Origin of the sequence: Limnohabitans sp., from assembly GCF_046052825.1 — a bacterium.
GTDB lineage: Bacteria > Pseudomonadota > Gammaproteobacteria > Burkholderiales > Burkholderiaceae_C > Limnohabitans.
Genome location: NZ_JAVLFP010000073.1, coordinates 1 through 44,411 on the forward strand (window position 1 = coordinate 1; position 44,411 = coordinate 44,411).

At 59.0% G+C, this 44,411-nt stretch carries 43 protein-coding genes and 2 pseudogenes; 26 read left to right on the forward strand and 19 right to left on the reverse strand.

The genetic code is table 11. The annotated features are described in order from the left end of the window. Both ACKWJN_RS12500 and garD read right to left on the reverse strand, forming a co-directional pair. A pseudogene (locus ACKWJN_RS12500) lies at positions 1 to 198 on the reverse strand (hypothetical protein); the annotation flags it as partial. Positions 199 to 311: 113 nt separating this feature from the next. After that, entirely contained in the window at positions 312 to 1,856 is a 1,545-nt protein-coding gene (garD, locus tag ACKWJN_RS12505) for a galactarate dehydratase (protein ID WP_408597384.1), read from the reverse strand. An 84-nt stretch (positions 1,857 to 1,940) separates the two neighbouring features. On the opposite strand from garD, the gene ACKWJN_RS12510 reads away from it, so the two are divergent. The 10 genes from ACKWJN_RS12510 (at position 1,941) to ACKWJN_RS12555 (ending at position 12,110) form a co-directional block, all read left to right on the forward strand. Continuing rightward, positions 1,941 to 2,969, forward strand: coding sequence for a LacI family DNA-binding transcriptional regulator (locus ACKWJN_RS12510; protein WP_408597386.1), 1,029 nt, complete (start codon positions 1,941 to 1,943; stop codon positions 2,967 to 2,969). A gap of 133 nt (positions 2,970 to 3,102) precedes the next feature. Further along, complete coding sequence (locus tag ACKWJN_RS12515) at positions 3,103 to 3,915, forward strand: NAD-dependent epimerase/dehydratase family protein (RefSeq protein ID WP_408597388.1); 813 nt, start codon at positions 3,103 to 3,105, stop codon at positions 3,913 to 3,915. 39 nt (positions 3,916 to 3,954) lie between these two features. Further along, positions 3,955 to 4,923 carry a TRAP transporter substrate-binding protein gene (locus ACKWJN_RS12520; protein WP_408597456.1) on the forward strand — a complete coding sequence of 323 codons (969 nt, stop codon included), beginning with the start codon at positions 3,955 to 3,957 and terminating at the stop codon, positions 4,921 to 4,923. Next, positions 4,924 to 5,418, forward strand: a complete 495-nt coding sequence (locus ACKWJN_RS12525; RefSeq protein ID WP_408597390.1) for a TRAP transporter small permease — start codon at positions 4,924 to 4,926, stop codon at positions 5,416 to 5,418. Beyond that, positions 5,409 to 6,692: a TRAP transporter large permease gene (locus ACKWJN_RS12530; RefSeq protein WP_408597392.1), complete on the forward strand. Its 1,284-nt coding sequence runs from the start codon at positions 5,409 to 5,411 to the stop codon at positions 6,690 to 6,692. The genes ACKWJN_RS12525 and ACKWJN_RS12530 overlap by 10 nt, the downstream gene beginning before the upstream one ends. A gap of 6 nt (positions 6,693 to 6,698) precedes the next feature. After that, a complete protein-coding gene (locus ACKWJN_RS12535) occupies positions 6,699 to 7,676 on the forward strand; it encodes an SMP-30/gluconolactonase/LRE family protein (protein ID WP_408597394.1) in 978 nt (325 codons plus the stop codon). Between the two features lie 33 nt (positions 7,677 to 7,709). Beyond that, a complete protein-coding gene (locus tag ACKWJN_RS12540; protein ID WP_408597458.1) occupies positions 7,710 to 8,663 on the forward strand; it encodes a Bug family tripartite tricarboxylate transporter substrate binding protein in 954 nt (317 codons plus the stop codon). A gap of 38 nt (positions 8,664 to 8,701) precedes the next feature. After that, complete coding sequence (gene gudD, locus ACKWJN_RS12545) at positions 8,702 to 10,033, forward strand: glucarate dehydratase (RefSeq protein WP_408597396.1); 1,332 nt, start codon at positions 8,702 to 8,704, stop codon at positions 10,031 to 10,033. Positions 10,034 to 10,072: 39 nt separating this feature from the next. After that, positions 10,073 to 10,954, forward strand: a complete 882-nt coding sequence (locus tag ACKWJN_RS12550) for a 2-hydroxy-3-oxopropionate reductase (protein WP_408597397.1) — start codon at positions 10,073 to 10,075, stop codon at positions 10,952 to 10,954. 55 nt (positions 10,955 to 11,009) lie between these two features. Continuing rightward, positions 11,010 to 12,110 (forward strand): SMP-30/gluconolactonase/LRE family protein, encoded by a 1,101-nt coding sequence (locus tag ACKWJN_RS12555; protein WP_408597399.1) that lies wholly within the window; start codon positions 11,010 to 11,012, stop codon positions 12,108 to 12,110. A gap of 91 nt (positions 12,111 to 12,201) precedes the next feature. On the opposite strand, the gene acs is transcribed toward ACKWJN_RS12555, so the two are convergent. The 9 genes from acs to ACKWJN_RS12600 form a co-directional block, all read right to left on the reverse strand. Further along, complete coding sequence (gene acs / locus ACKWJN_RS12560; RefSeq protein WP_408597401.1) at positions 12,202 to 14,166, reverse strand: acetate--CoA ligase; 1,965 nt, start codon at positions 14,164 to 14,166, stop codon at positions 12,202 to 12,204. A gap of 123 nt (positions 14,167 to 14,289) precedes the next feature. Then, positions 14,290 to 14,865: a DUF4337 domain-containing protein gene (locus ACKWJN_RS12565; protein ID WP_408597403.1), complete on the reverse strand. Its 576-nt coding sequence runs from the start codon at positions 14,863 to 14,865 to the stop codon at positions 14,290 to 14,292. Positions 14,866 to 14,889: 24 nt separating this feature from the next. Beyond that, on the reverse strand, positions 14,890 to 16,341 hold the full coding sequence (locus ACKWJN_RS12570) for an EH signature domain-containing protein (RefSeq protein WP_408597404.1): 1,452 nt from the start codon (positions 16,339 to 16,341) through the stop codon (positions 14,890 to 14,892). 4 nt (positions 16,342 to 16,345) lie between these two features. Continuing rightward, positions 16,346 to 17,095 (reverse strand): flagellar motor protein MotB, encoded by a 750-nt coding sequence (locus tag ACKWJN_RS12575; protein ID WP_408597406.1) that lies wholly within the window; start codon positions 17,093 to 17,095, stop codon positions 16,346 to 16,348. Positions 17,096 to 17,101: 6 nt separating this feature from the next. Continuing rightward, positions 17,102 to 18,640 carry a hypothetical protein gene (locus ACKWJN_RS12580; protein ID WP_408597408.1) on the reverse strand — a complete coding sequence of 513 codons (1,539 nt, stop codon included), beginning with the start codon at positions 18,638 to 18,640 and terminating at the stop codon, positions 17,102 to 17,104. A 41-nt stretch (positions 18,641 to 18,681) separates the two neighbouring features. Further along, on the reverse strand, positions 18,682 to 19,851 hold the full coding sequence (locus ACKWJN_RS12585; RefSeq protein ID WP_408597409.1) for an amidohydrolase family protein: 1,170 nt from the start codon (positions 19,849 to 19,851) through the stop codon (positions 18,682 to 18,684). A 79-nt stretch (positions 19,852 to 19,930) separates the two neighbouring features. Then, complete coding sequence (gene recD, locus ACKWJN_RS12590) at positions 19,931 to 21,811, reverse strand: exodeoxyribonuclease V subunit alpha (RefSeq protein WP_408597411.1); 1,881 nt, start codon at positions 21,809 to 21,811, stop codon at positions 19,931 to 19,933. 37 nt (positions 21,812 to 21,848) lie between these two features. Then, positions 21,849 to 23,216, reverse strand: coding sequence for a tRNA 5-hydroxyuridine modification protein YegQ (gene yegQ / locus ACKWJN_RS12595; protein WP_408597413.1), 1,368 nt, complete (start codon positions 23,214 to 23,216; stop codon positions 21,849 to 21,851). A gap of 3 nt (positions 23,217 to 23,219) precedes the next feature. Further along, positions 23,220 to 24,191 carry a Bug family tripartite tricarboxylate transporter substrate binding protein gene (locus ACKWJN_RS12600; protein WP_408597415.1) on the reverse strand — a complete coding sequence of 324 codons (972 nt, stop codon included), beginning with the start codon at positions 24,189 to 24,191 and terminating at the stop codon, positions 23,220 to 23,222. Positions 24,192 to 24,275: 84 nt separating this feature from the next. On the opposite strand from ACKWJN_RS12600, the gene ACKWJN_RS12605 reads away from it, so the two are divergent. Further along, on the forward strand, positions 24,276 to 25,490 hold the full coding sequence (locus ACKWJN_RS12605) for an FAD-dependent monooxygenase (protein ID WP_408597417.1): 1,215 nt from the start codon (positions 24,276 to 24,278) through the stop codon (positions 25,488 to 25,490). Here the strand turns inward: ACKWJN_RS12605 and ACKWJN_RS12610 are convergent. From ACKWJN_RS12610 to ACKWJN_RS12620, 3 genes are read right to left on the reverse strand one after another with little or no spacing between them, the layout of a single operon-like run. Further along, positions 25,487 to 25,798 carry a YkgJ family cysteine cluster protein gene (locus ACKWJN_RS12610; protein WP_408597419.1) on the reverse strand — a complete coding sequence of 104 codons (312 nt, stop codon included), beginning with the start codon at positions 25,796 to 25,798 and terminating at the stop codon, positions 25,487 to 25,489. The two genes, ACKWJN_RS12605 and ACKWJN_RS12610, sit on opposite strands and share 4 nt — an antisense overlap. Then, positions 25,798 to 26,742, reverse strand: a complete 945-nt coding sequence (argF, locus tag ACKWJN_RS12615) for an ornithine carbamoyltransferase (protein WP_408597421.1) — start codon at positions 26,740 to 26,742, stop codon at positions 25,798 to 25,800. The genes ACKWJN_RS12610 and argF overlap by 1 nt, the downstream gene beginning before the upstream one ends. Beyond that, positions 26,739 to 27,941, reverse strand: a complete 1,203-nt coding sequence (locus tag ACKWJN_RS12620; protein ID WP_408597423.1) for an aspartate aminotransferase family protein — start codon at positions 27,939 to 27,941, stop codon at positions 26,739 to 26,741. Before ACKWJN_RS12620 ends, argF begins: the two co-directional genes overlap by 4 nt. Before the next feature lie 224 nt (positions 27,942 to 28,165). Here ACKWJN_RS12620 and ACKWJN_RS12625 point away from each other — a divergent pair, with 224 nt between their 5' ends. Beyond that, entirely contained in the window at positions 28,166 to 28,486 is a 321-nt protein-coding gene (locus ACKWJN_RS12625; protein WP_408597425.1) for a DUF3579 domain-containing protein, read from the forward strand. A gap of 131 nt (positions 28,487 to 28,617) precedes the next feature. Here ACKWJN_RS12625 and rpsT read toward each other — a convergent pair whose 3' ends face one another. Continuing rightward, a complete protein-coding gene (gene rpsT, locus ACKWJN_RS12630; RefSeq protein WP_408597427.1) occupies positions 28,618 to 28,917 on the reverse strand; it encodes a 30S ribosomal protein S20 in 300 nt (99 codons plus the stop codon). A gap of 119 nt (positions 28,918 to 29,036) precedes the next feature. On the opposite strand from rpsT, the gene murJ reads away from it, so the two are divergent. Together murJ and ACKWJN_RS12640 are read left to right on the forward strand one after the other, a co-directional pair. Beyond that, positions 29,037 to 30,602 (forward strand): murein biosynthesis integral membrane protein MurJ, encoded by a 1,566-nt coding sequence (murJ, locus tag ACKWJN_RS12635; RefSeq protein WP_408597429.1) that lies wholly within the window; start codon positions 29,037 to 29,039, stop codon positions 30,600 to 30,602. A gap of 15 nt (positions 30,603 to 30,617) precedes the next feature. Then, a pseudogene (locus ACKWJN_RS12640) lies at positions 30,618 to 31,328 on the forward strand (SirB1 family protein); the annotation flags it as partial. Between the two features lie 22 nt (positions 31,329 to 31,350). Here the strand turns inward: ACKWJN_RS12640 and purM are convergent. Then, positions 31,351 to 32,379, reverse strand: coding sequence for a phosphoribosylformylglycinamidine cyclo-ligase (gene purM, locus ACKWJN_RS12645; RefSeq protein ID WP_408597431.1), 1,029 nt, complete (start codon positions 32,377 to 32,379; stop codon positions 31,351 to 31,353). A gap of 85 nt (positions 32,380 to 32,464) precedes the next feature. Between purM and ACKWJN_RS12650 the strand changes: the two genes are divergently transcribed. The 5 genes from ACKWJN_RS12650 to folK are packed head-to-tail and all read left to right on the forward strand — an operon-like array spanning position 32,465 to position 36,932. Beyond that, positions 32,465 to 33,538 (forward strand): AI-2E family transporter, encoded by a 1,074-nt coding sequence (locus ACKWJN_RS12650; protein WP_408597433.1) that lies wholly within the window; start codon positions 32,465 to 32,467, stop codon positions 33,536 to 33,538. Positions 33,539 to 33,543: 5 nt separating this feature from the next. Further along, entirely contained in the window at positions 33,544 to 34,230 is a 687-nt protein-coding gene (hda, locus tag ACKWJN_RS12655; RefSeq protein ID WP_408597434.1) for a DnaA regulatory inactivator Hda, read from the forward strand. Between the two features lies 1 nt (position 34,231). Continuing rightward, on the forward strand, positions 34,232 to 34,903 hold the full coding sequence (locus tag ACKWJN_RS12660) for an HAD family hydrolase (protein ID WP_408597436.1): 672 nt from the start codon (positions 34,232 to 34,234) through the stop codon (positions 34,901 to 34,903). Beyond that, the gene (gene pcnB, locus ACKWJN_RS12665) at positions 34,900 to 36,450 is read left to right on the forward strand and encodes a polynucleotide adenylyltransferase PcnB (protein ID WP_408597438.1); all 1,551 of its coding nucleotides are present in this window, start codon (positions 34,900 to 34,902) and stop codon (positions 36,448 to 36,450) included. Before ACKWJN_RS12660 ends, pcnB begins: the two co-directional genes overlap by 4 nt. Before the next feature lie 14 nt (positions 36,451 to 36,464). Then, positions 36,465 to 36,932, forward strand: coding sequence for a 2-amino-4-hydroxy-6-hydroxymethyldihydropteridine diphosphokinase (folK, locus tag ACKWJN_RS12670; protein WP_408597440.1), 468 nt, complete (start codon positions 36,465 to 36,467; stop codon positions 36,930 to 36,932). Positions 36,933 to 37,017: 85 nt separating this feature from the next. Here folK and ACKWJN_RS12675 read toward each other — a convergent pair whose 3' ends face one another. After that, complete coding sequence (locus tag ACKWJN_RS12675; protein WP_408597441.1) at positions 37,018 to 37,464, reverse strand: hypothetical protein; 447 nt, start codon at positions 37,462 to 37,464, stop codon at positions 37,018 to 37,020. A 110-nt stretch (positions 37,465 to 37,574) separates the two neighbouring features. Here ACKWJN_RS12675 and rpsP point away from each other — a divergent pair, with 110 nt between their 5' ends. From rpsP to ACKWJN_RS12705, 6 genes are all read left to right on the forward strand, one after another. Next, entirely contained in the window at positions 37,575 to 37,826 is a 252-nt protein-coding gene (gene rpsP / locus ACKWJN_RS12680; protein WP_408597443.1) for a 30S ribosomal protein S16, read from the forward strand. Between the two features lie 13 nt (positions 37,827 to 37,839). Further along, the gene (rimM, locus tag ACKWJN_RS12685; protein WP_408597445.1) at positions 37,840 to 38,409 is read left to right on the forward strand and encodes a ribosome maturation factor RimM; all 570 of its coding nucleotides are present in this window, start codon (positions 37,840 to 37,842) and stop codon (positions 38,407 to 38,409) included. Positions 38,410 to 38,430: 21 nt separating this feature from the next. Continuing rightward, on the forward strand, positions 38,431 to 39,192 hold the full coding sequence (trmD, locus tag ACKWJN_RS12690) for a tRNA (guanosine(37)-N1)-methyltransferase TrmD (RefSeq protein ID WP_408597447.1): 762 nt from the start codon (positions 38,431 to 38,433) through the stop codon (positions 39,190 to 39,192). Positions 39,193 to 39,282: 90 nt separating this feature from the next. Then, positions 39,283 to 39,678: a 50S ribosomal protein L19 gene (rplS, locus tag ACKWJN_RS12695; protein ID WP_108282983.1), complete on the forward strand. Its 396-nt coding sequence runs from the start codon at positions 39,283 to 39,285 to the stop codon at positions 39,676 to 39,678. A 72-nt stretch (positions 39,679 to 39,750) separates the two neighbouring features. Further along, positions 39,751 to 40,425 carry a CoA pyrophosphatase gene (locus tag ACKWJN_RS12700; RefSeq protein ID WP_408597449.1) on the forward strand — a complete coding sequence of 225 codons (675 nt, stop codon included), beginning with the start codon at positions 39,751 to 39,753 and terminating at the stop codon, positions 40,423 to 40,425. A 34-nt stretch (positions 40,426 to 40,459) separates the two neighbouring features. Next, positions 40,460 to 41,446, forward strand: coding sequence for a CobD/CbiB family protein (locus ACKWJN_RS12705; protein WP_408597451.1), 987 nt, complete (start codon positions 40,460 to 40,462; stop codon positions 41,444 to 41,446). Between the two features lie 13 nt (positions 41,447 to 41,459). On the opposite strand, the gene rsgA is transcribed toward ACKWJN_RS12705, so the two are convergent. After that, positions 41,460 to 42,347 (reverse strand): ribosome small subunit-dependent GTPase A, encoded by an 888-nt coding sequence (rsgA, locus tag ACKWJN_RS12710; RefSeq protein ID WP_408597453.1) that lies wholly within the window; start codon positions 42,345 to 42,347, stop codon positions 41,460 to 41,462. Further along, on the reverse strand, positions 42,344 to 43,600 hold the full coding sequence (locus tag ACKWJN_RS12715; RefSeq protein ID WP_408597460.1) for a M48 family metallopeptidase: 1,257 nt from the start codon (positions 43,598 to 43,600) through the stop codon (positions 42,344 to 42,346). Before ACKWJN_RS12715 ends, rsgA begins: the two co-directional genes overlap by 4 nt. 55 nt (positions 43,601 to 43,655) lie before the next feature. Here ACKWJN_RS12715 and orn point away from each other — a divergent pair, with 55 nt between their 5' ends. Beyond that, complete coding sequence (gene orn / locus ACKWJN_RS12720) at positions 43,656 to 44,237, forward strand: oligoribonuclease (protein WP_408597455.1); 582 nt, start codon at positions 43,656 to 43,658, stop codon at positions 44,235 to 44,237. The last annotated feature ends 174 nt before the right edge of the window (positions 44,238 to 44,411 follow it).

Here is a 44,411-nt window from a genome sequence, read left to right on the forward strand (position 1 = left end):
CTTGGGGCTGTTGTCTGACAGCAGCAAAGCCTCCACCGTGTTCTCGGTGAGCTTGACCACTTGGCGCGCCAAGCCCGACTGGATGGCCCACAACAGCAAGCCATGCAAGACCAACACCCCGACAATGCCCATCACGTGACGGCGCGGCGTGCGTTGACGAGAGGCGTAGCTGACGTTGGAAAACGAAGGGGCAGACAATGTGTGGGCGGGCTGAAAAAGTGTGGCGATTTTAGGCGCGCTCCTGTGAACAACCTGTGAAGTGTGGATGCCACTTCAAACTGGCTGTGTCTTCGTGCGACGGCTGCGTCTTCTCAGGTCACAGGCGCGGGGTTGAACAGCACCAGCGCGTTGTGCAGCTTCCAGTGCTCGGCCCAGGTTTTGTGGCGACCACTGGCCACGTCTAGCATGAGGTGGAACATCTCCCAGCCCACCTCCTCAATCGTTTTGTCGCCATCGGCAATCGTGCCCGCGTTGATGTCCATCAGGTCGTGCCAGCGGCGGGCCAAGTCGGTGCGTGTGGCCACTTTGATCACCGGCACTTCGGCCAAGCCATAGGGCGTGCCGCGTCCGGTGGTGAAGACATGCAGGTTCATGCCAGCAGCCAACTGCAGGGTGCCACAAATGAAATCGCTCGCGGGTGTGGCGGCATAAATCAAGCCCTTTTGGCGCAGCTTTTCGCCGGGCGAGAGCACACCAGAAATCGGGGCTGTGCCCGACTTGACGATGGAGCCCATGGCTTTTTCCACGATGTTGGACAGCCCGCCTTGCTTGTTGCCCGGCGTGGTGTTGGCACTGCGGTCCACCCGACCCCGCGCCAGGTAGGCGTCGTACCACGCCATTTCGCGCACCATGGCTTGGGCCACTTCAGGGCTGCTGGCGCGTGAGGTGAGTTGGTCAATGCCGTCGCGCACCTCGGTCACCTCTGAGAACATCACACTCGCGCCTGCGCGCACCAGCAAGTCGGTGCAAAAGCCCACCGCCGGATTGGCCGTGACACCCGAAAACGCATCACTGCCACCGCACTGCACGCCCACCACCAGTTCGCTGGCGGGCACGGTTTCGCGGCGACGTTGGTTGAGTCGGGTCAAGTGGCGTTGGGCCGTGGCCATGATGTGCTCGACCATCGACATGAAACCCACGTGTCCCTCGTCTTGCAAACACACCACATCCAGCGCTTCGCCGCGTTGGTCGTTGATGGGGATGGCACCGGGCGGCATCAAGCGCTCGGGCTGCAATTTTTCGCAGCCCAGGCTGACCACCATCACCTCGCCGCCAAAGTTGGGGTTGAGGCTGATGTTGCGCAGCGTGCGGATGGGGATCTCTGCCCCATCGGCGTCAATCGCCACACCGCAGCCATAGCTGTGCTCCAGGCCCACCACATCGTCCACGTTCGCAAATTGCGGCAGCAACTCCGCCTTGATGCGTTGCACGGCAAAGCTCACCACGCCCGACACGCATTGCACCGTGGTGGTGATGGCCAAGATGTTGCGCGTGCCCACCGATCCATCGGCGTTGCGATAGCCCTCAAAGGTGTAGCCCTCCAGTTCAGGCAGCGGCTCAGGCTTGACGGTGGCCATGGGCAAGTGGTCAAGCCCACGCGCCGCAGGCATGGCCAACAAGCGCTCATGCACCCAACTGCCCGCCGCAATGTCTTGCAAGGCGTAGCCGATGGGAATGCCATAGCGCAGCACGGCGCTTTGGGCAGGCAAGTCGCACAGCGCCACTTTGTGGCCTTGGGGCACGCGGTCTTTCAAGGTCAGACCGGAGTCCAACACGGTGCCGGCAGGCAAGCCCCCGTGGTTGGCCACGATGGCGACGTTGTCGCTGGCATGCATGCGGATGGTGAGCGGGCGCATCAAAGTCTCCAGTGGATGTGTGCTATCTTTGTGTCAATGATAGCGGTACCATGACCGCGCTTGCAAGAGAGATCACACCTGCCCATGTCGGAGTCAGACCACACCAAACGTTCACGCCGCAGCAGTGGCGCCATCACCTTGCGCGACGTGGCCATGCTGGCCGGTGTGGCCCCCATCACGGCCTCGCGCGCCATCAACACCCCCGCCCAGGTGTCGCCCGACGTGCTGCGCAAAGTGCAAGAAGCGGTGCAGCGCACCGGCTACGTGCCCAACCGCATGGCGGGCGGCTTGGCCTCGTCGCGCAGCCGCTTGATCGCCGCCGTGGTGCCTAGCACCGTGATGTCGGTGTTCATGCAAACCATCGAGGCCTTGAACGACACCTTGTTTGACGCGGGCTACCAGCTGATGTTGGGCCAGTCGGGCTACTCGGCGGCACGCGAAGAAACCTTGCTCGAAGCCATCATCGGGCGACGCCCAGACGGCATTTTTTTAACAGGCATCTTGCCCCCCGGCAAAGGCCGCACCCGCTTGCTGGCCTCGGGCATTCCGGTGGTCGAAACTTGGGACTTGACGCCCACGCCGATTGACATGCTGATTGGCTTTTCTCACTCGGACATTGGCCGTGCCGTGGCCCGTTTTTTGATTGGCAAAGGGCGTCGCCGCTTTGCCATCGTGCGGGCCGAAGACGAGCGTGCGGATCGCCGCACCATCGCTTTTCAAGAGGTGCTGGCCCAGCAAGGCTTGCCGCCCGCCGAGGTGGTGAACGTGGGGGCCTCGCGCTCCTTGCGCAGTGGGCGCGATGCGATGGCGCACATCTTGACGCACAGCCCCGAGGTCGATGCCATTTTTTGCAGTTCCGACTTGCTGGCTTTGGGCGTGGTGACCGAGGCGCGCGCCCAGCAGGTGTCGATCCCCGGGCGCATGGCGGTGGTCGGTTTTGGTGATGTGCCCTTTGTGGCCGACATGGAGCCCGCACTCACCACCGTGCGCATCAACGGGGGCGACATTGGGCTTCAAGCCGCCCAGTTTTTGATGGCGCGTGCCGAAGGCCGCGCAGTGGACGCGCGCATTGTGGATGTGGGGTTTTCCATCGTTGAGCGTGCCAGCACCTGACTGGCGTAAACCCTAGGCCAAACCCATTGACGCGCCAAGTTCTGTTCGCTAGCATTCTTTCACTGATTTGGTAGCGCTACCAAATCAAACTCAATGCATCCTTTCAACCCATTGTTTCAACCCCTAGCTCTGTATGACCTCCACGCCCAAGCCCTTGTACAAACGCCTGTTGCTCACCGGTGCTGCCGGTGGTTTGGGGCGGGCCTTGCGGCCACGTCTGACGGCGCGCTGTGAGGTCTTGCGCGTCAGTGACCTGGCCGAATTGGGCGCGGCCCAGCCGGGCGAAGAGGTCCATCAAGTGGCCTTGCAAGACCGGGCTGCTGTGCTGGCGCTGTTGGACGGGGTAGACGCCGTGGTTCACCTGGGCGGCATCTCGACCGAACATGCGTTTGACGACATCTTGCAAGCCAACATCGTGGGCGCTTACAACTTGTACGAGGCCGCACGCATCCACGGCACGCGGCGCATTGTGTTTGCCAGCTCCAACCATGTGACGGGCTTTTACCGGCAGGATGAAGTGGTCAGCCCCACCATGCCCGTGCGCCCCGACAGCTACTACGGCCTGAGCAAAGCCTTTGGCGAAAACCTGGCGCGTTTTTACTTTGACCGTTACGGCATTGAAACCGTGTGCTTGCGCATCGGCTCTTCGTTCCCTGAGGCCAAAGACCGCCGCATGCTGGCCACCTGGATGAGTTACGACGACTTAGAGCGCTTGGTCGTGGCCAGCTTGAGCTCGCCGGTGGTGGGCTACAGCGTGATTTACGGCATGTCGGACAACCACCACGTTTGGTGGGACAACACCTCGGCCAAGCACATCGGCTACCGCCCGCAAGACAGCTCAGAACCCTTTCGCGCTGCGGCAGAGGCCAACCAACCCACCCTCGATCTCACCGACCCCGCCGTGATTTACCAAGGCGGCGGTTTTGTCAAAGCCGGACCTTTTTGAATTCTTAAACCACTCCAGGAGACAACCATGCATGCACGTTTGAATTTGCTCAAAACCCTGATCGCCACCGCAGCGGCCTCGGTGTTCGCCCTCACAGCCCAAGCCATCGAATTTCGCTCATCAGACATCCACCCCGACGACTACCCCACGGTGCAGGCCGTGCGTCACATGGGCGAAGAGCTCAGCAAGGCCACCAATGGCAAGTTCACCATCAAGGTGTTTGCCAAATCTGCTCTGGGTCAAGAAAAAGACACCATCGAGCAAACCAAGCTCGGCGCGCTGGCCATGACCCGCGTCAACGTGGCACCCATGAACAACATCTGCGCCGCCACCATGGTGCCCACCATGCCCTTCTTGTTCCGCTCCACCGAACACATGCGCAAGGTGTTGGACGGCGCCATCGGCGAAGAAATTTTGAAAGACTGCGAGCCCCAAGGCTTTGTCGGCTTGGCGTTCTACGACTCAGGCGCTCGCTCCATCTACACCGTGAAAAAACCCATCAAAACCTTGGCCGATGCCAAGGGCTTGAAGGTGCGCGTGCAGCAAAGCGATTTGTGGGTGTCCTTGCTCGAAGCCATGGGCGCCAACGCCACACCGATGCCGTATGGCGAGGTCTACACCGCACTCAAAACCGGTTTGGTTGACGCGGCTGAAAACAACTACCCCAGCTACGAAAGCTCACGCCACTTCGAAGTGGCCAAGTACTACAACAAGACCGAGCACTCGATGGCGCCCGAAATCTTGTTGTTCTCCAAAAAAGTGTGGGACACCTTGTCGGCCGACGAGCAAAAGCAAATCCGTGCCGCCGCCAAAGAGTCGGTGGTCTACATGCGCAAGCTGTGGGACGAGCGTGAGACCAAGTCCTTGGCCATTGTCAAAGCCGGTGGCGCTGAAATTGTGGACGTGGACAAAGCCAGCTTCCAAGCTGCGATGAAGCCGGTGTACGACAAGTTCTTGAAAGATCCCAAGTTGCAAGACATGGTCAAGCGCATCAACGCCGTCAAGTAAATGTCAACCTACACCCGCTTTTGTGCTGCCTTGGCGCGGCTGTGCTTGCAGATCGGCGTCACGGGTTTGATGCTGCTGATTGCCGCCGTGCTGTACCAGGTGATTGGGCGCTATGTGTTCAACGACACGCCCACCTGGGCCGAGAGTGGCGCGGTGTTGTTGGTGCTCTACGTGACCATGCTGGGCATGGCCGTGGGGGTGCGCGACGCGGGCCACATCGGGTTGGAGTCACTCTTGGTGCTGGTGCCTGAGGGCATCCGGCTCAAGATGGAACTCATGATCCACGCCTTGGTGTTGGTGTTTGGCGTGGTCATGGCCTACAACTGCGGCTTGCTGGCGCACAGCGTGTGGGATTACAAAATCCCCACCCTGGGTTTGTCTGAGGCTTTCAAATACGCGCCACCTGCCATGGCTGGGGGCTTGATTGTGTTGTTCTCTTTGGAGCACATCATCGCGCTAGTGCGTGGTGAAGAAGTGGAGCCTTCATGGCACTGACGATTTTGTGCGTGAGCTTCACGCTGCTGCTGTTGCTCGGCGTGCCGGTGGCTTTTTCGATTGGCTTGTCCTCATTGGCCACCTTGTTGTACGAGGGCCTGCCCTTGGCGGTGGGCTTTCAGCAAATGATTTCGGGCATGAACCCGTTTTCATTCTTGGCCATTCCGTTTTTCATTTTTGCGGGCGAGATCATGATGTACGGCGGCATCGCCGACAAGATCGTGGACTTTGCCAAGTCACTCGCGGGCCATGTGCGTGGCGGCCTGGGCATGAGCAATGTGTTGGCCTGCACCTTGTTTGGCGGCGTCAGTGGTTCGCCAGTGGCCGATGTGTCTGCCATGGGCGCGGTGCTGATTCCGCAAATGAAGAAAGAGGGTTACGACGCGGACTATGCGGTCAACGTCACCACCCATGCGTCCTTGGTGGGTGCTTTGATGCCCACCAGCCACAACCTCATCATCTTCACCTTGGCTGCCAGCGGCAAGGTCAGCATTGCGGCGCTCATCTTGGCCGGCATCGTGCCCGCCATGGTGTTGACGATCTGCAACTTGGTGGCGGCTTATGCCGTGGCCGTGAAGCGTGGTTACCCCGCAGGCACCTTCCCAGGTTGGGCGGTGGTGGGGCATTCGTTCTTGCAGTCTCTGCCGGGTTTGCTGGTGGTGGTCATCATCATTGTGGGCATTTTGTCGGGCGCCTTCACCGCCACCGAGTCGGCTTCTGTCGCCGTGGTCTGGGCCTTGTTTTTGGCAGCAGTGGTCTACAAGCGACTCACGCGTGAGCAACTGCTCAAGGCCGCAGCCAAAGCCGTCAAGAGCACCGGTGCTGTGTTGCTGCTGATTGGCATCAGCTCGATGTTTGGTTACCTGATTGGCTTGTACGGCGTGGCCGAGTTGACGGGCAATATGTTGTCGGGTTTCAGCACCACACCCTGGGTGATCTTCTTGTGCGTGAACATCATCTTGTTTGTGCTGGGCACTTTCTTGGACATGGCGGCCACCATTTTGATTTGCACGCCCATCTTTTTGCCCATCTGCCAACAAATGGGCATGAGCACCGAGCAGTTTGGCATTGTCATGCTGATCAACTGCGCCTTGGGGCTCAACACCCCACCGGTGGGGACCACCCAGTTTGTGGGTTGCACCATTGGCGGCGTGTCGGTCGGCACGGTCATGAAAACCATTTGGCCGTTTTACGGCGGCCTGATTGCTGCACTGATGCTGGTCACCTATGTGCCTGCGTTCTCGATGTGGCTGCCCAACTTGATTTTGAAATAAGCCGCTATGACCACTGGCCCGCAGATTCCTTTCCACACCCAGTCGCGTTACCCCGACCCGAGCATTGAGGTGCTGGACCCCCGCTTTTTGAAGCTGCGTTTGTTCAGCAGCAGCGTCGAGCAACTCGCCAGCGGCTTGCGCTGGGCCGAGGGCCCGGTGTGGTTTGGCGACGGCCGCTATCTGCTGTTGTCGGACATTCCCAACAACCGCATCTTGCGTTGGGACGATGCGTCGGGCCATGTGAGTGAGTTTCGCGCCCCGTCCCACAATGCCAACGGTTTGGCCCGTGACCACCTGGGGCGCTTGCTCACCTGCGAGCACCAAACGCGCCGCGTCACACGCACCGAATACAACGGCCACATCACCGTGTTGGCCGATCGCTTTGAGGGCAAGCGGCTCAACTCACCCAACGACATCGTGTGCCAGCGCCATGGCGCGGTGTGGTTCACCGACCCGCCGTTTGGCATCGGCGGCGATTGGGAGGGCGATGCCGCCCCCGCAGAGCTGCCCCATGCGGTCTACCGCATCGACCCGCACAGCGGTGTCTTGCAGCAGGTGTTGACCGATCTGCAAGGCCCCAATGGTCTGGCGTTTTCGCCCGACGAGTCGGTGTTGTATGTGGTGGAGAGCCGCGCCCAACCGCACCGCAAGGTGTGGGCCTATGACGTGGCCACAGATGGCGTGTTGAGCGGCAAGCGCTTGGTGATCGACGCGCAAGGGCCGGGTGCCTTGGATGGCATTGCGGTGGATGCCACCGGCCACATTTGGTGTGGCTGGGGCAGCGATGGTTCTTTGGATGCAGATGCCGCCGCACTCGACGGTGTGCGCGTGTTCACCCCCGATGGCACAGCCATCGGCCACATCCACTTGCCCGAGCGTTGCGCCAACCTGTGTTTTGGCGGCGCCAAACACAACCGCTTGTTCATGGCCAGCAGCCATTCGCTGTATGCGCTGTACACCAACACCCGTGGTGCCACGGACTGATTCCCTTCAGGAGTTGAGATGACACACACACGCATGCTGCGTTGGCTCTTGGCCGCCGCGACTTTCAGCCTGGCTTGCACTGCCCACGCATGGCCCGACAAACCCGTGACCTTGGTGGTGCCGTTTCCGCCCGGCGGTTCCACCGATTTGATTGCCCGCACCTTGGCCCCCAAGCTGCAAGAAAAATTTGGCGGTAGCTTCATCGTCGACAACAAAGCAGGTGCGACCGGCACCATTGGCACTGGCTTTGTGGCGCGTGCGCCGGCCGATGGCCACACCTTGCTGGTGTCGTCGCTGGGGCCGTTTGTGATTGCCCCGCACTTGCTCAGCAAAGTGCCCTACGACGCCTTGAAAGACCTCGACTCCATCAGCGTCGCGGTGCAAGCGCCCAATGTCTTGGTGGTGCCCGCCAACTCGCCGCACAAAACCATGGCGCAGGTGCTGGCCTTTGCCAAAGCCAACCCCGACAAGTTGACGTTTGCGTCTTCGGGCAACGGCAGCAGCGACCACCTCACCGCCGAGTTGTTTTGGTTGCAAACCGGCACCACCGGCGTGCACGTGCCCTACAAAGGTGGTGGGCCCGTGATGACCGATTTGCTGGGCGGGCAAGTGGACGCCTCGTTCATGAACCTCAACACCGCCATGCCGCAAATCGTGGCGGGCAAACTGCGTGCGCTGTCCATCACCAGTGCCAAGCGCTCGCCGCTCTTGCCAGCGGTGCCCACGCTGGAAGAGCTGGGCATCAAAGAAGCCAATGTGTATTCGTGGCAAGCCATTGCGGGCCCGCGTGGCTTGCCCGCAGACCTCAAGGCCAAGCTGCATGCGGCCATCTTGGCGGCCTTGAACGACCCGCAGGTCAAACCCAAATTGCTGGAGCTTGGCTTTGAAATTGTGGCCACCACGCCCGAGCAATTCAGCGCTTACCAGGCCGCTGAATTTGCCCGTTGGAAAAAACTCATCGAATCGCGCAACATCAAAGCGGATTGAATCGAAGCAGATTCAATCGGCGCCACTTTCTCCTACCCATGACCCACACCACGCCCACCATCACCCAATTGCGCGTCATCCCCGTGGCCGGGCATGACAGCATGCTGCTCAATCTGTCGGGCGCGCACGGTGCGTTCTTCACCCGCAACTTGCTCATCCTCACCGACAACGCAGGCCGCACCGGCATTGGCGAAGTGCCCGGTGGCGAAAAAATTCGCGCCACCTTAGAAGACGCTGCCGAGCTGGTGGTGGGCCAAAGCCTGGGCCAGGTGCAAGCCGTGCTCAACCGCATGCACGCGCGTTTTGCCGACCGCGACTCGGGCGGGCGTGGCTTGCAGACCTTTGACCTGCGCACCACCATCCATGCCGTCACAGCGGTGGAGTCGGCCTTGCTCGATTTGCTGGGGCAGCACCTGAACGTGCCTGTGGCGGCGCTCTTGGGCGAAGGCCAGCAGCGCAGCTCGGTGGAGATGTTGGGTTATTTGTTTTTCATTGGCGACCGCACCCGCACCGACTTGCCTTACCGCAGCGAACAAGACGCAGACGATGCGTGGTTCCGCTTGCGCAACGAAGAAGCCATGACACCCGAATCGGTGGTGCGTTTGGCCGAGGCCGCACATGCCAAATACGGCTTCAACGACTTCAAGCTCAAAGGTGGTGTGCTGGCGGGTGAGGCCGAAATTGAGGCCGTGCGTGCCTTGCACGAACGCTTTCCACAGGCACGCGTCACGCTCGACCCCAACGGGGGCTGGCTGCTCAAAGATGCGGTGCGCTTGATGCGCGACCTGCACGGTGTGGTGGCCTACGCCGAAGACCCGTGCGGGGCCGAAGAGGGCTTCAGTGGCCGCGAGGTGATGGCCGAGTTCCGCCGTGCCACCGGCTTGCCCACCGCCACCAACATGGTGGCCACCGACTGGCGCCAGCTGACGCATTCGCTCTCGCTGCAAAGCGTTGACATTCCGCTGGCCGACCCGCATTTTTGGACCATGGCTGGCTCGGTGCGCGTGGCCCAAACCTGCCGCGACTGGGGCTTGACCTGGGGCTCGCATTCCAACAACCACTTCGATGTGTCCTTGGCCATGTTCACCCATGTGGCGGCTGCGGCACCGGGTAAGGTCACCGCCATCGACACCCACTGGATTTGGCAAGACGGCCAGGGCCTGACCCAAGAGCCCCTGCACATCATCGGCGGCCATGTACAAGTGCCCACCCAGCCCGGCTTGGGCGTGCAGCTCGACATGGACAAGGTCGAGGCTGCGCACCAGCTCTATTTGCAACACGGCTTGGGCGCACGCGACGACGCCACAGCCATGCAATACCTGATACCCGGTTGGAAGTTTGACCACAAGCGCCCGTGCATGGTGCGCTGATTTTTTAGAACCTCATTTTTAAAACACCAAGGACCTCTCATGAAAATTGGATTCATCGGCCTAGGCATCATGGGCACGCCCATGGCGCAACACCTGCTCAATGCCCAGCACGACCTGTATGTGCGCACCCGCAGCCAAGTGCCTGCGGTGTTGAGCGCCGCCACCGTGTGTGCCACCAATGCCGACGTGGCGCGTGCCGCCGACATCATCTTTTTGATGTTGCCCGACACGCCCGATGTGCAGCGTGTGTTGTTTGGCCCAGAGGGTGTGAGCGAAGGCTTGACGGCCGGCAAGATCGTGGTGGACATGAGCTCCATCTCGCCCATGGACACCAAGCAGTTTGCGCAACAGATCAACGCCTTGGGCTGCGAGTACTTGGACGCGCCCGTCTCCGGCGGTGAAGTAGGGGCCAAAGCCGCCAGCCTGACCATCATGGTCGGTGGCGCACAAGCCACCTTCGACACAGTCAAACCCCTGTTCGAGTTGATGGGCAAAAACATCACCCTGGTGGGCGGCAATGGCGACGGCCAAACCACCAAGGTGGCCAATCAAATCATCGTGGCTTTGAACATCGCTGCGGTGGGCGAGGCCTTGCTGTTTGCCAGCAAAGCAGGGGCCGACCCCGCCAAAGTGCGCTCGGCCTTGATGGGCGGTTTTGCGGCCAGTCGAATTTTGGAAGTGCATGGCGAACGCATGATCAAGCGCACGTTTGACCCTGGGTTTCGCATTGCCCTGCACCAGAAAGATTTGGGCCTGGCCCTCAACGGTGCCAAGACCATGGGCGTGTCTTTGCCGCAAACCGCGTCAGCCGCGCAACTCATGCAGGCCTGTGCTGCCAATGGCTGGGGGCAAATGGACCATTCGGCCTTGGTCAAGGCGCTGGAGTTGATGGCGGGGCATCAAGTCAGCGCCGCTGTTTAAAAACCGTTCGGCCGGTTGCCGCGACACAGAGAACATTCATCCTGGGAGACAACACATGCAAAACAAAACTTCAACGCCACGCCGTCAATGGCTCAAGATGGCTGCAGGTACCGGCTTGACAGCCTTAAGCGCTGCTGCGGACGCGCAGTCGTTTGGCTTTCGCCCTAACCAGCGCTACCCCGACCCGGCGGTGCAGATCTTGGACCCTAGCTTTACCAAGTACCGCATCTATAGCAGCACGGTAGAACAAGTGGCCACTGGCATGCGCTGGGCCGAAGGCCCGGCTTACCACGCCAAGGGCGGCTATTTGTTGTTCAGCGACATCCCGAATAACCGCATCATGAAGTTTGATGAAGCCACCGGCAAAACCACTGTTTACCGTGAGAAAGCCAACTACGCCAATGGCAATGTGATCGACCGCCAAGGCCGCCTCATCACTTGCGAGCACTCGGTGACACGCCGCGTCACGCGCACCGAACTCAACGGCAAGATCACCGTGTTGGCCGACAGCTTTGAAGGCAAGCGCTTGAATGCGCCCAACGACATCGTGGTCAAGTCAGACGACAGCATTTGGTTCACCGACCCCGTGTTTGGCATCAATGGCGAGTGGGAAGGTTCACGTGCCAAACCCGAGCAAGCCACCACCAATGTCTACCGTATCGGTACCGATGGCAAACTCACCGCAGTGATCACCGAGCTTGTCAATCCCAATGGTTTGGCCTTCTCGCCCGACGAGAAAAAGCTCTATGTGGTGGAGTGGAAGGGCACGCCTAACCGCAGCATTTGGAGCTTTGATGTGAATGCCGATGGCAGTGTGTCCAATAAAACCAAACTCATTGATGCAGCCGACCAAGGCGCTTTGGATGGCTTCAAGGTCGACCGTGATGGCAACCTGTGGTGCGGCTGGGGCAGCAACGGCGCACTCCAAGCTGAGCCCACTGACATGGGCTTGCGCAAAGTCTTCGGTCTCAAAGGCAAGTCCGAAGACTTGGACGGTGTGATGGTGTTCAACCCACAAGGCAAAGCCATTGGCTTTATCCAACTGCCAGAGCGTTGCGCCAACTTGGCTTTTGGCGGCCCTAAGCGCAATCGCCTCTACATGACCAGCAGCCACTCGGTCTACGCTTTGTATGTGGAGTCACACGGCGCGGCTTGATGGACCGCAGCACATCAAAAAACCCGCTGATCGCAATGACAGCGGGTTTTTTTGCGACCTCTTGTCAGAGGCTGTCAGTACCTGAAACCGATCAATGGTTGTCGGTCAACTGGTCCAAGATGGCTGGGTTTTCCAAGGTCGAGGTGTCTTGGGTGATCGCCTCGTTCTTGGCCAAGCTGCGCAGCAGTCGGCGCATGATCTTGCCGGAACGTGTCTTGGGCAGGTTGTCACCGAAGCGGATGTCTTTGGGCTTGGCGATGGGGCCAATTTCTTTGCCCACGTGGTCGCGCAAGATTTTGGCAATCGCTTTGGCTTCGTCGCCCACAGGGCGGGGGCGCTTCAACACCACAAACGCGCAGATGGCTTCACCGGTGGTGTCGTCAGGACGACCCACCACCGCGGCTTCGGCCACCAGCTCAGTGCAGCTCACCAAGGCCGATTCAATTTCCATCGTGCCCATGCGGTGGCCCGACACGTTCAACACGTCGTCTATGCGTCCGGTGATGGTGAAGTAACCGGTCTTCTCGTCGCGGATGGCACCGTCGCCCGCCAGGTAGTACTTGCCCTTGAACTCTTCAGGGTAGTAGCTCTTCACAAAGCGCTCGGGGTCGCCCCAGATGGTGCGAATCATCGACGGCCAGGGGCGCTTGACCACCAAGATGCCGCCTTGGCCGTTGGGCATGTCGTGGCCCGCTTCGTCCACCACCGCCGCTTGAATGCCAGGGAAGGGCAGGGTGCACGAGCCGGGCACCATGGGCGTCACACCGGGCAGCGGTGTGATCATGTGGCCACCGGTCTCGGTTTGCCAGAAGGTGTCCACGATCGGGCAGCGGCTGCCGCCCACGTGCTTGTAGTACCACTCCCAAGCCGCAGGGTTGATGGGCTCGCCCACCGAACCCAGCAAGCGCAGGCTCGACAAATCAAAGCTCTTGGGGTGCACGGCATCGTTGGCTTCAGCGGCCTTGATGAGCGAGCGAATGGCGGTGGGCGCGGTGTAGAAGATCGAGACCTTGTGGTCTTGGATCATCTTCCAGAAGCGCCCGGCATCGGGGTAAGTAGGCACGCCTTCAAACACGATTTCTGTGCCGCCCAAAGCCAAGGGGCCGTAGGTGATGTAGGTGTGGCCCGTGACCCAACCGATGTCGGCGGTACACCAGAACACGTCGTTGTCTTTCAAGTCGAAAGTCCACTTGGTGGTCAGTGCGGCATGCAGCAAGTACCCGCCCGTGCTGTGTTGCACGCCTTTTGGTTTGCCGGTGGAGCCCGAGGTGTAGAGCAAGAACAAGGGGTGCTCAGCACCCACCCATTCGGGTTCGCAGGTGGTGGCTTGTTTGTCGGCCAACTCGGCCAACCATTGGTCGCGGCCAGCGGTCATGGCAATGTCGCCACCGGTGCGCTTGACCACCAACACGTTCTTCACCGAGTCGCAACCGCCCAAGGCGATGGCTTCGTCGACGATGGCTTTCAAAGGCAGGTGTTTGCCGCCGCGCACTTGTTGGTCGGCGGTGATCACGGCCACGGCGCCTGTGTCTTCGATGCGGTCACGCAGCGACTGGGCCGAGAAACCGCCAAACACCACCGAGTGGGTGGCACCAATGCGGGCACAGGCTTGCATGGCGGCCACACCGTCGATGGACATCGAGATGTAGATCATCACGCGGTCGCCTTTTTTCACGCCGATGGACTTCAGGCCATTGGCGATCTGGCAGGTCTTGGTGAGCAGTTGGCTGTAGGTGATCTGGGTCACTTCACCGCCATCGGCTTCAAAAATGATGGCGGTTTTGTCGCCCAGGCCTTTGTCGACGTTGCGGTCGAGGCAGTTGTACGAGGCATTCAAGGTGCCGTCTTCAAACCACTTGAAGAAGGGGGCGTTGCTCTCGTCGAGCGTTTGGGTGAAAGGAGTTTTCCAGCTCAGCAAGTCGCGGGCCTGTTCGGCCCAAAAACCTTCGTAGTCGGTGTCTGCTTTTTTGCACAGCGCCTCGTAGGCGGGCATGCCAGAGATGGTGGCATTTTTGACAAATTCAGCGGAAGGCTGGTGGATGGTGATGTCGCTCATGGAAACGGTCTCCTCATTTTTAGACGGCACTGGCGTGGAACCCCGCAACTGTGGCGGGGGGCTCTTACAAGGGTCTGACGAGGTTGTGGCTCACACCACCACCCAGGGTTTGTTTGCGTTAGGTCAAATCCACAGCACGAAGCCGTTGATGGTGGACAAGATGCCCAATATCCCTAAGCCACACGGCACCCAAAACAAGGTCCGCACGCCCGTCAAGATGGCGACCGAGGTCAACACAATGGCGATTTGAAGCAGTGCTTCGGCGTAGTCAAACCACGGGTCTTGTTGCATGGCGTGGTCGCGCTCATGCTCGTGTTCTTTGGCTTTGGCCATCAGCTCTTTTTTGCCGTCACCGGTCTCGGGCTCTGACTCGTAGCGCGAGATATTCTTTTGGTAATCGGCCAGTTTTTTCTCTAGCAATTCTTTGGCAGCGGGGCTGACTTTGTCTTGGGCCAGTTGCACCTGGATGTCATCGGCCGCAATTTTGTAATCGGTCTGGCGGATGTTCTTGGCTTGGTAGAACGCAAAAGCATTGGCGGCCAACACGTTGTGCACCATGGTTTCTTTGGCCGCGTTGTTGCCACCCAAGCTGGCAATGGCCAACACCATGGCCAAGGTAGACACCAGCATGGCGCAGCGGGTGCGGAAGGGGTCGTTGTTGCCGTGCTCTGGCAATTCGGTTTCTGGCATTTCGCTCATATTTTTCTCCTGGAGGTTGGTGGTTTAAATGGATTCTGTTGGCATCAAATCTGGGATGGGAATTTCAAATCCCAAATGTTGCGCCATGAAGTCACGGGCGAGAGTTTGCCAGCCCGCGAGGTGGGAATGGAGGTGGCGTAAACCCGGATCGTCGGACAGGCCTTGGTTGAAGTTCAGGGGGGTAGCAAACCGCAATTCATGCAAGGCGTACTCGGCTTGGTAGAGCTTGGGTGCTTGTCGGCTGTGCACATCGATGGCGCGCAAACGGCCGTCATGGCTCCAGTCGCAAAACACCAGATGGCCCATGCGGACCATCAGCACGCATTGCTTGGGTGCGATCTTGCCCAAAATTTTGCCATGGGCCAGCTCGCCAGCAGGGTCGATGGCGCGCAAGGCCGCCGAGGCCTCTTCGCCCAAAGCCACCCACGCTTCTGAAAGATGGCCGGCATGGAAATAGGCCTCCCAGAACCGGCGGCGGTAAGGGCCAATGTCGTCGTCGGTGTGCCGCAGGATGTCAAAAAACGCGTCCAGCGTGCGCGCCGTCAGCCAGCGACTCACCGTGGCCATGGCTTGTTGGCGCACGCCCAACCAACCTGCATGGTCGTGGCGGGGGTCCCCCAAGGTGCGCAGCAAGGAAGACATCAAAAATGCTTGTACCTCGGGCGGTGGCGTGCGTTCAAACCACGGCGAGAGCAAGCTGTGGGCAAACTCGTCGCGGCAAATCGGATAGCGAAAACGCTGTTGCGGTGTGCCCGGGGCGTGCAGCGCCCATTCGCACATGCGCTCGATGTAAGCCAAGGTGCAGCGCACCTCTTCGGGGGCGTTCAGCGCCACCAGGAAGGTCTGTTGTGCAAAGGGGTTGAGCCAAAAGCCCGAGGTCAAGGCGTGTTGCGCTTGCCAGTCGGTCAAGCGGGTGTCGCGCGGCAGCGCCAGGATGTCGCTTGCCACCTGCACAGGGCCTTGTTGTGGGTCGAGCAGTTGCAGGTGTTCGATCAGGCGTTGCAGGCCAAACGCCTCGGTGCTGGCCAGCGGTTGCATGACCCGTTGATCGGCAAAAAAATGGCGCGCACTGTGGGCCAGTTGCACAAACACCGCGTCGTCGGGCGCGAAGTGCTGCAAGTAGGTGTGCAGCAAAGGGCGCGCCCATTTCAGGGGGCGACGTGTCGTCAAGGCCTGGGGCAGGGTGGTGTGCCAAAAATACTGCGTCAGCTCGGCATGCCCGTGCAGGCCCCGCTTGCCTTGGAGCCACAAGGCGTAGGGCAGGTGGCGCCAGTCCCGTGGGCGTGGCGCTTGGCGAGCATCTGCGGGGGGCAGGGGTGAAAAGGCCACGGCCTCAAACGCGCTGAAGGTGCGCTCGCCGACGTTGCGCAGGTCGGGCTCGGGGCCCAAGCCCGTGCCGCGCCGCATGCGGGCTGCATGCGCCAGTTGGTCAAAGTCAGGGGGCAGCGGCTTGAAGAAATCGGTGCTGGCGTTCATGCTCTCAGCGCACCGTTTCTTGCATGCGTTTCAAGGTGCTGCTGGGGCCTTGGGCGGCGGGGTTGTCACTGGCTTGAAAAGCCAGCACAAAGCGCAACTCGACGCGGCGGTTTTTGGCTGCGTCGTCTTTGTCGCTGGGACGCTCGTCGGCGTAGGAGCTGATGCCAAAAACGGGTTGTTCACGCTCGTTGCGAAAGTCTTGCAAGCCACCTGCGTTGAGCACTTTGTAGACCGCACGTGCGCGGTCGAGCCCCAAGTGCCAGTTGCTGTAGTCGCCGCGTTTGAGGGGGGCCGAGTCGGTGTGGCCTTCGATCAAGATGGTTTCAATCTCCACCTGTTGTGGGTTGGGCGGACAGTCGCTGGGCAGTTGGCGGCGTTGCGAATAGATGTAGCAGGGCAACACCTGTTGCAGTTGCAGGGCCGATTGGCGCAGGGTTTGCACGCCCTCCGTTTGCAAGTCAGGCTGACCCAAGGCAAACAAGGTGTCTGCGGGCAGGGTGATCACACCCGAGGCTTGGTTGATGGTGACCGGCACGCCCGCGCTTTGTAAGCGGCTGCCAATGGCTTGCACCACGGCAGCCAGCGGGTCGGGCGGCGCAGCGTTGGGCGTCTCGGGCTTGCGGGCCAGCAGCACCATGACCATCACAATGAAGATGAACAACAAGCCAATCATCAGGTCGCTGGCCGAAGCCATGTAACCCGATTCTTCGACCTGTTCGTGGGGGGCCGTGGCGCGACGGCGTGGGATCAGCATCATGACTCAGGGCTTGTGGGGCAGGTGTTCGATGAACTCGTCCAACACTTCTTCCAAGTTGGTGATGCTGCCACTGAGTTGGTTCACGGCACTGGCCAGGTGTTGGTCCATCTTGGTGTGTAGCTCGGCAATTTGACCGCTGTAGCCCGACACGCCTTGTGTGAGGGCTTCCACCGTGCCGCTCAGCGCTTGTTGTGCTTCTTGCAAATGGGTGCGCACGTGGCCAAGGGCGGTTTCAGCGGCACGGGCACTTTCTTGAAGGGTGGTCACAGTTTGCCCCAAGGCCTGGTTCATGGGCAGCAAAGTGTCTTTGAAGTCGTTGGCCGCAGCGCGTTGCAGCGTGACCGAGCTTTCGACGGCCTGCGCACTGTCTTTGAAGCTGTCTGCGGTGTTGCGTATCAAGCCCAGGGTGGTGTGCAACTCGCCGCTGGCGCCTTGCACTTGCGTCAGCGTGTGGCCAAAGCTGTCCAACAAGGCGCTGAGTTGGGCGCTGCCTTGGGTGCCGGCTGTGCTGGCGCGCGTCAGGGCCGCGTCCAGTTCGGCCACGGTGCTGCGGGTGGTGAGGATGGTTTGGCTCAAGGTGGCCACCGCGTCGTGGAAGCTGGCCAAACCGTTTTCGATGCCCTGGGACATCAAGGCACCGGCTTTGCCCAACTCGTCGGCGGCTTGACTGCCCGCATGGCCAAAGCTTTGGCTGGAGGTTTGGATGCTGTCGGCCAAGCCACTGAGCTTGTCAAACGTGGGTTGCATGTGGCGCGACATCGCCTCGCCAATGGCATTGGCAAAGTCGCCTTCGAAGCGGCGCAATTGACTGACTTGGGCGCGGTTTTGTTCCAGCATGTCTTGGAACAAGTTGAGTTGCAGACGCACGCTGGCCTCGGCCGCGTTGTCGGGCACTTGGCTGCGCAGGGCGTGGCACAAGGCGTCGATGTTGGCTTGCAGGTTCTCCAGCGCCACCTTGGCACGCCAGTTCCACAGCAGCGAGCACAGCAACCCTGCAATCGAGGTGATGAACTTGCCGCCTGCCGTGGCAATGAGCGACTGCAAGGCCTGGTCTTGTTGGCGTGCTGACACGTCCAGCGCATTCAAGGCCAAGCCCGCTTGCTGCAAGGCCACCGCCAAAAAGATGAAGGTGCACATCAGGCCAAAGCCAATCAGCAAATTGGGCATGGTCTCGAACAAAGCCAGGTTCAGCCGCGCGCCCAAGACGCTGCGCACGTCCCATGTGTCGGCGTGGCTGCGAAAGCTGTAGCTTTGCAGCGCGCCTTGCGTGTCGGGCAGGTCAATCAAGCCAGCCTCGGTTTCGCGCAACAAAAACTTCAGCTCTGGGTCACGCGTGTCGGCTTGGGCTTGTTGCAAAGCTGCCCGGCTGTTGTGGGGGTTGCGCGCCAGGCTGTGTTGGAGTTGTTGGAGGGCGACACCCACATGGCGTATGCGCCGCGCCCAGACGCCAAAGCTCACCAGCGAGAAGACAACAATGAGGGCGGCAATGGCCAGGGGAACGGCCAGCTGTTGCAGCTGGGCCAAGTAGGGGTTCAGGGACATGCGGCTATTGTCCGCAATTCCAGCCGCTGCCCCGATGCACGTCAGAAGTTGGGAATGTTCAACACCTGCGCGGCGGTGCGACCCAAGATGGCGACTTTGTCTGGGTTGGACAAGGGCGTGGCCAGCACATGCTCAACCGGCGCTTCGTTCCAGGGAATGGGTTGGTCGGTGCCAACCATCACCTGGCTTGCCCCCACTTGGGCCACCAGGTGGCGCAAGGCCTCGGGGGTGAACACCAGCGAGTCGAAGTACATCTGGTTGAGGTATTCGGTGGGCTTTTTCTTGAGCACCACCGTGGGGTCGCAGTTGCTGGGTGACACAAAGCAACCGTGGTCCATGCGCGGTGCGTACGAACCCAAGAAGCCGCCGCCATGGGCCGAGAGAATTTTGAGCTTGGGGAACTTGTCCAAGGTGCCATCAAAAATCAAATGCTGCAAGGCGATGGTGGTGTCCAGCGGGTTGCCAATGGTGTTGCCCAACCAGCCGTTGCCTTTGAAGCGCTTGGCCAATTCGGGCGTGCTTTGTGGGTGGATGAACAACACCGCGCCCAGCTCTTGGGCCTTGGCCCAGACCGGGTCGAACTTGGGGTTGGAAAACTCCAAGCCTTGCACATTGGCCTGGATGGCGGCGCCGCGAAACCCCGGGCGTTTCATGACCGCTTCCAGCTGCTGAACCGCCAACTCGGGGTGTTGCAGCGCGATCGACGCAAACGCCGAAAAGCGCGTCGGGTGGGCTGCACACAGCTTGGCCAAGTTGTCGTTGTTGATGCGACAAATCTCTTCGGCCAAGGCGGCATCTTTGCCATACCAAAACACATTGCTGGAGAGCACTTGCATGTCCACGCCCATGGCGTCCATGCTGTCGAGCCGCACTTGCACCGCCTCTTTGTCGGTCACCGGGATGTAGTGCTGCGGCCCGCCTTTGACGGCTCCGTTCACGCTCACGCCCTTGCCAGCCAAGGCCACGGCTTCGGGGAAGAAGCAATGGGCGTGGACGTCGATCACGCGCACACGCTGGCCGTCGATCACCACGGGCGCATGTTTGCTGCCCATCTTGGGGTGGCGGTAGTTCAAGGCCGGTTGGTTGCCCCAGTCGTTGTTGTCTGGACCCGTGGGTGTGCCTTGGGCGAAGGCGTTGTCGAGCAGGCTGCACGAGCAAAACGTGATGCCCGAAAAGACGGTGTTTTTAAGGAAGTTGCGACGTGTGTTCATGGCCAGGATCAGACCATGCCGCTCGCCGCCGGCTTGAGGGTATTTTCCCTAGCGCACCGCCGCACCGACACACGGGTGCTCAGTCGCCCAGGCCTCCGCTGCGCAGCACGCGGCGTGCGCAGGCTTGCCACAGCACCTGGGTGTTGGGTGCCCATACGGTCAGGCGGTGGCGCGCGCGCGTGAGGCCGGTGTACACCAACTCACGCGACAACACTGGCGCATCTTGGGCCGGCAGCACCAACAGCACATGCGCAAACTCTGAACCCTGTGATTTGTGCACGGTCATGGCCCACACGGTGTCGACTGCGTCCAGCCGTGAAGGGGCCACCCAACGCACCATGCCAGCCGCAGGGGCGTCGTTGGCCGAGCCCACAAACGCCACCCGCAACACGCCGTCTGGGTCGGGCAGGCACACACCGATGTCGCCGTTCATCAGGCCCAGGGTGTAGTCATTGCGCGTCACCATCACCGGGCGGCCGATGTACCAGGGCTGCTGCCCTTGACCCAAGCCCAGCGCGCGCTCGAGGTGGGCGTTGAGTTGTGTCACGCCCAGCGGGCCTTCTCGCACAGCGCACAGCACACAAAACCGCGTCAGGCTGTGCAAGAGGGCCAGTGCTTGTGCGTCGCTGCAAGGCTGACCGTCACGGTGCGGAGCCAGCAAGGCCAGCCATTCGCCCCAACCCTGGCGCACCACAGCGCCCAAGCGGGGGTCTGCGGCGTGGGTGAGTTGCAAGCGTGTCACATCGGGCGCGTCGCTCAAGGTGTCTGAGGCATCTGGAGCGGCCTGCCACAGGGCTTTGAGTTCGGCCGGGCTGTGTGCGTCGCCGCGGTTGACCGCCTGGGCCCATTGGCCAATGCCACTGCGGGCGTCAAAGCGGTGGCTGTGGGTCAGGGTGACGGTGCACTCGCGCAACAGCGTGCCGGTGCACAGCTGTGACATCACCGCCCCGGCCTCTACCGAGGCCAGTTGGTCTTTGTCGCCCAACAAGACCAAGCGTGCATGCACAGGCACCGCTTGGAGCAAACGGGCCATCATTTCCAAATCGACCATCGAGGCCTCGTCCACCACCACCACATCGGTGGCGAGTTGATGCGCTGCATGACGCTGCCCTGGGCTGCCGGTGAGATGCAGCAAGCGATGCAAGGTGTGTGCTTGGGGTGAGATGCGGCCACGCAGCTCTTGGGGCATGTGGTCCAAGGCTTGGGCGATCGACTCGGTCAAACGCGCGGCCGCTTTGCCGGTGGGCGCAGCCAGGTGGATGCGCAAGGGTTTTTCGACGGGCGCCGCACCGACCAAGGTGCTGAGCAAGCGCACCACGGTGGTGGTTTTGCCAGTGCCAGGCCCCCCCGTGATGAGGGTGATGCGGTGCGCCGCCGCCACCTCGCAGGCCCGGCGTTGCATGTCGGTCTGCGTGGGGTCCGCCAGCGCAGGGAACAAGGTGTCCAGCCGCTGCGACAAGTCGGCGGGCGCATCGCTGGGCAAGGCCAAGCGGGCCAGGAGTTGCTGGCGAATGGTCTGCTCTGCCGTCCACGCTCGGCGCAGATAGAGCTTGCCCTGCGGTTGCTGGGGGGTGATGTGCAGCACCAAGGGTTGGGTGCCGTTGGCCGATTCAAACAGGTCGGGTGTGTAGGCGCTGCTGTCGGGTTGCTGCACTTCGGCCCAGGGCAGTGAGGCGGCTGCAGCGCACAGGTCTTGCGGCAGCCCAGCGGCATGCTCGCCAGACCAACCCAGCAAGAGCGCTGCCTGGCTGTGCAAGGACGCCAGGTCCAAGCAGGCGTGCCCTCGGCTCCACTGATGGCTGGTGAGGGCCGCGAGCCAGAGGTGGCGTGGGTCGGGGCTGGCTTGCTGGCTGTGCAAGAAATTGGCAAACGCGGTGTCCAGCCCACTCAGGGGCGTGTGGGCTGTGCGCAGCCAGTCCCGTTGCAGCAAGTCGGACAGGACGCAGGCAGGGGGTGACATCACACGGAGGGCGACATCCAACGGTCAGACAGCAGCCTCACAGCAAGCGCGCCAGCAGCGCGCCGTTGCGGTTGGCTGGCAGGGGGATCCACACCCGCACGGGGTTGCCGACAGCCACCTGAATGGCTTCGCCGCTGGCGTTTTTCATGGCGGTGAGTTCAATCGTTTGGTTGCCACTGGGGTGGATGATTTCAAGCCGATCGCCGACAGAAAACTTGTTTTTGGTTTCCACCTCGGCCCAGCCGTCGGCGGTGGCTTTGACCTCGCCGACAAATTGGCTGCGGTGCGCCACCGAGTGACCAGTTTCGTAGTTTTGGTAGTCGTTGGCTGGGCGACGGTCCATCAGGCCTGCGGTGTAGCCACGGTTGGCCAGGCCTTCCAACTCGGTGATGAGTTCAGGGTTGAAGGGGCGTCCGGCCACCGCGTCGTCAATCGCGCGGCGATACACCTGGGCCGTGCGAGACACGTAGTAGAGCGACTTGGTGCGGCCTTCGATCTTGAGCGAGTCGACCCCGATTTGGGTCAGGCGTTCCACGTACTCCACCGCACGCAGGTCTTTGCTGTTCATGATGTAGGTGCCGTGCTCGTCTTCCATGATGGGCATCAGCTGGCCGGGCCGGCCTTTTTCTTCCAGCAAATAAATCTGGTCAGCCGCTGGGTGGCGTTGTCCATCGCCACACGATGAGAAGGTGGACTCGGCTTCTTGCTGTGCGGTGGCAAAGTCAAAGTCGGCTTCCATCGGGACGGCCATGGCTTCGCCGGTGTTGGGGTCGGTGGCACTGGTTTGTGTGCTGTAGCCCCAGCGGCAGGCATTGGTGCAGGTGCCTTGGTTGGGGTCGCGTCGGTTGAAGTAGCCCGACAGCAGGCAGCGTCCCGAGTAGGCGATGCACAGCGCGCCGTGCACAAACACCTCCAGCTCCATGTCTGGGCACTCTTGGCGAATTTTTTCAATTTCGTCGAGGCTGAGTTCGCGCGACAAGATGATGCGGGTCAGGCCGATTTTTTGCCAAAACTTCACGCTCGCCCAGTTCACGGTGTTGGCTTGTACCGACAGGTGAATCGGCATCTCGGGCCACTTTTCTCGCACCATGGTGATCAGACCCGGGTCGGCCATGATCAAACCGTCGGGCTTCATGGCAATCACAGGTTCGATGTCGCGCAGGTAGGTGCGCACCTTGTCGTTGTGCGGCAGCAGGTTGCTGGTGACAAAAAACTTTTTGCCCCGTTGGTGTGCTTCGGCAATGCCAATGCCAATTTGCTCGAGTCGGAACTCGTTGTTGCGGGCGCGCAAGCTGTAGCGGGGCTGACCTGCATACACGGCGTCAGCGCCAAAGTCGTAGGCGGCGCGCATTTTGTCGAGCGAGCCAGCGGGCAGCAGCAGTTCAGGGGCTTTGAGGGGGGTCATGACTTATTCAACTTCCATTTTGGCGTCGCGGACCACCTTGGCCCAACGGGGTGCTTCGGCCTTGATGAGGGCGGCAAATTGTTCGGGGGTGCCACCACCCAACTCATTGCCTTGGCTCAAAATTTTCTCTTTGACTTCCGCGGTTTGCAGCGCTTGGTTGCAGACGGCGTTGAGCTGTTTGACCAGATCCGCAGGCATGCCCTTCGGGCCCACCAAGCCTTGCCAGTTTTGCACCTCGATGGCGGGATAGCCCTGTTCGCCCATGGTGGGCACGTCGGGCAACAAGGGGGAGCGAACTTTGCTGGTGATGGCCAGAGCACGCATGCGCCCGCCCTTGATGGAGGGCATGGCGGCATACATTTGTTCGAACATCATGTGGACTTGGCCGCCCATCAAGTCGGTGGCGCCTGCGGAGCCACTTTTGTAGGGCGCATGGATCATGTCAATGCCCGCCACGTGCTCAAACAGCGCGCCGCTCAAGTGGTGCGAGCCACCAATGCCGCCTGAGGCGTAGCTGAGTTTGCCGGGGGCCGCTTTGGCGGCAGCCACGATGTCTTTGACGGTCTTGTAGGGCGAGTCCTGACGCACCATCAAAATGAGCGGCCCTTTTTCGATCAAGCAGATGGGCACGATGTCGTTGAGCGGATCGAAGTTGAGTTTTTTGAACAGGGTTTGGTTGACCGCCAAGGGGGCAAAGTTGCCCATGCCTAAGGTGTAGCCATCGGGTTTGCCTCGTGCAATGGCTTCGGTGCCAATGTTGCCGCCAGCGCCTGCTTTGTTGTCCACGATGATGGGCTGCCCCAGCAGCGCCCCCATCGCTTTGGCCACTTGGCGTGAACGGCTGTCGGCATTGCCCCCAGCGGCGTAGGGGCAGACCCACAGCACCGGCTTGCTGGGGTATTTGTCTTGTGCGTGGGCCAAGGCCGGCAGCAAAGCCGAGCCAGCGGTGGCTTGGAGGAGCGTTCTGCGTTGCATGGTGGGCCTTTGCGCGAGAAAGTGGAAAGGACTGATCATAAATCTCTGGCTTGGCCTAGGGGCCTGCCATGCACAATGCCAGGCATGACAGACAAGGTGTTGATCGCAGGAGGGGGCATTGGCGGGCTGGCTTGTGCCGTGAGTTTGGCGCGCGCTGGCGTGGCCGTTCACGTGTTTGAGCGCTCGCCTGAATTGACCGAAGTGGGCGCGGGTGTTCAGCTGGGGCCCAACGTCACACACATCTTGCAGGCCTGGGGGCTGATGCCTGATGTCCTTGCAGTGGCGGCACTGCCAGCGTCATTGCATGCACGCAACGCCAGCTCGGGCAAGGTGCTGGCCAGCTTGTCGCTCAACGGTAAAAGACCGCACGACACAGCGTCCTACGTCACCCTTCACCGCGCCGATTTGCACAGTCTGTTGCATCGAGCAGCCCAGGTGCAGGGCGTGTCGGTGCAGTGTCAGGCCCAGGTGCAAGCGGTTCAAGCCTTGAACGACGGGGTGCTGGCGCAAGTCAAGCTCGCGGGTGCTGTCCTCAATGAGTCGGCCGATGCCCTGGTGGTGGCCGATGGCGTTTGGAGTGCTTTGCGCCAACAGCTGTTGCAAGATGGCGGGCCGCGTGTGACCGGGCATTTGGCGTATCGCGCTTTGGTGGCGCAGTCTGACTTGCCAGCGCACCTGAGAACCCAAGACGTCACGGTCTGGATGGGCCCGCGTGTGCACGTGGTGCAGTACCCCGTTCGGGGGGGTGAATGGCTCAACGTGGTGTGCTTGACCGAAGGGCAGTTGGAGGGCGCGTCGCTGCACGACCTGCAAAGCTGGAACTTGCACCACACCGTGGCTCAAACCCGCGCCGATTTGACACAGGCCTTGCAGGGCACCTGCCCTGATTTGCATGATTTGGTGCAGGCGTGTGGCGACTGGCGGCTGTGGCCGCTGTGTGACCGCCCCCCCATGCAAGGGGCGCATGAGCATGTCGTGGGTTGCGTGGCCTTGGTGGGCGATGCCGCCCATCCGATGCGTCCTTATTTGGCGCAAGGCGCTGGCATGGCCCTGGAGGACGCGGCTGAACTTGGCCATCAATGGACGGCTCAAGCTGGCCTAGGGGTGGCCGCTCGCTTGCAGGCGTTTGCCCAAGCGCGTTGGCAACGCAATGCGCGCGTGCAAGCGCGCGCCATTCGCAATGGGGAGATTTTTCACCTGCGTGGTCCGATGCAATGGGCGCGGGACGCCAGCCTGCGCACGGTGGGCCCACGTTTGATGGACGTGCCCTGGTTGTACGACCACCGTTTGCCGGTTTAAGACGCGGTGAGTGGGGGCAGGTGGTGGCGACGGCGCGCCAGTTGGCAGGCATCGCTGCCTTCTTCAAACTCACGACAGGGTGAAGGACGCCACTCGTAAATACCGCAGGTGGCTTGTTGGCCAACTTGACCCATGAGTGCACCGCAGCGTGGCGGTGAGTGGTCGGTGCCACGCATGCGGCAGAGGGTGTCGGTCAAATCCAAAGCCAAACCAGAGGGGACTGCGCCGCCGTGGTCATCGCGTTCGAACACCGAGAAGTCAACCCGAAAGCTGGCGCAGCAAGCGCCGCACGCGGTGCATGCCGACATCACTGACGGCCCAGCAGCAGGTACTCCATCAAGGCTTTTTGGACGTGCATGCGGTTTTCTGCTTCGTCCCACACCACCGATTGGTCGCCGTCGATCACGTCGGCACTGACTTCTTCGCCCCGATGGGCCGGCAGGCAGTGCATGAACAAGGCATTGGGTTGGGCCACCGCCATCATGTCGGCATCGACACACCAGTCGGCAAAAGCGCGTTGGCGGGCTTCGTTTTCGGCTTCGTAGCCCATGCTGGTCCACACATCGGTGGTCACCAAGTCGGCGCCTTGGCAGGCTTGCATGGGGTCTGCAAATACTTTGAAGCATTCGCTGTGCGTGACCAAGCCGGCAATGGTGGGGTCCACTTCATAGCCACTGGGCGTGCTGACATGCACCGTGAAGCCCAGCAAGTCAGCAGCTTGCAGCCAGGTGTTGGCCATGTTGTTGCCGTCACCCACCCAGGCCACCACCCGGCCTTTGAGGCAGTCCAGAGGATGGGCTGCATCCCCTCGGTGTTCAATGAAGGTGAGCAGGTCGGCCATGATTTGGCAAGGATGAAACTCGTTGGTCAAACCGTTGATGACGGGCACCCGCGAGTTGGCCGCAAAGCGGTTGATCTTGTCTTGCCCGTAGGTTCGAATCATCACCAAGTCGACCATGCGGCTGATGACTTTGGCGCTGTCTTCGATCGGTTCTGCGCGGCCCAATTGGCTGTCGCCCGTGGTCAGGTGAACCACAGCGCCGCCCATTTGGTACATGCCTGCTTCAAAGCTCACGCGCGTGCGGGTGGATGCTTTTTCAAAAATCATCGCCAGCGTGCGATCCGCCAAGGAGTGGTGCTTTTCGTAGGCCTTGAACTTCCTCTTGATCAAGGCCGCGCGCGCGAACACGTAGGCGTACTCATCGGCACTGAGGTCGGTGAATTGCAGGTAATGTTTCAACGCGCGGCTCATGGGGCTTCGGCCAAAAAGGTTTTGATCAAAGGCAGCAGGATGTCCAGCACCTCGTCTGCTTCGGCGGTGGTCATGATCAAGGGGGGCAAGAGTCGCACCACCGTATCAGCCGTCACGTTGATGATGAGACCTGCGTCGGTGGCTTGCTTGAGTAAGACGCCGCAGGGACGGTCCAATTCGATGCCAATCATCAGGCCCTGGCCACGGATTTCCTTGACGCCCTTGAGTCCACCGAGTTCGGTTTGCAGCTTGTTGTGGAAGTGCTCGCCTACCTGGGCTGCGTTGTTGAGCAACCCATCTTTTTCCATGATGCGGATGGTTTCGACGCCAGCACGCATGGCCAGTGGGTTGCCACCAAAGGTGGTGCCGTGGTTGCCAGGCTGAAAGATATGGGCCGCTTTGGGCCCGGCCACCACCGCACCAATGGGGACGCCAGAGCCCAGGCCTTTGGCCAGGGGCATGACGTCAGGCACGATGCCGGCCCACTGGTGGGCAAACCATTTGCCGGTGCGACCAATGCCACATTGCACTTCGTCGATCATGAGCAGCCAATCGTGTTGGTCGCACAGGGCACGGACTTCGCGCAGGTACTCGGCGCGCATGGGGTTGATGCCGCCTTCGCCTTGGATGGTTTCAAAAAATACGGCCACCACATCGGGGTCGTTGCGCGTGGCTTGTTTCAGCGCCTCGATGTCGTTGAGTGGGACGCGGACAAAGCCCTCCAGCATGGGACCAAAGCCTTGTTGCAGCTTGACGTTGGCCGTGGCGCTGAGTGTGGCAATGCTGCGGCCGTGGAAGGCTTTTTCGTACACCACGATTTTGGGATGCGTGATGCCTTTGTCGTGTCCGAATTTGCGCGCTAGTTTGATCGCGGCTTCGTTCGCTTCCAAACCGGAATTGCAGAAAAACACATTGGTCATGTTGGACAACTCAACCAGTTTGGCGGCGAGTTTTTCTGCATCAGGAACGTGGAAATAGTTGCACGTGTGGATGATCTTGCCGATCTGATCTTGCAGCGCGGGTGCGAATTCGGGGTGGTTGTGACCAAGGGTGTTCACCGCGATGCCTGCCAGGGCATCGAGGTATGGTTTGCCATTGATGTCCCAGACTCGGCAACCTTGACCATGGCTGAGCGCAATGGGCAGTCGGCCATAGGTGTTCATGGTGTGCGGTGAGGCGGCTTCAATGAAAACGGACATGCGTGAACTCCCTGAAAATGAAAACGACCCAACGAAGGTTGAGCCGTTGAAGCATGATTTTAGAGGGTGCTGTGTGACAAGCCGTTGGCATTGGGCTTGGCCACTTCTTGGCCAACGGCCGTGACATTCGGGCGTCACAAGTCTTATATAAGATAGAATAGTTGTAACCCCGGTGACACGGGCAGATCCCCAGTCACCCAGAACCTGTTTTCAGCCTCTACCCGATGGTTTCCCACTCCGCCAAAGAAGTTTTTATCCTTGGAATTACCCAAGACGGAAAGACGTTCCGGCCCAGTGATTGGGCCGAGCGTTTGGCGGGCGTGATGAGCCAATTCAGACCGGGTGGGGCCGTGCCCGGAAGTCACTTGAGCTATTCGCCTTGGTGTGTGCCCAACACCCTCGACGGCAACAAATGCGTCATCGTGCACACCGATTTGCGCGACGAAGAAATCATGGCGTGGGACTTTGTGATGAACTTTGCCCGAGACAATGGCCTGCAAGTGGTGGAGGCGTGTTTGCTGCCCGACCACCCCCCAAAAAACTGAGCTCAACAAACGATCGCAACAGCCGAATGGCCCATAAAAAAACCGCTCCTAGGAGCGGTTTTCTCTTTGCTGCAGCGCACCCGATACAAACGGCGGTCTGATGGTTCAGACCGGGCTGTTTGCCTGAAAAATCAGGCGGCGGTTGCCAAGGCTTTGACCTTGGTGGAGAGTCGGCTCTTGTCACGAGCGGCTTTGTTTTTGTGGAAGATACCTTTGTCAGCCACGGTGTCCACCACAGCTTGCATCTTGGCAAAGAGTTCAGTGGCTTTGGTTTTGTCGCCAGCGAGAACGGCTTTTTCAACGTTCTTCACAGCGGTGCGGTATTTGGAACGCAGTGAGGTGTTCGCTGCGTTGATTTTGATGTCCTGGCGGACGCGTTTACGGCCCGACGCCAGGCGTGGGTTCTTTTTCTTGGGTTTGGCTGATGCCATGGTGAGAGTTCCTTAAGGGTTTGAGGATGATGCAGCAAAGCCCGCAAGTATATCAAAGCCTCCCCCATTCGTAGGTGACACCCCTCAAGGGCCCTTTGTCCCCTCGCTACACTGTGACGGTGTCTTTGTTCAAATCCGCCTCTATCGTCTCAGGCCTGACCCTGATTTCCCGCATCACAGGGCTGATGCGCGAATTGTTGATGGCTTCCATTTTTGGTGCCAATGCCTTGACGGACGCTTTCAATGTGGCGTTTCGTATTCCTAATTTGTTTCGCCGCCTGTTTGCCGAAGGGGCGTTCAGTCAGGCATTTGTCCCTGTCTTGGCCGCCAGTCGGCAGCAGCACGGGGATGAGGCCACCCATCTGTTGATCAACCAAGTGGCCACCTTGTTGCTCTGGATCTTGGTGTGCGTCAGTGCCTTGGGCGTGTTGACCGCTCCTGCATTGGTGTGGGTGATGGCCAGCGGTTTGCAGCAGGCGCCACAAGGTTTTGACATGGCGGTGGTGATGACGCGATGGATGTTTCCCTACATCGCTTTCATGTCGTTGGTGGCCTTGGCGGCAGGCGTGCTCAACACATGGAAGCGTTTTGCGGTTCCCGCTGCCACGCCGGTGTTGTTGAATGTGTCCATGATCATGGCGGCTTGGTGGGGTGGGCCATGGTTTGCGGTGTGGGGATGGCCGCCGATCTATGCCATGGCTGCGGGGGTGATGTTGGGCGGCGCCTTGCAACTGACGGTGCAACTGGTGGCTTTGCGGCGACTTGGTTTGCTGCCGCACATTGGGGTGGGTTGGCACGCGCTGCGCGAGGCGGGCTCTGCGCCCGGCCCGCAACGCATCTTGCGACTCATGGCACCTGCGTTGTTGGGCGTGGGTGTGGCGCAAATCTCTTTGTTGATCAACACCCAGATTGCGTCGCATCTGATGCCCGGCAGTGTCAGCTGGCTCAGTTATGCGGATCGGTTGATGGAATTTCCGACCGCTTTGCTGGGGGTGGCCTTGGGCGTGGTCTTGATGCCGCAGCTGTCTGCCGCCAAAGCCGCGAATGACACCGCCCAGTATTCAGACATGCTCGATTGGGGTTTGCGCTTGGTGCTTGTTTTGGCCCTGCCTTGTTCTGTGGCGTTGTTGGGATTTTCAAAACCCTTGGTGGCCGTGCTCTACAACTACGGGGCATTCGGAGCCCAAGATGTGCAGCAAACCACGTTGGCTTTGATGGGTTACGGGGTGGGTTTGTTGGGCTTGGTGGCGATCAAGGTGTTGGCGCCGGGGTATTACGCCAGCCAAGACATTCGCACACCGGTGCGCATTGCGGTGGTGGTGCTGGTCGTCACCCAGCTGCTGAACGTGTTGTTGGTTCCCTCTTTGGCGCACGCAGGTTTGGCTTTGTCGATTGGTTTGGGCGCTTTGCTCAACGCGGGTTGGTTGTTGTGGGGCCTGCGCAAAACAGGGACTTACCAACCCAGCCCCGGTTGGTGGCGTTTGGCTGGACAAGTCTCAGTCAGCAGTGCAGTGCTTGGAGCTTGGCTGCTGTGGGCCTGCGCGCACTGGGACTGGACGGCGATGCACGCCACACCTTGGTTGCGCGTGGCCCTGATGGCGGGCGTGTTGGTGCTCAGTGCGGTGCTGTACTTTGTCAGTTTGGTGCTGTTGGGGCTGAAACCGCGCACGTTGTGGCGTCGCTAAGGGAGAAGTGAAGAGATGGATTTCAAACTCGAAGTTCCTACGGCCTTGAGCTATTTTTCGTCGCTGGTGCAAAGCGATGCGCACTTTCCGTTGTTGGAAGCGGCCACCAGCTTGGCGCAAGACGAGTACCCCGAACTCGACATCCAGCAGGTGCTGGGTCAGGTAGACCAATTGGGCGAGCGCATCAAGCGTCGTTTGCCAACAGATGCCGGTGGTTTGCACAAACTGCGCTTGCTCAACAGCTTCTTCTTTGATGATTTGGGTTTTGCCGGCAATTTGAACAACTACTACGACCCTGACAACAGTTTTGTGCATGCGGTGTTGCACACGCGCCGTGGCATTCCCATCAGCTTGGCGGTGATTTGGTTGGAGTTGGCCACCGGTTTGGGGCTTGACGCTTCAGGTGTGAGTTTTCCGGGGCACTTTTTGCTCAAGGTCAAACTGCCGTTTCCACACGAAGGGCAGGTGGTGATGGACCCGTTCACCGGGCAGTCGTTGAGCAAAGAGGATTTGTCAGAGCGTTTGGCGCCCCTGCATGCGCAGACTGGGTTGGTGCGTGACGGTGATGTGTCAGATGCTTTGCTCAAGCACTATTTGCGACCTGCAACCCCGCGCGAGATTGTGGTGCGCATGCTTCGCAATTTGGACGAAATTTACATCACCCATGGCGATGTGGTGCGCCGAGCCTGGGTGAAAAAACGCTTGGGCGTCTTGTTGCCACAAGCCGACGAAAAGCCCTGATCGGGCTTTAAGCCACCACGACAGCCGGAGCTTCGCCGCGCTGCGCGATGACACCGATGGTGTGAACCTCTTCGCCCTGTTGCCGTAACACCTCGGCACAGGCGGATGCATGCGCTGCATCGACCACCACCACCATGCCAATGCCGTTGTTGAAGGTGCGGTTCATTTCGATGTCATCGATGCCCGCGGTGCTTTGGAGCCAGGCAAACAACTCGGTTTGTGGCCAACTGCCTTTGCGCAGGTGGGCCGCCAAGCCCTCGGGCAGCACACGGGGAATGTTTTCAAGCAATCCACCCCCTGTGATGTGCGCCAGAGCCTTGATGGGCTGAGTCGCCAGTGCGGCCAGCACGCTTTTCACATACAAGCGCGTGGGCGCCATGATGGCTTGCTTGAAGGGTTGGCCATCCAAGGTGGCGGGGGTGTTGGCGCCCGCGCGTTCGATCACTTTGCGCACCAGTGAAAAGCCGTTGGAGTGCACGCCGGCAGAGGACAGCCCCAGCACCACGTCGCCCACTTGGACGTTTTGTCCTGTCAAGATTTTTGATTTTTCAACTGCGCCCACGGCAAACCCTGCTAAGTCGTATTCGCCATCGGGGTACATGCCTGGCATTTCAGCGGTCTCGCCACCAATCAAGGCGCAGCCCGATAACTCACAGCCTTTGGCAATGCCGCCCACCACGGCAGCGGCGGTGTCGACGTCGAGTTTTCCGCAGGCAAAGTAGTCGAGGAAGAACAGGGGTTCTGCCCCCTGAACCAGCACGTCGTTGACGCTCATGGCCACCAAGTCAATGCCCACGGTGTCGTGCATTTGCCATTCAAACGCCAATCGCAGCTTGGTGCCCACCCCATCGGTGCCGCTCACCAAGACGGGTTCTTTGTAACGCTTGGGCACTTCGAACAAGGCGCCAAATCCCCCGATGCCGGCGAGCACACCTTCGCGCATGGTTTTTTTGGCCAGCGGTTTGATCCGTTCGACCAAGGCATCGCCTGCGTCAATGTCGACACCTGCGTCTTTGTAGGAAAGGGGTTTGTTCATAGTGGGTGAGGGTGCTTTGGCGCGACAGAGGATGCACGCCGATAGAATCGAGTGGCAATTTTAAAGCCCCTCACCCACCTGCTGTATGCAATTCACACCCGGACAACGACAAACCCTGACCTGGATGGTCATTGCGGTGATGGCGGCTTTGTTGCTGTGGTTGCTGGGTCCTGTGCTGATGCCCTTTGTGGTGGCTGCCGTGTTGGCCTATGCCCTGAGCCCCTTGGTGCGGGGTCTGCAACGCTTGTTTGCGGGACATCTGCCGGTGGTGGTGGCGGTGTTGGTGGTGGAAACTCTGTTCATCGTGTTGGTGATGGCGCTGATCCTTTTGCTGCTTCCCATCTTGGCCAACGAGGTGCCACGCATTCGCGATCAGCTGCCTGCTTTGATCCAAAGAGGGCAAGCTTTCTTGAATCCGTGGCTGCAGACCCTGGGTGTGTCGATCCAGCTTGATGCGGCCAGTCTTAAAAACTTTGTGCTGACCCATTTCAATACATCGCTTGACGAGTTGGTGTTGCAAGCTTTGGCCTCCTTGCGCATTGGCGGCAGCGTGGCCTTGGCCGTGGTTGGAAACTTGGTTTTGGTACCCGTTGTGTTGTTTTATTTGTTGCTGGATTGGCGGCGTTTTGTTCGACACATTGAGGCTTTGGTGCCCTTGGGCATGCGCGGCGCCTACGACAGCTTTGTGGCCGAGGCCGACTTGGTTTTGGGTCAGTATCTGCGCGGGCAGCTGTCTGTGATGTTGGCGTTGGCCTTGTATTACGGGCTGGCGCTGTGGTGGTTTGGCTTGGAGTTGGCGTGGCCTATTGGTGTGTTCACTGGACTGGCTGTCTTTGTGCCTTATGTGGGTTTTGGCTTGGGTTTGTGCTTGGCCACCTTGGCCGGTTTGTTGCAAATGGCTCCCTCAGAGGCTTTGTGGATGGTGGCTGTTGTGTATGGGGTTGGGCAGTTGATTGAGAGCTTTGTGTTGACGCCTCGCTTGGTCGGCGAGCGCATTGGGCTGCATCCCCTGCATGTGATTTTTGCCTTGATGGCTTTTGGCCAATTGCTGGGCTTTGTCGGTGTGTTGGTGGCCTTGCCCGTGAGCGCCGTGTTGCTGGTCGCCATTCGCCGAGTGCGCCACCAGTACCAAGCCAGCGCTTTGTACCGGGGTACCTAGACCGCATGAAGCAACTCGCGCTTGACATCGGCTTGGTCACTGGCCCCAGCTTGCACAATTTTTTAGCGGGCCCCAATCTGGCTGTGCTGCAACACCTGCAGTTGTGGGTAGGCAATGACAAACGCTCGCCAGTGCCCTGTTATGTCTGGGGGGAATCCGGCAGCGGAAAAACCCATTTGCTGCGCGGCGTTCAAGCGGCTTTGCGGGATCAGGGCTGCCCTGTGGGATGGATGGATGCTGCACAGTCAGACCCGATTGCGTTTGACGAAAAATGGCGCGTGGTGCTGCTCGATGATGTGCAACTGTACACAGCGGTGCAGCAACAAGCGGCCTTCAATTGGTTTGTCAATGCCACCACACCCGGTGACGGACAGCAAAGGTGGGTGTTGGCTGCGGGCTTGGTGCCTCCCCAAGATTTGAGATTGCGTGAAGATCTGCGCACCCGCTTGGGGTGGGGTCATATTTACCAATTGCATGTGCTGAGCGACGCTGAGCGCCGGGCAGTGTTGCGCCAACAGGCCGATGAGCGGGGCGTGTTTTTGAGCGACGAGGTGATGGACTTCATGCTCCATCGTTTCAGCCGAGACCTGGGAAGCTTGATCCAACTGCTGGACCAACTCGATGGGTATGCCTTGCAAACTCAACGCGCCATCACCATCCCTTTGCTGAAATCCATGCTTGAGAACCTGTGACATGAAACTTGCGTTGTTTGACTTGGACCACACGCTGCTGCCCATCGATTCGGATTACGCCTGGGGCGAGTTCACCATTCGCATGGGGTGGACCGATCCGGTTGAATTTGCGGCTCAAAACGACGCGTTTTACGCGCACTACCAAGCGGGTACTTTGGACATCCACGACTATGTGCGTTTTGCAACTGAAGCATTTCGCCTGCAAGGCCCTGAAAAAGCAGCTCAGGCCCATGCGCAGTTCATGCAAGAGGTGATCTTGCCTGCGATTCACCCCCGAGCCACAGCTTTGCTCGATCAGCACCGCGAGGCTGGCGATCGCCTGGTGATCGTGACCGCCACCAACGAGTTTGTCACCCGACCCATTGCACAGGCATTGGGTGTGCATGAGTTGATTGCGGTGGAGCTCTTGCGAGGTGCCGATGGTTGGTTCACGGGCGAAATCAATGGCGTGCCCTCCATCCGCGAAGGCAAGGTGCAACGTCTGCAACAATGGTTGCAATTGCAAGGATTGGATTGGGGTGATGTAGACAGCACGTTTTACAGCGACTCCAGCAACGATTTGCCACTTCTCAAACGCGTCAACCACCCGGTGGCGACCAATCCTGATGCCAAACTTCGTGCGGCAGCTGCTGCACAAGGTTGGCCGATCTTGGAACTGTTCTCTCAACAATGATCAAACAATTCATCAACAAGCTGATGGGCAAAACGTCCAGCAGCACCAAACCCTCCTTGGGCAAGCGCCATGTGGTACCTGCCAAAGTCCATGGCATCAACGTCGATTGGGTCGATGAGCGCGCTCTGAATGTGGTGCGCACCTTGCAAGACCGCGGCTTTGAGGCTTATGTGGTGGGCGGCGCTGTGCGAGATTTGCTGTTGGGCCTCAAGCCCAAAGACTTTGACGTGGCCACAAACGCCACGCCAGAACAAGTCAAGGCCGCCTTTCGTCGCGCCTTCATCATTGGGCGGCGTTTTCGCATCGTTCACGTGGTTTACGGCCGAGGACGAGAGCATGAAGTGATTGAGGTGTCGACCTTTCGCGCACACCTCGACAGCGCCGATGCCAGTCAAGTCAAAGGCAACGAGCGCAGCAGCAAGCAAGAGCTGGCCGGCATGACGCACGCCGTGGACGCCAGTGGTCGTGTCTTGCGCGACAACGTCTGGGGCCCACAAGATGAAGATGCCGCCCGCCGAGACTTCACCATCAATGCGATGTACTACGACCCAGAAACGGGCCATGTCATTGATTACCACGGTGGCATCGCGGACGCGAAGAAAAAAGTGTTGCGCATGATTGGCGACCCAGCCATGCGCTACCGTGAAGACCCTGTGCGCATCATCCGTGCTGTGCGTTTCGCCGCCAAGTTGTCGGCCTTGGGCTTCAAGCTAGAAGCTAAGACTGCTGCACCCTTGAAGCGAACGGCGAAGCTTTTGGCCGACGTGCCCCAGAGCCGCTTGTTCGACGAGATGCTCAAGTTGTTGCAAACCGGTCATGCGCTGGCCAGTGTGGAGCAACTCAAGTTGCAAGGCCTTGCCAAAGGTATTTACCCGTTGCTTGACATCGTGGTGGAGCGTGCAGACCAAGCGTTTGTGAAAACGGCGCTTCAAGATACCGACCGCCGTGTTGGCGAAGGCAAGCCAGTTGCGCCGAGCTTTTTGTTGGCGTGTGTCTTGTGGTCGGACGTGCGCGAGGCTTGGGCAGATCGGCGCGTCAAACAACCGCCGTTTCCTGCGTTGCAAGATGCGATCGATGAAGTGTTTGAGTCTCGCATTGGTGACGTGTCGGGCCGTGGCAAGCTCGCCGCAGACATGCGCGAGATTTGGATGATGCAACCTCGTTTTGAAAAGCGGGTGGGCAGTGGCCCGTGGAGCCTGGTGGAGCAAGCACGTTTTCGTGCGGGTTTTGACTTCATGCGCTTGCGCGCCGATGTGGGCGAAGTTGATGTGGTGCTGGCTGACTGGTGGCAAGAGTTCAGCTTGGCTGATGACGCCACCCGCGAGGATTTGTTACAACAAGCGCGCCAAGAAAGCCAAAAGACGCCGCGTACGCCGCGCGTCCACTCGGTGCGTCGGGCGGACAAGCCAGTAGAAGATCCGCGGTTTCGGGAAGATGACGCGGTCTCCTCGGGTGAGGGTGTTGACGCCGATGCTTCCCCGAAGAAGCGCCGTCGTCGCAGACGCAAGCCTTTGGGCGATGTTGGTGGCCCGCCCGCTGCCGAATAAGCCGAGGCCTCGCCATGTCAGATGCTTCCGTCATGGCATGTGTGGCTTTGGGCTCCAATTTGGGTGATGCCCTAGGAACTGTGCGCCAAGCCTTGCGTGATCTTGCGTGCTTGCCCGAGACACAAATTCTTAAAATATCGTCCTTGTACTGCAGTGCGCCTTATGAAGCACAAGGATCAGACTTCATCAATGCCGTGGCGTTGTTGAAGACGCAACTCAGCCCATTGGCGTTGTTACACAGCTTGCAGGCCTTAGAGCTACAAAGTGGCCGAAAGCGCAGCTACAAAAACGCGCCGCGCACGCTGGACTTGGATGTGATCTTTTATGGCGATGTCGTTTTAGATTCGCCGGAGTTGACCTTGCCGCATCCGCGTTGGACGCAGCGTGCTTTTGTCTTGCGGCCCCTGGCCGAGGTGTGGCCTGAACGGGTCAGTGAATTCCATCTCGAAGGTGTGCGAGACCAAGTGATTCGGCAGATATAACTTATTTTCGGATTGAAAGTTAGCGCTAATTAGGTCTTGCCTGAATAGTAGAAAGTTGGAAACTCAAGTTGTCTCTCAGCATAAATCACTCAGAAATTTTTCGAGCTTCTTCGATCTGATACTCGAAGTAGCGCTGAAAGCTGAACACGATGCTCGACATGAGCACAGTCGCCCCAATCAGCAACGACACCACAATGACACCAATGGTGCCCCAATGGGTCTGTCCAGCAGGGTCCTCAACATCGGCCTGTGGGTTGAATTGGCGGTTCCAAACTTCCGTTGTCATCAAGGCGTACACAATGGCATTGAGCGCACACGCAGCGATGGTGAATCCAAGCAATGGAATGAGCCACCAACTGGCCATGTCATCCAAGCCGTTTTCTTGCACCCGTTCAATGCCATAGAGTCCCAATGCGGTCGGGATAGGCAGCAACCATCCGAGCGTGTCATTGAAACCAAAAAGGTAAAAGCGATGCAGGCCCAACGGGCCACCTAGGAAGGTTGTCCAAGCGGCAATGGTTTTGTTTTTCATGGCCGAAGTGTAGACGGCTATAATGGAGAGCTTTTCAGCGTGTCGCAGGCCGGGTGGCCTTAGCGCGTGTCTCAAACGTTGAAAACACCCACCCACCCGAAGGATTCATCATGGTCGTCATCCGACTCTCCCGCGGCGGCTCTAAAGCCCGTCCGTTTTTCAACATCGTTGTGGCTGACAAACGCGTTCGTCGCGATGGTCGCTTCATTGAGCGCATCGGTTTTTACAACCCGATTGCCAAAGGCGGCGAAGAAGGCCTGCGCATTGCGCAAGACCGACTGGCCCACTGGACTGGCGTTGGCGCTCAATGCTCGTCCACCGTCGAGCGTTTGATCAAGCAAGCTGCCAAAGCAGCCGCTTAATTCGCCATCCAGCATGGCAATTAACTTGGGCTTGGAGCCTGCAGATTTACCTGCAGACGCCGTTGAAGTCGGGCGAATTGCCGATGCATGGGGCATCAAGGGCTGGTTCAAAGTCTTGCCCTACAGCGCTTCTCCGGAAGCGCTTTTTTCTTCCAAGCGTTGGTTTTTATTGCCCGCTGAAAAAGGTGCCAAGACCTTTTCAGGCACGGTCCTCTTGAAAATCATCGAGGCCAAAGAGCATTCCGACACCGTGGTGGCCAGTGCTCAAACGGTCCAAGATCGAACTGCCGCCGAGGCACTCAAAGGCGCCCGCATCTTTGTGGCTCGGTCTAGTTTTCCTACGCCTGAAGCTGACGAGTATTACTGGGTTGACTTGATTGGGTTGGATGTTTTCAACCGAGAAGGCATTGCCCTGGGGCAAGTGAAAGAGCTTTTGCATACGGGCCCACAAACCGTGTTGGTGCTCAGCTATGCCGAGGCCGATGCTGTCAAAGAACGCATGATTCCTTTTGTTGGCGTCTACATTGATGCGGTAGATTTGGCCGCGCGACGCATCACTGCCGACTGGCAGCCCGATTACTGATGTGCCCGACAGGGGTCAGCCGTGCGTTTTGACGTCATCACTTTATTTCCCGAACTGTTTGAACCGTTTTTAACCTGCGGTGTGACACGGCGTGCCTACGAGTCAGGCGCTGTGGATGTCCGGTTGTGGAATCCACGAGATTACGCACAAGGCAATTACCGTCGCGTCGATGACCGCCCCTTTGGTGGAGGCCCTGGCATGGTGATGATGGCCGAGCCTTTGCAAGCCTGTTTGGAAGCCATTCGTGGTGATCGCGAACAAGGCCGTGAGATTGCGCCATTGGTGCTGTTCTCGCCCACAGGAGACGTGATACGCCATGCTTTGGTCCAGCGCTGGTCTGACAGTGCTGGTGCGGTGTTGCTGTGTGGCCGTTACGAGGGCATTGACCAGCGGTTTATTGAGACACATGTCGACCTTCAAATTAGTTTGGGTGACTTTGTCCTGTCCGGTGGTGAAGTGGCCGCCATGGCCCTGCTCGATGCCGTGGCACGTCTGCAACCTGGCGTTCTCAATGATGAAGGTAGCCACCAGCTGGACAGTTTTAACCCTGCGCTGGATGGTTTGTTGGATTGCCCGCACTACACGCGACCCGAGGTGTGGGAGGGACAAGGGGTTCCGGCGGAGTTGCTGTCTGGACATCATCTGCACATCGAGCGTTGGCGGCGTGACCAGCGCTTGTTGTTGACAGCTCGGTTACGCCCGGAGTTGATTTTGGCCGCGCGTGCTGCGAATAGCCTAGGTGTTGCAGACGAGGCTTTCTTGGCAGCTCAGAAATCGCTATAATGGTGGGCTTTTCGATCCTCTGATCGGCCGCTTCTAGTCACCGTACCAGAAGCCTTTTGTGTAGCGCGATCAAGATCTTTAGAGGAAACCATGAACCTGATCCAAACCCTTGAGGCAGAAGAAATTGCTCGCCTCGGTAAAACCATTCCAGAATTTGCACCAGGCGACACAGTCATTGTGAGCGTCAACGTGGTTGAAGGCACGCGCAAACGTGTTCAGGCCTACGAAGGTGTGGTGATTGCCAAGCGTAACCGTGGCCTCAACAGCGGCTTCACGGTTCGCAAAATCTCCAGCGGCGAAGGCGTGGAGCGTACTTTCCAAACCTACAGTCCCTTGATTGCCAGCATCGAAGTCAAGCGTCGTGGTGATGTGCGTCGTGCCAAGTTGTATTACTTGCGTGACCGCAGCGGTAAGTCGGCACGTATCAAAGAAAAATTGGTCAGCAAATCGGCTGCAGCTTCCAAAGCCGCTGCCGCTGCACAGTAAGCAGGTTAAATCCTTTCGCTGTCTGCGACCCACTGAGCCACCCCAAGTGCCAAGCTTGCGGTGGCTTTTTCAATGTCTAAACCCATCTCTTTCGACCCCCTGCAAGTTCCGGTGATTCGGGTCGATCACCATCTCCCGCCCGTGCCTGTGTTGCAACTCACGGCGCATGCCTTGGCCGAGAGATTTGCCCGTCCTCCACAGTGGGAGCCAGAGTTGGTGCGTGAACGCGCCTTCATCGACCGTGAGCCCGCGGCTGCGGCGGTGTTGGTGGGTATTGTCATGCGCGATGAGCCCATGGTGCTGCTGACACAACGTACCGCGCATTTGTCGACACATTCGGGGCAAATTGCTTTTGCCGGGGGTAAGTCTGACCCAGAAGATGTGGATGCTGTCGCGACCGCTTTGCGTGAAGCGCAGGAGGAGGTCGGGCTCGAGGCTCGGTATGTCCAAGTGTTGGGCCAATTGCCCGTTTACATCACGGGATCTGCTTTTCATGTCACACCCGTCGTGGCTTTGATTTCTCGCGACATGACTTTGCAGCCAAATCCGTTTGAGGTTGCCCACGCGTTTGAAGTCCCACTGTCATTTTTGATGGACCCTGAGAACCATCGTTGGCACCGCGTTGAGCATGATGGCGTTCGCCGTGAATGGCTTTCCATGCCCTACCAAGATGGCGAGCATTTGCGTTTCATTTGGGGTGCTACCGCGGGGATGTTGCGTAATTTGTACCGTTTCTTGCAGGCTTGATTCATAAGCTTGTCGTGCCCGCTATCATCAACCCATGAGTTTTTTGGCCCTGCTCTTTGCATTGTTGATTGAACAAGCACGCCCTTTGTCGTCGGACAACGGCTTGCGTCGTTTGCTGCGCAACTGGATCTCTTGGGCCAGTCGCACTTTAGACGCTGGGCACCCACAATTGGCTTGGACCACATGGTCTTTGGCCGTCGGTGTTCCGACGTTGGTGACCTTGGTGGTTCATTGGCTGCTGATGTATTTTTTAGGCTGGCCTGTGGCCATGGTATGGAGTGTGTGTGTTCTGTACGCTTCATTGGGCTTTCGTCAATTCAGCCACCATTTCACAGACATTCGCGATGCGCTGGATGCCGGCGATGAGCGGCTGGCACGTGAGTTGCTCGCCCAATGGCAGCATGTGTCGGTGGGCAGTTTGCCGCGCAGTGAACTGCTGCGTCACGTGATTGAGCATTCTGTGCTGTCAGCGCATCGCCATGTATTTGGCGTGTTGGCTTGGTTCTCGGTTTTGGCGGCTTTAGGCCTCGGGCCTGCGGGTGCCGTTTTCTACCGCATGAGCGCTTGGGTCTCGCGCGCCTGGCAAACCTCGTCGCAGACCCAAAGCGGGTGGGTCAGTGAACCTCTTCAAGTGGCTGCCCAAGTGGCTTGGTACCGGGTTGACTGGTTGCCTGCACGGGTGACCGCTTTGGCGTTTGCGGTGGTGGGTAATTTTGAGGAAGCCATAGATTGTTGGCGAACCCATGCACAACGTTTTCCAGACGACAACAACGGCGTTGTGTTGTCTGCGACGGCAGGCGCCTTGAATGTGCGCTTAGGGGGCGAGGCCTTGAACGCACAGACTGCCCCTGAAGATGCGTTGCTGAGTGACGCTTCCTTGCCCAATGAAGACAGCGAAAGTACACCCGGTCGCGCCCCTGAACTGGCGCATTTGTCGAGCGTGGTGGGGTTGGTATGGCGCACCGTGGTGTTGTGGATGGTGCTGTTGGCTTTGCTGACCTTGGCTCGTTTATTGGGTTAGTCAGACACTGCGCTCAGTAGTGGGTAGGCTGCGTCAGTTCTGCAAATAACAAACCATACAAGCGGTAACGGGAGGCATGGATGGTGCCTTGGGTGACTGCATCTCGAACGCCGCAGCTGGGCTCATGCAAATGCGTGCAGTTGTAGAACTTGCAATGCGTCACGTGGGGTTTGAAGTCTGGCATGTAAGCTGCCAGTTGCATGGCATCGATGTGATGCAGGCCAAACTCTTGAAATCCAGGTGAGTCAATCAATCCCGTGTGGCGCTCCCTGTTCACCCAATGCCATGTGGTTGCTGTGGTGGTGTGTTTGCCTGAGTTGAGTGCGCGTGAAATTTCACCAGTTGCGACTTTGGCATCAGGAATCAAGGCATTGACCAAGGTACTCTTGCCCGTGCCTGAGGGGCCCAGCACCAAGGTGGTTTTGTGATCCAGCAGCTCTGGCAAGTCACTCAGATCTCCAAGCTTGAGGGACAAAGACAATACCGTGTAGCCCATGGTCATATAGGGCGCCAAGCGCGCCAGGGCATGTTCAAACAATGGCGTCAAGTCACGTTTATTCAATGCAATCACAGGCTTGATGTGTTCGGCTTCTGCGGCAATCAAGGCCCGCGCGAGTTGCATCTCAGAGAATTCTGGTTCGGCCGCGAGCAAGATCAACACCTGGTCTAAATTGGCTGCAAAAGACTTGGTGCGCATTTCATCTTGCCGGTAAAACAAGTTGTGGCGTGGTTCGACTTTTTCAATCGTCCCTTCATCTTCGCTGGTCAACCATTGCACATGGTCACCCACCACGACCTGACTTTTTTTACCGCGGGGGTGGCAGATGCGACGTTGTCCATCGGGCGTCTCCACGACACAGTGTCGTCCGTGGGTGGCGATCACCAGGCCGCTGAGCGTCATGCGGAGATCCGCGCCATGCGTTGGGATGCAGGTGGATGAGAGTAATAAAAAGCCACAAACCATGGGTCAGGCGTGAGGGTGGCCGCGTTGTCTTGGTAGAGCTTGAGGAGCGCACTGCACAAGGCTGTGGCCTTGCTGTTGGACACGGCATAGGCATCGGCCTCAAACTCGAAGCGGCGTGAGCGTCGTGCCGACAAAGGCGACACAAAGAAAGTCACCAGTGGCAGGGTCAACATGAACAAAAGAAGAGCCAACGCGCTGTTGCTGCCATTCAAATTGGGCGATACACCTAGGCCGGTATAAAACCAAACTTGCTCAGACAACCAGCCCAGCAAGGCCAACCCGACCAGGCTGACTGCAAAGCTGGTGAGCATCATTTTCAAAATATGACGGTGTTTGAAATGCCCCAACTCATGCGCTAGCACCGCTTCCATTTCGTCGCCACTGAGTTGCGCCAGCAAAGTGTCAAAAAACACCACCCGTTTGGCTGAACCCAAGCCCGTGAAAAACGCGTTGGAGTGGGCCGAGCGTCGGCTGCCATCCATGACAAAAAAACCCTTTGCAGTAAAACCCGAACGCGTCATCAGAGCCGTCACACGCTCTTTCAGTGTGGCGTCTTCAAGTGGCGTGAACTTGTTGAACAGGGGCATGATCACGTTGGGCGCAATCCACATCACCAACAATTGGTAGGCCACCAGTGCCGCCCATGCAAACAACCACCATGCGTCACCACCGGTGTCCATCAACCAAAGCACCAAAGCCAAGATAGGTAGACCCAAGACCAAACCCACCAGCAGACCCTTGAGCAGGTCGCTGACCCATAAAGCGGGCGTGGTGTGGTTGAAGCCAAACCGTTGTTCGATACCAAAGGTTTGATACAAGGTCAGGGGTAAGCCAATGACGCCACCAATCAAAGCAAAACTCACCACCAACACCAGCTGCTGGGTCATGCTTGCACCTAACCAATTCAACGTCAATTGGTTGAGCGCATCCAAACCACCCAGCAAGGTCCAACCCATGATGAGCACGGCATCCAGGCCCATGTCTATCAACCCCACACGGGCTTTGGCCAGCGTGTAGTCCGCCGCTTTTTGGTGGGCATCTAAAGAAATGGTGCTGGCAAATGCGGCGGGGACGGCCATCCGGTGTTGTGCCACATGACGCACTTGGCGCCCACTGAGCCAGAGTTTGGTGAGTAGGTTGGCGAGCAATACAACAGCCAGTGCAGCCGTCATCGAAAGGGAAGGGTTCATCATGGTGGGGGAGTTTAGATGAACCGCTTCAGCCGATGGGCGACAATGCCAACCCATGTCTGATGTTGTTTCACCCACCCCCGTGCCAAGCTTGGCGAAATCTGATCTGAATTTGGTCTGGCTCGATTGCGAGATGAGTGGCCTCGATCCTGAACGAGAGCGCTTGCTCGAAATTGCCGTCATCGTGACGGGCCCTGACCTCACTCCGCGCATTGAAGGTCCTGTGCTGGTGATCCATCAAAGCGATGAGCTGTTGGGCAAGATGGATGCTTGGAACAAAGGCACCCACAAAAAGAGTGGCTTGATTGACAAGGTCAAAGCATCCACGTTGACGGAAGAGCAAGCCCAAGAGCAACTCGTGGCCTTCTTGAAGCCCTATGTCTCTAAAGGCGTCTCACCGATGTGTGGCAACACCATTGGTCAAGATCGCCGGTTTTTGAACAAGTACATGCCTAAGCTGGAAGCCTGGTTTCACTACCGCAACTTGGATGTGAGCACCTTGAAAGAACTCTCGCGCCGATGGAAACCTGAAGTTTTCAATGCCTTCAAAAAGGCCCAAAAGCACACGGCTTTGGCCGATGTGCATGAGTCCATTGACGAACTGATGCATTACCGCGAGCACTTTTTGAAACTTTAATTCGGGTTTCCCCGGATCTGTGCCATAATTCGGTTTGCTGCACACGATGATGTGTACGCTTTATCGCACATCTACCTCACACACAAGGGCTCACACAGTGAGCCGCCCGCGCCGAGCACGGCGTAGAACTTCGTTTGATGGTTGATGTTGTTCAACCCTCGACGGAGCCGCCGC

Coding starts and splice junctions, on each gene's coding strand:
- garD (WP_408597384.1), bottom strand. CDS start 1,856: ATGCGCCCGCTCACCATCCGCATGCATGCCAGCGACAACGTCGCCATC.
- ACKWJN_RS12510 (WP_408597386.1), top strand. CDS start 1,941: ATGTCGGAGTCAGACCACACCAAACGTTCACGCCGCAGCAGTGGCGCC.
- ACKWJN_RS12515 (WP_408597388.1), top strand. CDS start 3,103: ATGACCTCCACGCCCAAGCCCTTGTACAAACGCCTGTTGCTCACCGGT.
- ACKWJN_RS12525 (WP_408597390.1), top strand. CDS start 4,924: ATGTCAACCTACACCCGCTTTTGTGCTGCCTTGGCGCGGCTGTGCTTG.
- ACKWJN_RS12530 (WP_408597392.1), top strand. CDS start 5,409: ATGGCACTGACGATTTTGTGCGTGAGCTTCACGCTGCTGCTGTTGCTC.
- ACKWJN_RS12535 (WP_408597394.1), top strand. CDS start 6,699: ATGACCACTGGCCCGCAGATTCCTTTCCACACCCAGTCGCGTTACCCC.
- ACKWJN_RS12540 (WP_408597458.1), top strand. CDS start 7,710: ATGCTGCGTTGGCTCTTGGCCGCCGCGACTTTCAGCCTGGCTTGCACT.
- gudD (WP_408597396.1), top strand. CDS start 8,702: ATGACCCACACCACGCCCACCATCACCCAATTGCGCGTCATCCCCGTG.
- ACKWJN_RS12550 (WP_408597397.1), top strand. CDS start 10,073: ATGAAAATTGGATTCATCGGCCTAGGCATCATGGGCACGCCCATGGCG.
- ACKWJN_RS12555 (WP_408597399.1), top strand. CDS start 11,010: ATGCAAAACAAAACTTCAACGCCACGCCGTCAATGGCTCAAGATGGCT.
- acs (WP_408597401.1), bottom strand. CDS start 14,166: ATGAGCGACATCACCATCCACCAGCCTTCCGCTGAATTTGTCAAAAAT.
- ACKWJN_RS12565 (WP_408597403.1), bottom strand. CDS start 14,865: ATGAGCGAAATGCCAGAAACCGAATTGCCAGAGCACGGCAACAACGAC.
- ACKWJN_RS12570 (WP_408597404.1), bottom strand. CDS start 16,341: ATGAACGCCAGCACCGATTTCTTCAAGCCGCTGCCCCCTGACTTTGAC.
- ACKWJN_RS12575 (WP_408597406.1), bottom strand. CDS start 17,095: ATGCTGATCCCACGCCGTCGCGCCACGGCCCCCCACGAACAGGTCGAA.
- ACKWJN_RS12580 (WP_408597408.1), bottom strand. CDS start 18,640: ATGTCCCTGAACCCCTACTTGGCCCAGCTGCAACAGCTGGCCGTTCCC.
- ACKWJN_RS12585 (WP_408597409.1), bottom strand. CDS start 19,851: ATGAACACACGTCGCAACTTCCTTAAAAACACCGTCTTTTCGGGCATC.
- recD (WP_408597411.1), bottom strand. CDS start 21,811: ATGTCACCCCCTGCCTGCGTCCTGTCCGACTTGCTGCAACGGGACTGG.
- yegQ (WP_408597413.1), bottom strand. CDS start 23,216: ATGACCCCCCTCAAAGCCCCTGAACTGCTGCTGCCCGCTGGCTCGCTC.
- ACKWJN_RS12600 (WP_408597415.1), bottom strand. CDS start 24,191: ATGCAACGCAGAACGCTCCTCCAAGCCACCGCTGGCTCGGCTTTGCTG.
- ACKWJN_RS12605 (WP_408597417.1), top strand. CDS start 24,276: ATGACAGACAAGGTGTTGATCGCAGGAGGGGGCATTGGCGGGCTGGCT.
- ACKWJN_RS12610 (WP_408597419.1), bottom strand. CDS start 25,798: ATGTCGGCATGCACCGCGTGCGGCGCTTGCTGCGCCAGCTTTCGGGTT.
- argF (WP_408597421.1), bottom strand. CDS start 26,742: ATGAGCCGCGCGTTGAAACATTACCTGCAATTCACCGACCTCAGTGCC.
- ACKWJN_RS12620 (WP_408597423.1), bottom strand. CDS start 27,941: ATGTCCGTTTTCATTGAAGCCGCCTCACCGCACACCATGAACACCTAT.
- ACKWJN_RS12625 (WP_408597425.1), top strand. CDS start 28,166: ATGGTTTCCCACTCCGCCAAAGAAGTTTTTATCCTTGGAATTACCCAA.
- rpsT (WP_408597427.1), bottom strand. CDS start 28,917: ATGGCATCAGCCAAACCCAAGAAAAAGAACCCACGCCTGGCGTCGGGC.
- purM (WP_408597431.1), bottom strand. CDS start 32,379: ATGAACAAACCCCTTTCCTACAAAGACGCAGGTGTCGACATTGACGCA.
- ACKWJN_RS12650 (WP_408597433.1), top strand. CDS start 32,465: ATGCAATTCACACCCGGACAACGACAAACCCTGACCTGGATGGTCATT.
- hda (WP_408597434.1), top strand. CDS start 33,544: ATGAAGCAACTCGCGCTTGACATCGGCTTGGTCACTGGCCCCAGCTTG.
- ACKWJN_RS12660 (WP_408597436.1), top strand. CDS start 34,232: ATGAAACTTGCGTTGTTTGACTTGGACCACACGCTGCTGCCCATCGAT.
- pcnB (WP_408597438.1), top strand. CDS start 34,900: ATGATCAAACAATTCATCAACAAGCTGATGGGCAAAACGTCCAGCAGC.
- folK (WP_408597440.1), top strand. CDS start 36,465: ATGTCAGATGCTTCCGTCATGGCATGTGTGGCTTTGGGCTCCAATTTG.
- ACKWJN_RS12675 (WP_408597441.1), bottom strand. CDS start 37,464: ATGAAAAACAAAACCATTGCCGCTTGGACAACCTTCCTAGGTGGCCCG.
- rpsP (WP_408597443.1), top strand. CDS start 37,575: ATGGTCGTCATCCGACTCTCCCGCGGCGGCTCTAAAGCCCGTCCGTTT.
- rimM (WP_408597445.1), top strand. CDS start 37,840: ATGGCAATTAACTTGGGCTTGGAGCCTGCAGATTTACCTGCAGACGCC.
- rplS (WP_108282983.1), top strand. CDS start 39,283: ATGAACCTGATCCAAACCCTTGAGGCAGAAGAAATTGCTCGCCTCGGT.
- ACKWJN_RS12700 (WP_408597449.1), top strand. CDS start 39,751: ATGTCTAAACCCATCTCTTTCGACCCCCTGCAAGTTCCGGTGATTCGG.
- ACKWJN_RS12705 (WP_408597451.1), top strand. CDS start 40,460: ATGAGTTTTTTGGCCCTGCTCTTTGCATTGTTGATTGAACAAGCACGC.
- rsgA (WP_408597453.1), bottom strand. CDS start 42,347: ATGACGCTCAGCGGCCTGGTGATCGCCACCCACGGACGACACTGTGTC.
- ACKWJN_RS12715 (WP_408597460.1), bottom strand. CDS start 43,600: ATGAACCCTTCCCTTTCGATGACGGCTGCACTGGCTGTTGTATTGCTC.
- orn (WP_408597455.1), top strand. CDS start 43,656: ATGTCTGATGTTGTTTCACCCACCCCCGTGCCAAGCTTGGCGAAATCT.